53 protein-coding genes are annotated in these 56,870 nt (G+C 54.1%); 24 read left to right on the forward strand and 29 right to left on the reverse strand.

The annotated features are described in order from the left end of the window. Window positions 1-270: 270 nt before the first annotated feature. From ybiJ to ACIPDS_RS00210, 3 genes are all read right to left on the reverse strand, one after another. Window positions 271-531, reverse strand: coding sequence for a DUF1471 family protein YbiJ (ybiJ, locus tag ACIPDS_RS00200; RefSeq protein WP_166514942.1), 261 nt, complete (start codon window positions 529-531; stop codon window positions 271-273). Window positions 532-988: 457 nt separating this feature from the next. Then, window positions 989-1,666 carry a PKHD-type hydroxylase YbiX gene (gene ybiX / locus ACIPDS_RS00205; RefSeq protein WP_400731860.1) on the reverse strand — a complete coding sequence of 226 codons (678 nt, stop codon included), beginning with the start codon at window positions 1,664-1,666 and terminating at the stop codon, window positions 989-991. A 46-nt stretch (window positions 1,667-1,712) separates the two neighbouring features. Next, window positions 1,713-3,995, reverse strand: coding sequence for a catecholate siderophore receptor Fiu (locus ACIPDS_RS00210; RefSeq protein ID WP_400731861.1), 2,283 nt, complete (start codon window positions 3,993-3,995; stop codon window positions 1,713-1,715). A gap of 424 nt (window positions 3,996-4,419) precedes the next feature. On the opposite strand from ACIPDS_RS00210, the gene ACIPDS_RS00215 reads away from it, so the two are divergent. Next, on the forward strand, window positions 4,420-4,911 hold the full coding sequence (locus ACIPDS_RS00215; RefSeq protein ID WP_400731863.1) for an REP-associated tyrosine transposase: 492 nt from the start codon (window positions 4,420-4,422) through the stop codon (window positions 4,909-4,911). Between the two features lie 134 nt (window positions 4,912-5,045). Here the strand turns inward: ACIPDS_RS00215 and ACIPDS_RS00220 are convergent, their stop codons facing one another. Continuing rightward, the gene (locus tag ACIPDS_RS00220) at window positions 5,046-5,660 is read right to left on the reverse strand and encodes a flavin reductase family protein (protein WP_400731865.1); all 615 of its coding nucleotides are present in this window, start codon (window positions 5,658-5,660) and stop codon (window positions 5,046-5,048) included. A 96-nt stretch (window positions 5,661-5,756) separates the two neighbouring features. On the opposite strand from ACIPDS_RS00220, the gene rlmF reads away from it, so the two are divergent. After that, a complete protein-coding gene (gene rlmF / locus ACIPDS_RS00225) occupies window positions 5,757-6,683 on the forward strand; it encodes a 23S rRNA (adenine(1618)-N(6))-methyltransferase RlmF (protein WP_400731867.1) in 927 nt (308 codons plus the stop codon). A gap of 43 nt (window positions 6,684-6,726) precedes the next feature. On the opposite strand, the gene glnQ is transcribed toward rlmF, so the two are convergent. The 5 genes from glnQ to rhtA form a co-directional block, all read right to left on the reverse strand. Then, window positions 6,727-7,449, reverse strand: coding sequence for a glutamine ABC transporter ATP-binding protein GlnQ (gene glnQ, locus ACIPDS_RS00230; protein ID WP_166514948.1), 723 nt, complete (start codon window positions 7,447-7,449; stop codon window positions 6,727-6,729). Continuing rightward, entirely contained in the window at window positions 7,446-8,105 is a 660-nt protein-coding gene (gene glnP / locus ACIPDS_RS00235) for a glutamine ABC transporter permease GlnP (RefSeq protein ID WP_166514949.1), read from the reverse strand. Before glnP ends, glnQ begins: the two co-directional genes overlap by 4 nt. Before the next feature lie 110 nt (window positions 8,106-8,215). Next, the gene (glnH, locus tag ACIPDS_RS00240) at window positions 8,216-8,962 is read right to left on the reverse strand and encodes a glutamine ABC transporter substrate-binding protein GlnH (protein WP_166514950.1); all 747 of its coding nucleotides are present in this window, start codon (window positions 8,960-8,962) and stop codon (window positions 8,216-8,218) included. A 362-nt stretch (window positions 8,963-9,324) separates the two neighbouring features. Continuing rightward, on the reverse strand, window positions 9,325-9,828 hold the full coding sequence (gene dps / locus ACIPDS_RS00245) for a DNA starvation/stationary phase protection protein Dps (protein ID WP_166514951.1): 504 nt from the start codon (window positions 9,826-9,828) through the stop codon (window positions 9,325-9,327). A 292-nt stretch (window positions 9,829-10,120) separates the two neighbouring features. Next, window positions 10,121-11,008: a threonine/homoserine exporter RhtA gene (gene rhtA / locus ACIPDS_RS00250; RefSeq protein ID WP_166514952.1), complete on the reverse strand. Its 888-nt coding sequence runs from the start codon at window positions 11,006-11,008 to the stop codon at window positions 10,121-10,123. Between the two features lie 353 nt (window positions 11,009-11,361). Here rhtA and ompX point away from each other — a divergent pair, with 353 nt between their 5' ends. After that, a complete protein-coding gene (gene ompX / locus ACIPDS_RS00255; protein ID WP_062774960.1) occupies window positions 11,362-11,871 on the forward strand; it encodes an outer membrane protein OmpX in 510 nt (169 codons plus the stop codon). 75 nt (window positions 11,872-11,946) lie between these two features. On the opposite strand, the gene ACIPDS_RS00260 is transcribed toward ompX, so the two are convergent. The 3 genes from ACIPDS_RS00260 to mntS all read right to left on the reverse strand — a co-directional run bounded on the left by ACIPDS_RS00260 (window position 11,947) and on the right by mntS (window position 14,999). Beyond that, the gene (locus ACIPDS_RS00260) at window positions 11,947-12,900 is read right to left on the reverse strand and encodes a nickel/cobalt transporter (RefSeq protein ID WP_400731868.1); all 954 of its coding nucleotides are present in this window, start codon (window positions 12,898-12,900) and stop codon (window positions 11,947-11,949) included. Between the two features lie 114 nt (window positions 12,901-13,014). Beyond that, the gene (locus ACIPDS_RS00265; protein WP_400731870.1) at window positions 13,015-14,619 is read right to left on the reverse strand and encodes a phosphoethanolamine transferase; all 1,605 of its coding nucleotides are present in this window, start codon (window positions 14,617-14,619) and stop codon (window positions 13,015-13,017) included. A 254-nt stretch (window positions 14,620-14,873) separates the two neighbouring features. Further along, complete coding sequence (mntS, locus tag ACIPDS_RS00270; protein ID WP_166514954.1) at window positions 14,874-14,999, reverse strand: manganase accumulation protein MntS; 126 nt, start codon at window positions 14,997-14,999, stop codon at window positions 14,874-14,876. 180 nt (window positions 15,000-15,179) lie between these two features. On the opposite strand from mntS, the gene mntR reads away from it, so the two are divergent. The 4 genes from mntR to ACIPDS_RS00290 all read left to right on the forward strand — a co-directional run bounded on the left by mntR (window position 15,180) and on the right by ACIPDS_RS00290 (window position 19,123). Beyond that, the gene (gene mntR, locus ACIPDS_RS00275; protein WP_166514955.1) at window positions 15,180-15,653 is read left to right on the forward strand and encodes a manganese-binding transcriptional regulator MntR; all 474 of its coding nucleotides are present in this window, start codon (window positions 15,180-15,182) and stop codon (window positions 15,651-15,653) included. Further along, window positions 15,650-16,762, forward strand: coding sequence for an anion transporter (locus ACIPDS_RS00280; RefSeq protein ID WP_400731871.1), 1,113 nt, complete (start codon window positions 15,650-15,652; stop codon window positions 16,760-16,762). Before mntR ends, ACIPDS_RS00280 begins: the two co-directional genes overlap by 4 nt. 252 nt (window positions 16,763-17,014) lie before the next feature. Then, a complete protein-coding gene (locus ACIPDS_RS00285; RefSeq protein WP_400731873.1) occupies window positions 17,015-18,391 on the forward strand; it encodes a glycoside hydrolase family 1 protein in 1,377 nt (458 codons plus the stop codon). 15 nt (window positions 18,392-18,406) lie between these two features. Beyond that, entirely contained in the window at window positions 18,407-19,123 is a 717-nt protein-coding gene (locus ACIPDS_RS00290) for a GntR family transcriptional regulator (protein WP_400731875.1), read from the forward strand. 125 nt (window positions 19,124-19,248) lie between these two features. Here the strand turns inward: ACIPDS_RS00290 and ldtB are convergent, their stop codons facing one another. Continuing rightward, window positions 19,249-20,169 carry a L,D-transpeptidase gene (ldtB, locus tag ACIPDS_RS00295; RefSeq protein ID WP_400733377.1) on the reverse strand — a complete coding sequence of 307 codons (921 nt, stop codon included), beginning with the start codon at window positions 20,167-20,169 and terminating at the stop codon, window positions 19,249-19,251. A 218-nt stretch (window positions 20,170-20,387) separates the two neighbouring features. On the opposite strand from ldtB, the gene ACIPDS_RS00300 reads away from it, so the two are divergent. Next, a complete protein-coding gene (locus ACIPDS_RS00300) occupies window positions 20,388-21,980 on the forward strand; it encodes an ABC-F family ATPase (protein ID WP_166514959.1) in 1,593 nt (530 codons plus the stop codon). Between the two features lie 75 nt (window positions 21,981-22,055). Here ACIPDS_RS00300 and ACIPDS_RS00305 read toward each other — a convergent pair whose 3' ends face one another. The 4 genes from ACIPDS_RS00305 to ACIPDS_RS00320 form a co-directional block, all read right to left on the reverse strand. After that, window positions 22,056-23,318 (reverse strand): DUF1479 domain-containing protein, encoded by a 1,263-nt coding sequence (locus ACIPDS_RS00305; RefSeq protein WP_400733380.1) that lies wholly within the window; start codon window positions 23,316-23,318, stop codon window positions 22,056-22,058. Window positions 23,319-23,519: 201 nt separating this feature from the next. Beyond that, window positions 23,520-24,329: a Cof-type HAD-IIB family hydrolase gene (locus ACIPDS_RS00310; RefSeq protein WP_400731876.1), complete on the reverse strand. Its 810-nt coding sequence runs from the start codon at window positions 24,327-24,329 to the stop codon at window positions 23,520-23,522. Window positions 24,330-24,553: 224 nt separating this feature from the next. Further along, window positions 24,554-26,986 carry a formate C-acetyltransferase/glycerol dehydratase family glycyl radical enzyme gene (locus tag ACIPDS_RS00315; protein WP_400731877.1) on the reverse strand — a complete coding sequence of 811 codons (2,433 nt, stop codon included), beginning with the start codon at window positions 26,984-26,986 and terminating at the stop codon, window positions 24,554-24,556. Window positions 26,987-26,991: 5 nt separating this feature from the next. After that, window positions 26,992-27,891 (reverse strand): glycyl-radical enzyme activating protein, encoded by a 900-nt coding sequence (locus ACIPDS_RS00320; protein WP_400731879.1) that lies wholly within the window; start codon window positions 27,889-27,891, stop codon window positions 26,992-26,994. Between the two features lie 133 nt (window positions 27,892-28,024). Between ACIPDS_RS00320 and fsa the strand changes: the two genes are divergently transcribed. Continuing rightward, entirely contained in the window at window positions 28,025-28,687 is a 663-nt protein-coding gene (gene fsa / locus ACIPDS_RS00325) for a fructose-6-phosphate aldolase (RefSeq protein WP_400731881.1), read from the forward strand. A 408-nt stretch (window positions 28,688-29,095) separates the two neighbouring features. Here fsa and moeB read toward each other — a convergent pair whose 3' ends face one another. Beyond that, entirely contained in the window at window positions 29,096-29,857 is a 762-nt protein-coding gene (gene moeB, locus ACIPDS_RS00330; protein ID WP_400731882.1) for a molybdopterin-synthase adenylyltransferase MoeB, read from the reverse strand. After that, window positions 29,857-31,092, reverse strand: a complete 1,236-nt coding sequence (gene moeA, locus ACIPDS_RS00335) for a molybdopterin molybdotransferase MoeA (RefSeq protein WP_400731883.1) — start codon at window positions 31,090-31,092, stop codon at window positions 29,857-29,859. Before moeA ends, moeB begins: the two co-directional genes overlap by 1 nt. Window positions 31,093-31,333: 241 nt before the next feature. On the opposite strand from moeA, the gene iaaA reads away from it, so the two are divergent. From iaaA to gsiD, 5 genes are read left to right on the forward strand one after another with little or no spacing between them, the layout of a single operon-like run. Then, window positions 31,334-32,275: a beta-aspartyl-peptidase gene (gene iaaA / locus ACIPDS_RS00340; protein ID WP_400731885.1), complete on the forward strand. Its 942-nt coding sequence runs from the start codon at window positions 31,334-31,336 to the stop codon at window positions 32,273-32,275. Between the two features lie 11 nt (window positions 32,276-32,286). Then, window positions 32,287-34,146, forward strand: a complete 1,860-nt coding sequence (gene gsiA, locus ACIPDS_RS00345) for a glutathione ABC transporter ATP-binding protein GsiA (RefSeq protein WP_400731887.1) — start codon at window positions 32,287-32,289, stop codon at window positions 34,144-34,146. 30 nt (window positions 34,147-34,176) lie between these two features. Further along, window positions 34,177-35,715 (forward strand): glutathione ABC transporter substrate-binding protein GsiB, encoded by a 1,539-nt coding sequence (gene gsiB, locus ACIPDS_RS00350; protein WP_400731888.1) that lies wholly within the window; start codon window positions 34,177-34,179, stop codon window positions 35,713-35,715. Window positions 35,716-35,767: 52 nt separating this feature from the next. Next, window positions 35,768-36,688, forward strand: coding sequence for a glutathione ABC transporter permease GsiC (gsiC, locus tag ACIPDS_RS00355; RefSeq protein ID WP_166514970.1), 921 nt, complete (start codon window positions 35,768-35,770; stop codon window positions 36,686-36,688). 1 nt (window position 36,689) lies between these two features. Next, window positions 36,690-37,601: a glutathione ABC transporter permease GsiD gene (gene gsiD, locus ACIPDS_RS00360; RefSeq protein ID WP_166514971.1), complete on the forward strand. Its 912-nt coding sequence runs from the start codon at window positions 36,690-36,692 to the stop codon at window positions 37,599-37,601. A gap of 132 nt (window positions 37,602-37,733) precedes the next feature. On the opposite strand, the gene rimO is transcribed toward gsiD, so the two are convergent. Further along, complete coding sequence (rimO, locus tag ACIPDS_RS00365) at window positions 37,734-39,047, reverse strand: 30S ribosomal protein S12 methylthiotransferase RimO (protein WP_166514972.1); 1,314 nt, start codon at window positions 39,045-39,047, stop codon at window positions 37,734-37,736. Window positions 39,048-39,266: 219 nt separating this feature from the next. Between rimO and ACIPDS_RS00370 the strand changes: the two genes are divergently transcribed. Then, window positions 39,267-39,650, forward strand: coding sequence for a biofilm formation regulator BssR (locus ACIPDS_RS00370; protein ID WP_400731889.1), 384 nt, complete (start codon window positions 39,267-39,269; stop codon window positions 39,648-39,650). A gap of 59 nt (window positions 39,651-39,709) precedes the next feature. On the opposite strand, the gene ACIPDS_RS00375 is transcribed toward ACIPDS_RS00370, so the two are convergent. Together ACIPDS_RS00375 and ACIPDS_RS00380 are read right to left on the reverse strand one after the other, a co-directional pair. Then, on the reverse strand, window positions 39,710-40,996 hold the full coding sequence (locus ACIPDS_RS00375; RefSeq protein ID WP_400731890.1) for an ABC transporter substrate-binding protein: 1,287 nt from the start codon (window positions 40,994-40,996) through the stop codon (window positions 39,710-39,712). A gap of 25 nt (window positions 40,997-41,021) precedes the next feature. Next, window positions 41,022-42,101, reverse strand: coding sequence for a 1,4-beta-xylanase (locus ACIPDS_RS00380; RefSeq protein WP_400731891.1), 1,080 nt, complete (start codon window positions 42,099-42,101; stop codon window positions 41,022-41,024). A 144-nt stretch (window positions 42,102-42,245) separates the two neighbouring features. Here ACIPDS_RS00380 and ACIPDS_RS00385 point away from each other — a divergent pair, with 144 nt between their 5' ends. Continuing rightward, complete coding sequence (locus tag ACIPDS_RS00385; RefSeq protein ID WP_400731893.1) at window positions 42,246-43,256, forward strand: LacI family DNA-binding transcriptional regulator; 1,011 nt, start codon at window positions 42,246-42,248, stop codon at window positions 43,254-43,256. A gap of 5 nt (window positions 43,257-43,261) precedes the next feature. Here ACIPDS_RS00385 and ACIPDS_RS00390 read toward each other — a convergent pair whose 3' ends face one another. After that, window positions 43,262-43,882, reverse strand: coding sequence for a glutathione S-transferase family protein (locus ACIPDS_RS00390; RefSeq protein WP_400731895.1), 621 nt, complete (start codon window positions 43,880-43,882; stop codon window positions 43,262-43,264). A 441-nt stretch (window positions 43,883-44,323) separates the two neighbouring features. On the opposite strand from ACIPDS_RS00390, the gene dacC reads away from it, so the two are divergent. After that, complete coding sequence (gene dacC / locus ACIPDS_RS00395; protein WP_166514981.1) at window positions 44,324-45,526, forward strand: serine-type D-Ala-D-Ala carboxypeptidase; 1,203 nt, start codon at window positions 44,324-44,326, stop codon at window positions 45,524-45,526. A gap of 7 nt (window positions 45,527-45,533) precedes the next feature. Here dacC and deoR read toward each other — a convergent pair whose 3' ends face one another. Both deoR and ybjG read right to left on the reverse strand, forming a co-directional pair. After that, on the reverse strand, window positions 45,534-46,292 hold the full coding sequence (gene deoR / locus ACIPDS_RS00400) for a DNA-binding transcriptional repressor DeoR (protein WP_166514982.1): 759 nt from the start codon (window positions 46,290-46,292) through the stop codon (window positions 45,534-45,536). A gap of 70 nt (window positions 46,293-46,362) precedes the next feature. After that, entirely contained in the window at window positions 46,363-46,971 is a 609-nt protein-coding gene (gene ybjG, locus ACIPDS_RS00405; protein WP_400731897.1) for an undecaprenyl-diphosphate phosphatase, read from the reverse strand. Window positions 46,972-47,243: 272 nt separating this feature from the next. Between ybjG and ACIPDS_RS00410 the strand changes: the two genes are divergently transcribed. Next, the gene (locus ACIPDS_RS00410) at window positions 47,244-48,479 is read left to right on the forward strand and encodes an MFS transporter (protein ID WP_400731898.1); all 1,236 of its coding nucleotides are present in this window, start codon (window positions 47,244-47,246) and stop codon (window positions 48,477-48,479) included. 103 nt (window positions 48,480-48,582) lie between these two features. Here the strand turns inward: ACIPDS_RS00410 and ACIPDS_RS00415 are convergent, their stop codons facing one another. Together ACIPDS_RS00415 and ACIPDS_RS00420 are read right to left on the reverse strand one after the other, a co-directional pair. Next, a complete protein-coding gene (locus tag ACIPDS_RS00415; protein ID WP_400731899.1) occupies window positions 48,583-49,395 on the reverse strand; it encodes a Cof-type HAD-IIB family hydrolase in 813 nt (270 codons plus the stop codon). Further along, on the reverse strand, window positions 49,395-50,597 hold the full coding sequence (locus tag ACIPDS_RS00420; protein WP_400731900.1) for an MFS transporter: 1,203 nt from the start codon (window positions 50,595-50,597) through the stop codon (window positions 49,395-49,397). Before ACIPDS_RS00420 ends, ACIPDS_RS00415 begins: the two co-directional genes overlap by 1 nt. A gap of 81 nt (window positions 50,598-50,678) precedes the next feature. On the opposite strand from ACIPDS_RS00420, the gene ACIPDS_RS00425 reads away from it, so the two are divergent. Continuing rightward, window positions 50,679-51,233: a TetR family transcriptional regulator gene (locus tag ACIPDS_RS00425; protein ID WP_166515090.1), complete on the forward strand. Its 555-nt coding sequence runs from the start codon at window positions 50,679-50,681 to the stop codon at window positions 51,231-51,233. 190 nt (window positions 51,234-51,423) lie between these two features. Here the strand turns inward: ACIPDS_RS00425 and ACIPDS_RS00430 are convergent, their stop codons facing one another. Then, window positions 51,424-53,112, reverse strand: a complete 1,689-nt coding sequence (locus ACIPDS_RS00430) for an aspartate:alanine antiporter (RefSeq protein WP_166515021.1) — start codon at window positions 53,110-53,112, stop codon at window positions 51,424-51,426. 275 nt (window positions 53,113-53,387) lie between these two features. Between ACIPDS_RS00430 and ACIPDS_RS00435 the strand changes: the two genes are divergently transcribed. Further along, on the forward strand, window positions 53,388-53,774 hold the full coding sequence (locus tag ACIPDS_RS00435; protein WP_166515022.1) for an inner membrane protein YbjM: 387 nt from the start codon (window positions 53,388-53,390) through the stop codon (window positions 53,772-53,774). A 21-nt stretch (window positions 53,775-53,795) separates the two neighbouring features. On the opposite strand, the gene ACIPDS_RS00440 is transcribed toward ACIPDS_RS00435, so the two are convergent. Further along, window positions 53,796-54,059 carry a GrxA family glutaredoxin gene (locus ACIPDS_RS00440; protein WP_062775024.1) on the reverse strand — a complete coding sequence of 88 codons (264 nt, stop codon included), beginning with the start codon at window positions 54,057-54,059 and terminating at the stop codon, window positions 53,796-53,798. A gap of 207 nt (window positions 54,060-54,266) precedes the next feature. On the opposite strand from ACIPDS_RS00440, the gene ACIPDS_RS00445 reads away from it, so the two are divergent. From ACIPDS_RS00445 to ACIPDS_RS00460, 4 genes are all read left to right on the forward strand, one after another. Beyond that, window positions 54,267-54,545: a DUF1418 family protein gene (locus ACIPDS_RS00445; protein WP_166515023.1), complete on the forward strand. Its 279-nt coding sequence runs from the start codon at window positions 54,267-54,269 to the stop codon at window positions 54,543-54,545. Further along, entirely contained in the window at window positions 54,529-55,251 is a 723-nt protein-coding gene (nfsA, locus tag ACIPDS_RS00450) for an oxygen-insensitive NADPH nitroreductase (protein WP_400731902.1), read from the forward strand. The genes ACIPDS_RS00445 and nfsA overlap by 17 nt, the downstream gene beginning before the upstream one ends. A gap of 95 nt (window positions 55,252-55,346) precedes the next feature. Then, window positions 55,347-56,249, forward strand: a complete 903-nt coding sequence (gene rimK / locus ACIPDS_RS00455; RefSeq protein WP_166515025.1) for a 30S ribosomal protein S6--L-glutamate ligase — start codon at window positions 55,347-55,349, stop codon at window positions 56,247-56,249. Window positions 56,250-56,377: 128 nt separating this feature from the next. Further along, window positions 56,378-56,857, forward strand: a complete 480-nt coding sequence (locus ACIPDS_RS00460; protein WP_400731904.1) for a YbjN domain-containing protein — start codon at window positions 56,378-56,380, stop codon at window positions 56,855-56,857. The last annotated feature ends 13 nt before the right edge of the window (window positions 56,858-56,870 follow it).

A 56,870-nucleotide genomic window follows, 5' to 3' on the forward strand; every position in this document is an offset into this window, starting at 1 on the left:
GGGTGGGGGGCTTTGGTTGGGCGGGGGGGGGGTTTTTTTTTTTGCTTTTGGCCCTGGCCGGGGGGGGGGGGGGGGGGGGCTAATTTTTTTTTGTATTTTTGGCCCCCCCCCCCCCCCCCCCGCCGCCGGGAACACTCCCACCTCAAATTCCACGCAAAAAAAAGCCCGGCGTGGCGGCCAGGCGAAAAAGGGTATCAACAAGTTCAATGAGGGTTGGAGCATCACCCGTAAGAGGTCAGGCCTACGGGGTATAACAGGGTTAATAACCGATTATTTGTAGATAACCGCAGTACCGCTAACTTTGTTGTAGGTGTTAGCAGAAGTGATGGTGTATCCGGTAGCTCCGGCTGCGGCAGCTTTCTGCGCCAGCTGAGCTTCCATACCATCCAGGGTGCTAGCCCCAACAACGGATACGGTACCCATTTCATTCATGGATTGTGCCTGAGTCGACGTGACCGGTTGGGCAGCGAAAGCACCAAACGACAGAGTAGACAGGGCGATAGCAGCAACAGCATATTTAATATTTTTCATAATCTTTTATCTCGCAGGTGATTCTGTTCGGGGGACGATGTTCTGTCGATGTGATAAGTATCACGTTTTTATTTGATGGAATAAATCGAAGAGAATTGATTACCATAATCAAAAATATTGAATGATTATTAATTTATTGATTATTAATAAAATATTCACACAATGAATATGTTTGGCGACGGTTTAAGCATGTGAGGGCGCGCGAGGGCACAATTTGCCACTTTATTTGTCGAAAAGCATGCTCGTAAAGATAACCAATTGCTCTGTATATGACGGTATGGATTTGTAATAAAAACTGGTTTTAAGCGTCTTAATCAGAATTATAATCTCGCTCTGTGTTGTACCGTAAACTTTTATCTTGCTTCTGTCTACAGCGTAAGATCAGAAGCAGAGACGCCCGGTTCGCCGCTCTCCTGACGTCCATCTTCTTCACATAATTTGAGCTATATTGACGCGATTACACCTCTGACCATTCGCGCAGGAGATTGTGGTAAAGATTCAGTAATGACAGCGCCTCCTGAGATTCACCGTGGCGATTTTTTAAAGACTGAATATTACCGTCGAGCTCAAATAACATCGCACGCCGCTTATCATCGCGGATCATCGATTGGATCCACATAAATGACGCCACGCGCACGCCTCGTGTCACCGGGGTGACGCAGTGCAGGCTGCTGGCGGGATAAAGCACCAAATCCCCTGCCGGAAGCTTCACCGCGTGCTGGCCGAAGGTATCATTGATGGTCAACTCTCCGCCGTCATAGCTCTCGGGCTCGGATAAAAACAGCGTGGCGGACAAATCGGTACGCATCCAGCCGCTTTGTGGATGCTGACGAACAGCTCCGTCGACGTGGAAACCGTATGTTTCCTCTTGCTGATAGCGGTTAAACAGCGGCGTTGATATCGTTTTCGGTAGCGCTGCGGCAAAAAAGAGCGAATGGCGGTTTACCGCTGCCAGCACCTTCGCTTGCAGTGCCGCGTAGCGCTCGGAACGCGTGTCCACCTGCTGATTATTCTTCACTTGCGCACCTTGCGCGCCGACGGTTGCTCTGCCGTCCACCCACTCGGCCTGATTAAGCTCATCAATAAGATAGTTAACCTCCTGCGCGTTAAGCACGCCGGGAATGCGGTACATCATGGGAACTCTCCTTAAAACAGGGGGCTTTCGCCCCCCTGGATAAAACTTAGAAGTGAACGTTAGCCGTTAACGCAAAGGTGCGCGGCTCGCCCGGATGATAGCGATAACCGCTTTTGTTAATGGAAGATACGTAGTCAGTATCGAACAGGTTGTAAACGTTCAACTGAAGGTCAAGCGTACTGTTGACGCGATAGCCCAGCTTCGCGTCGGCAACCCAGTAGCTTTCGCTTGAGGATGGCGTGCCAACGGCGCCATCTTTGCCGCGGTGCATGCTACCGACGTAACGTGCGCCCGCGCCGACAGAGAGGGCATCGGTGGCCTGATACTGGCTCCACAGCGTAAAGGCGTGCTCTGGGGTATACGGCAGGGAAGAGGAACCGTCCTGAGCGGCATTGGCACCCTCACGGATCGTGGCGCGCTGCTGGGTAAAGCCACCAATCACCTGCCAGGCAGGGGTGATATTGCCGGCGACCGACAGTTCATAACCCTCTACGCGTTTCGTGCCGTACTGAGAGTAGGTGCCGTCGTCGTTAGCCTCAACGTCATTTTCAATATCCGTGCGGAAGAGGGCGGCTGACAGCAACAGGCGCTTATCCAGCACTTCCCACTTGCTACCCAGTTCACTGGTTTTCGCCTTCTGCGGTTTAAAGTCGGTACGGTTGGCGCTGCTGCCGGTTCCGCCCGCTGCGAGCGCGAAATTGCTGCCGCCCGGAGGCTGCTGGGAGATGGCGTAGTTGACGTAAATATTGCCGTTTTGCGTCAGGTGATACAGGGCACCTGCTTTCCAGTTGACCAGATTGCCAGACTTAGTGGCATCGACGGTGTTAACCGGTGAGTTTTTGGCCACTCCCGCAGGACACGCCACCGCACCGCGACCGGTGCCGCCGCACAAAGAGGCGCTGTCATACTCGGTGTGATAGCTATCAAGACGAATACCGCCGTTGAGTTCGAAATCCTGGGTAATTTGCAGGGTATCAAAAGCGTAAACGCCGAAGGTATCGGTCTGTCCGTTGGCGTTAGCTCCACTACGTTGCAGGCCGCCCAGTGAGATATTGCTGTTCGGGTGATACAAATTCACCGGTGGCGGAGTAAACGGATAAACGCCGTAGTTGGTCTGCTGTTCGTGAGTAAATTCCACCCCGGTGCTGATGTCGTGGCCGATAGCGCCGGTATAAAACTTCGATGTCAGGTTGGTCTGGTTGGTGAGGATCTTATTGCTGACATCTTTGGTGTTGGTCAGGCGAGACCATGTCCAGCTATTCACGTCGGCAGGATTTGGCCTGCCGATATTGCTTGCGCCACCCATTATCGCCGTCATCAGGTAATCCTGCTTAATTTGCGACCAGCGGGTGGTATTACGGATAGTCGTAGTGTCGTTAAAATCGTGCTCGAAACGCATCGTTGCCGTATCGGTGGTCGAGTCATCGTAATCTGAATTTGTACCGTAGAAATTATGCGTATTCACTTTACCGGAAGAGTTTAGCGCTGAAGTTGCCGCATTAGGCGCAGAGTAGCCAGGCAGCCCCACCGTAGGAATACCGCCGTCCGGCGTATTATTTTGCTTAACATGCAGATAGTTAAGGTACAGCCGGTTCTGCGTGCCGAGACCGAACGCGACGGAAGGGGCAATGCCGTAGCGTTCGTTTTTGACGTTGTCACGACCTTCATCGTGCGTCTTTTCGCCCATCACGTTCAAACGCACGGCGGTGGTATCACCGATAGCTTCATTAAGATCCAGCGTTCCGCGGCGATACCATGCGCTGCCGACGCTGGCAGAGGCGTCGATGCCCGAGTCCAGACGCGGCTGTTTGCTGATCATGTTGATGGAACCGGTCGGCGCGCTGCGGCCATAGTCGGATCCTGACGCCCCTTTAATCACTTCGACCTGTCCCGTGTTGAACGTATCGCGGGTCACGCTACCGATATCGCGCACGCCGTCAACATAGATGCTGTTAGACGTATCCGCGCCGCGCATATAAATGGTATCCCCGGTCGATGAGTTGCCGTTTTCTCCGGCGAAGAAGGCTCCCACGCCCGGCACGTTTTTCAGCGCGTCGGTCAGGTTGGTTGCGCCCTGGTCTTTAATCACCTGTTCGGAAATTACGGTCACGGTACGGGTGGTATCGGCTATCGGGCGGCTGAATTTCGGGTCAGCCGATTTAGCCGGGGCGTATAAAGAGGGCGCCTGCGCTTCAACAACCAATGTGTCGTTTGCGCTCTTGTCCTGGCTTTCTTCCGCCTGAGCGGCGGGGGTTAAGCCAATGCAAAGACCGGTGAAGATGGTCAGAGAACTAAAGCTACTGAACGGGGTAGTGCGATTTTTTTCCATATCAATGAGCGTCTTATAATTTTTTATAACGATGTAAATGATGACAATCGGGGACGTCATGTTCCCTTTGCCACAGCAGGTGCTTTGTTTTTATTAAATGATTTTGATAATGATTTTGATAATCATTATCAAAACGCGTAACTTTTTATCACTCATTTGGGGAAAAATAAATACATAGCTTTACAGTTTCTTCATTTTTTATACATAAAGGTTACATGTTCGGCGGGGGGATTCCGGGCGGCGCTGCGCTTAGCCGGGCTACATCCGCGCAAATTTGTAGCCCGGGCGAGGCATTTATGCCGACCCCGGGGCCGTTCAGTGAAAAGTTTGCGTGGCGCTTTCCAGAAGAGAAACTGATGAATTGCCAGGGCGGGCTTCAGGTAGCAGGTTATTGAAACAAATAGTAGAGACAGGAATTAACGCAATGGTTCACTACCGTCGCCACCATATCCCGGGCGGCAGCTGGTTTTTCACCGTCAACCTGCGCAATCGACGCAGTTTCCTGCTGACGCGTCATCTCTCCGCCTTAAGAAGCGCGATATCTGATGCCCAGCACGTACAGCCGTTTATGATCGATGCCTGGGTGGTGCTCCCCGAGCATATGCACTGTATCTGGACACTGCCGCCGGATGATGGCGATTTTTCACAGCGCTGGCGCAGGATAAAGCGGGGATTTACGCAGGCGCTACAGATGCGCGAAATCTGGCAACCTCGCTTTTGGGAGCATACCCTCCGCGATGAGGTCGATTATCGACGACACGTGGATTATTGCTATTTTAATCCGGTTAAACACGGCTGGGTGAAATCGGTAAATGAATGGCCATTTTCCTCGTTTCATCGGGATGTCAGGCGTGGGTTGTATCCAGCTGATTGGGGTGGGCATGTTGATACAATAGATGTTGGGGAACGGCGTTGAATTTTCGGCGGCTTATACCGCAGCGCGCCGGGATTATGCATCGAGCCACCCCGGAGTCGGCGTGCCGCCTCGTCCGGGCTACCCGGCAGCCATGTAGCCCGGCCAAGCGCAGCGCCGCCGGGGGTTTTGACGGCTTAACGTGCGTCTGGCCGAATCAAATCAAAGCGGTGATTCTCGTCAATCGTGTAATACGCCGAAGGGCCGCCGGCACGCAGAACCGGCTGCGCACGGGCGGTCTGGTAGATGCCGTTCTCCAGCAACGATTCATCAATATGAATGCCGATGACTTCGCCCAGCACCAGCCAGGTATCAATGGCAACGCCCTCCGCACTGGTTAACTGGATGCACTGCGATAACCGGCACTCAAAATTCACCGGGCTTTGCGCCACGCGCGGGGCTTTCACCAGACGGCTCGGAGCGGCAGTAAGCCCGGCGCGGATAAACTCGTCTTCACCATGCGGTAAGGTGGCAGACGTTTCATTCATCGCCACGGCTAAATCGCGGGTAGTCAGATTCCAGACGAACTCTTTGGTGTCGACAATATTTTGCACGCTATCTTTCCAGCCGCTGCTGGCGAAACCGATAATAGGTGGCCGATAGTTAAAGCAGTTAAAAAAGCTATACGGAGCAAGATTGGGTCGCCCTTGTGGATCAACAGAGGCAATCCAACCGATAGGGCGTGGCCCCACAATGGCATTCAACGGGTCATGTGGCAGCCCGTGTCCTTCTGAAGGCTGATAAAAATACATAGCGCACCTGTCATTTAAATTCAGGAAACCAGACTCCCTTATTTACCGCACCGCCGTCAACGGGTATCGTACGCGGCATTACGACAGGAGAAAGTCATGACTACCCAAAAACCGGGGTTGCATCCGCGCAACCGTCACCATAATCGCTACGATCTGACCGCGTTGTGTGAAGCCTGCCCGGCTTTAAGCGATTTTATTACCCTCAACCCGGTTGGCGAGCAAACCATTAATTTTGCTGACCCGCAGGCGGTGAAAACGCTCAATAAAGCCCTGCTGGCACACTTTTACGCCGTTAAAGACTGGGATATTCCCGAAGGATTCCTTTGCCCGCCGGTGCCGGGCCGCGCCGATTATATTCACCATTTGGGTGACCTGCTCAGCGATGACAGCGGCAACGTGGTTAAAGGTGCCAGCATTCTGGATATCGGCGTTGGCGCGAACTGCATCTATCCGCTGATTGGCGCACATGAGTACGGCTGGCGCTTTACCGGCAGCGAAACGCATGCCCAGGCGTTCTCCAGCGCTCAGGCAATCCTTAGCGCCAATCCATCGCTCAATCGGATGATCCGTCTGCGTCGCCAGAAAGATCTCAGCGCGATGTTCAATGGCATTATTCATAAAAACGAGCAGTTCGATGCCACCTTGTGCAACCCACCGTTCCACGACTCTGCTGCCGCCGCGCGTGCCGGTGGTGAGCGTAAGCGTCGTAATCTGGGGCAGGAACGAGATGGCGCGTTGAACTTCGGCGGTCAGCAGCAGGAGCTGTGGTGTGAAGGCGGTGAAGTGGCCTTTATTAAACAGATGATTGCTGAGAGTAAGGATTTTGGTCGTCAGGTGATGTGGTTCACCTCACTGGTTTCAAAAGGCGAAAACCTGCCGCCGCTGTATCGTGCGTTGACCGATGTCGGCGCGGTGAAGGTGGTGAAAAAAGAGATGGCGCAAGGACAGAAGCAGAGCCGCTTTATTGCGTGGTCATTTATGGATGACGAGCAGCGTCGTCGTTTCCTTGCGCGTAAACGCTAAAAGAAAAACGCCGTTTATCCCGACCGGAATAAACGGCGTAGTATTACGAAACGTGCTGCAAGAACTCTTGTAGACGCGGGCTTGGTGGATTCTTCACCAGCTCCTGTGGGTTGCCATCTTCGGCAATACGCCCTTTATCAATAAAGATCAGGCGAGAGGCCACTTTTTCGGCAAAGCCGATTTCGTGCGTTACGATAACCATCGTCATGCCTTCTTCTGCCAGATCCTGCATCACTTTCAGCACCTCATGACGCAGTTCTGGGTCCAGCGCTGAGGTTGGCTCATCAAACAGCATCATTTTTGGCTTCACCGCCAGCGCGCGGGCGATTGCCACACGCTGCTGCTGCCCGCCGGACAGTTCAGAAGGGTAGTGATGCGCGCGCTCAGCCAGGCCGACTTTCGCGAGCAGATCTTTTGCCAGTTTCTCCGCCGCGTCTTTTTTCAGACCGCGCACGCGGATGGGGCCGAACATCACGTTTTCTAGCGCCGTCAGATGCGGGAACAGGTAAAACTGCTGGAATACCATACCGGCTTCCTGACGAATAAGGCGCTCGTCGACTTTCGGGTCGTTAACCTTCAGACCGTCAACGAACAGATCGCCGCTGGTAATATCTTCCAGCTTGTTGATGCAGCGTAGCAGGGTAGATTTGCCAGAGCCTGACGGCCCGATGATCACTACCACTTCACCTTGTTTAATATCGAGATCGATGTTGTGCAGCACCTGGGTTTGGCCAAAGTGCTTAGAAACGTTTTTAAATTCAATCACAGGATTTTCATCCTTCTTTCCAGACGACGCAGAATAAAGCTCAGGACGAGCGTAATGATCAGATAGAAGACGGCCACGGCGCTCCAGATCTCCAGCGCGCGGAAGTTACCGGCGATGATCTCCTGGCCCTGACGGGTCAACTCTGCCACGCCGATGACAATAAACAGCGACGTATCTTTAATACTGATGATCCACTGGTTACCCAACGGCGGCAGCATACGACGCAGCGCCAGCGGCAGAATCACGTGGAGAATGGTTTCGCGACGGGATAGCCCCAGCGCGAGGCCAGCTTCGCGGAAACCTTTATGAATCGACAGCACCGCACCGCGAGTGATCTCCGCAATGTAGGCACCGGAGTTGATCATAATGGTGACGACGGCGGCGGAGAAAGGGTCGATGCGCAGATCGTTAAACGCCATCGGCAGGGCGAAGTAGATAAACATCACCTGTACGACGATTGGCGTTCCGCGAATAACCTCGATAAACACCAGCGCGATATGGTTGGCAATCCAACCGCCGAAAGAGCGGGCGAAACCCGCGATAAGGCCGATGATTAAGCCGCCAATCAGACCGAGGACCGAGATCAACAAGGTCATCTTGGCGCCTTCGATCAGTAGCGGAATGGCAGGCCAGATGGCACTCCAGTCAAACTGCATAATACGTTCCTGTTACCGTGGTGAAAAAATAAATCCCCAGCCGGGGCTGGGGAATCGCCAGCTAGCCGCCGTTGGATGCTCCGCGGGCGGTCATTGGCAGGTCTGACTTATTATTTAGGCTCAGTACCGAACCATTTTTTGTAAATTTCGTTATATGTGCCGTTCTCACGCAGCGTTTTCAGCGCGCCGTTCACTTTCAAGCGAAGTTCGTCGTTGCCTTTAGAGAAGGCAATACCGTATTGCTGCGCTTCCAGAGAATCACCGACCGCTTTGAACTGACCGTTACCGGCAGTTTTGATGAAGTACAGAATGTTTGGCGTATCGTGCAGCACCGCGTCAGCGCGGTTAGTGCCGAGTTCCATGTAGGCGTTATCGATATTCGGGAACTGACGCAGGTCTTTGGTTTTGATATTGGCTTTCGCGTAATCCACGGAACCCGTACCGCCTTTCACCGCCACCACTTTACCGTCCAGATCTTTAACGCTCTTGATATCGTTATTGTTGGCTTTCACCATCACCAGCAGGCCGCTTTTGTAGTAGCCATCAGAGAAGTCGACCGCTTTTTTACGTTCGTCGGTAATGGTAATACCCGCCAGCGCCAGATCGACGTTTTTGGTCTGCAATGCTGGGATGATGCCGCTAAAGTCCATTGGCTTCAGGGTGTAATCCAGCTTCAGTTCTTTCGCAATTGCCGCCCACAGATCAACATCAAAGCCGACATATTGATTACCCTGCTTGAATTCAAACGGAACGAATGCGGTATCCGTTGCGACAACCAGTTGTTTCTCTGCGGCTTGAGAAGAAACGGCAAAAGCCAGGGTGAGTGCAGCCAGTGAAACTTTAAACATTGACTTCATAGCATTTCCTTTTATATCCACGGGGCGATCCCCTGCGAGAACAATCGGCTTATGAAAAAATCGTGCCAACTTCACAATGCATTGTTTCTTAACAAATAATACTTTTCTCAATGCACAATATAGGTCAGATAAATGTTTGTGTGCACCATGTTGGGGCACCAAACTGGTGCGCGAAAAGTGCATTGTTAAGTATGGTGTTTTTTAGCGCAAACACAGGGGGCAAAACAATCTTTTATTAACGATTGTGTGAAGTGACTATTACAAGTTGTTTACTTTGGCGGGAGGTGAGAGCATCTGGCTGCACTTTTATAGTGCAAAGAGGCCCGGCAGAGCTGCCGGGCGGTCATCACAAATAATGATGATTATTCAATGTTGGCTTCAATGAACCACAGGAACTGATCCAAATCGCGGGATGCCGCGGTAAAGATATCAGCCGTATCTTCATCTTTGGCTTCAGAAATGGCTTTACGCACATCGTTAGCGACGACGGCATAACGATCGGCCAGCGCTTTCAGGTGATCCTGGACGTTTGTGATATCCAGCGGATAGCTTTTCAGCGGAGTCTGCGCATTGATAACCTGAGTGGTGCCCAATGCAATACCACCAAGCTGAACGGCACGCTCTGCCATCGTATCCAGATGGTTGGTCAGCGCGGTGCGGAAGCCATCAAGCATCTCATGAACAGCGATAAAGTTAGCGCCACGCATGTTCCAGTGTGCCTGTTTGGTAATCAGCGAGAGATCGATGAACTGAAGAACCTGACGGTTGAGCAACGCAACGGTAGCCTGTTTTTCGCTTTCGGGAACATCGTTACGCGTATAGAGAAGTTGGGCGTTTTTGTTTTTGACCAGTTTTGCAGTACTCATAATCATATTTCCTCTTGATCTGATACACATATAAAAGCAGGTGTATCTGCGTCCTCATGAATTAACGAAAACAAGTATAGCACCGCAGCGGAACGGTATTTTCTGATTCTGCCTATGAGTACGATAGTAACGGCAGATTGACGTGATAAATGTATTTATAAACAGAGGGTTAATGATTTTTTGAGGGCGATGAACTATTTATGAAAATATATTTTTTGATATAAGATAAATAAACATGCAATTTTCATTCGATATTATGCATAGTGGTACGCACTATGCATAATATTATCGCTTAACCTATCTCGACTTTCTGAATTTTCGGTTCCTGACGCATAGTTAGCGTTGAACCCATCGATGCCATGATGATGGCCCCCAGCGCCAGAGTCTGAGTAAAGGTCAGCGTTTCGCCAAGAAAAACCATCCCCGAGAGCGCTGCGAGCGCCGGCTCCATACTCATCAGGGTGCCGAACGTTCGGGTTGGCAGTCGCGTTAAGGCAATCATCTCCAGCGAGTAGGGGAGAGCGGTCGACAGAACCGCAATCGCAAGCCCGACCGGAAGCAGCGACCAGTGCCAAAGTGCCTCTGTGGCCTGAAAGGCGCCCAGTGGGACAAAAACAATGGCGGCAATCAGCGATCCCATCGCCACCGTTGCCGGTCCATGCTCTTCACCTGCGCGACGACCGCTAAGTATATAGACGGCCCAGCCTGCGCCGGCACCTAATGCCAATAGCGCACCGGTTAAATCAACGTGCGCCACATCCTGGCCCAATGGCAGCAGGAACCACAAACCGGTAATCGCCAGAACGACCCAGATGAAATCGACCGGTCGGCGTGAGGAAAACAGCGCGACGGCCAGCGGCCCGGTAAATTCGAGTGCGACCGCAATCCCCAATGGAATACGTTGCAGCGAGAGATAGAACAGATAGTTCATCGCCCCGAGTGACAGCCCATAGAACAATAAAGGTAGGCGTTGTTCTTTAGCGAAGCGCAGTCGCCACGGTTTGAATACCACCACCAGAATCAGCGTGCCCAGTGCCAGACGTAGCGCGGTGACGCCGGGAGCACCAATTAACGGGAACAGTGACTTAGCCAATGATGCGCCGCTCTGAATGGAGATCATCGAAATTAAGATGACGAGTATGGGTAACCATGACGGTAGCTTGCGAGACATGCCTGGCATTGTATTCCTGTCAATTTTTGTCAAAGGAGGTAAAACCGGCAGTGTAATTGAAATAGTGCACGACGGTTGAGGGTTTGTTGAAAAAAAAATGACGGTGAGCGAGTAGAATTTCCTTAGTCGATGGAAAAATCGTCTGAAAAATTAGGAATAGTCTGGAAAATTAAATTTATTTTTTACCGTTTTAGCAACAAAAATGAAGGTAAAAAGATGAGTTTAATCAATGTGGTAGCGACGAATGGAAAATAATTGTTACAACGTTGCTACCCTTAGACATCACTAGTCCCAAAGAGTTTCTTAACATTTTTTGATATATTTGAAACTTAGGACTTATTAGAAGCACATTTGAGGTGGTTATGAAAAAAATTGCATGTCTTTCAGCACTGGCCGCAGTTCTGGCTGTTTCCGCAGGTACTGCAGTAGCTGCAACCTCCACCGTTACCGGTGGTTACGCTCAGAGTGATATGCAGGGCGTCGCTAACAAAGCTGGCGGCTTCAACCTGAAATATCGCTACGAAGCTGACAACAGCCCACTTGGTGTGATCAGCTCCTTCACTTACACCGAAAAAAGTGACACCCAGAACGGCCTGTACACTAAAGGTCAGTACTACGGCATCACTGCTGGTCCTGCTTACCGTCTGAACGACTGGGCAAGCATCTACGGTGTAGTCGGTGTCGGCTACGGCAAAGCACAGGGCAACAACTTCCCTGACAACAACAGCACCAGCGACTACGGCTTCTCTTACGGCGCTGGTCTGCAGTTCAACCCAATCGAAAACGTTGCTCTGGACTTCTCTTACGAGCAGTCTCGCATTCGTAGCGTTGACGTGGGTACCTGGATTGTTGGTGCAGGTTACCGCTTCTAATCACTTCGGTGATAATAAAAGGGGTCTTTATGGCCCCTTTTTTAATGTCTGTTTTAAATCTTGTTCCCGCCGTCTTCAACAACCCGCAGCAATATAATCGCCGTTGGCGCTTATCGGAATCACCGTCACGAACAGCACGATGGCAAAGAGGATAAGCATCACTCCCCCGATGATTTTCACCGCTGGCATCAGCCAATTGTGGCGCGCTACATCGCCAAAAAAGGCGGCCGTTCGCTCACGCGCGTAACGTACTGCGAGTGAAAGCCCCAGAATCGATAGGCCTGTTCCTAGCGCCATGGTCATCACCGCCACCATTCCCCACGTTACCATGCCGAGCGCATTGGCGAACATCAAAATCATAATGGCACCGCTGCAAGGTCGCGCACCAATCGCCAGAATAACGCCAAGACGCGTCTTCCAGTCGCTTTTCGCCATCGTCATTCCCACGCCGTGATGCCCGCAGCCACACTGCGCATTGTGCGTATGGAGAGGTTTAAGTGACGAGATTACGGGTCTGCGCGGTCGCAGATTGTGATACGCCTGATAGATAATAAATACGCCGAATAAGCCAATCATTATGGCGCTGATTTTTTCTATCCACCAGCGGCTGACGCTAAGATCGCCGGAAGCCAGATTGAGGCCGATGGCGAGAATAAACACGAACGCAATCGCACTCACGCCCTGCATCATGCTGCCGATAAAAGGCACCGCGCGGGCAGCAAACAGGCTTTCTTTATTGGTGCTGAGGTAGGTGGTAACGATAAATTTGCCGTGCCCAGGCCCGATAGCGTGCAACACGCCATATAAAAATGCGCCGCCAAGCAACCATACACCACCGCTGTACTGATGATTGTGTATCTCAAGCAGATACATCACCAGATAGCGATGCAGGGTAATCTGTGTCGCCAGACACCACTGAATAAAAGCACTCCAGTGCAGGTGCAAATTGAAGGCGGCAGTCAGTATCAGGAGGGTCACCAACCCAGCAACCGGGAGGCGCCAGTCGGTCGTGAGGCGTTGCACTATCATCGTGTGACCTACATTAGGGGCATGAGGACAGTATAGTAATGCAACGTTAAGAGATTGTGCTATCCGTTAACCTGCACAAGATGTTAACGGATAGCGCAAGAGCGGGCGTGGGATTTAGCTTTTAGGATCAAAGAGATCCGTTTTCAGCGTGTCGTAATCAACTTTTTGTAAGCGGAAGTTGGTAATAAAGATTTTTCCAGCTTTTTGCTTTGAGACAAAACGATACTTCGGCACGATCTCTTTGGTTTGAATACCGGTCCACTGAGAGAAGAAGCTCAGGAAATCGTTGGCCGAACGGCGCGCCTTAATGATGTTGTGCGTTTTATCATCGCTTGAGAGCACCATAAACGGCACCTGGAAATTCTGCTGATACTTATCATCGTGCGCCAGATACTGCACCGCCTTCCCGCGCTCTTTAAAGGCCAGGCCGTGGTCAGAGAAATAGACTAACGAGAAGCTATCGGTATTACTGCGTAGCTGAGTGTAAAGCTGGCTTAACAGGTTGTCGGTTTGCGTCATGGTATAGAGATAGCACGAGGTCTCTTTGGACTGCACAAAGTGCTCATACTTACCCTGAGTGCGATCGCAAGCCTGCGGATGCGAACCCATCAGGTGCAGCACAATCAACTGCGGCTGGCTCCGCTGGGTGGCAAGAACCTGGGCAGTCATTTTCAGCAGCGCCTCGTCGCGGGTATTTTTATCCGCTTCAAAATCGCCGTTTTTGAGAAACTGCACTTCATCGGCTCGTTTGGCAATACTGGCGATGGCGGTATCGTACTCACCAATCTGCCCCTGGTTTGAGAACCACCAGGTCTGGAAGCCTGCGCGGTTGGCAAGGGTAACAAAGTTATCCTGGTACTGCGGCTTGCCATCCACCACCCGATTTAAGGTCAGCCCCAGCGATTTTTGCGTCGAACCGCTGGCGGCAATGTAGTTGGTAAACAGATTTCCGTTAACAGAACTGGCAAACGGCGTGTTGTCCCAGTGTCCGCCAAAAGCGCCCAGCGCATCACGCCGCGCGCTTTCACCAATCACCACCACATAGGTGTGATATTTCGGCTTAACGGCCACCACATTCCATGTATCTTTCACACCGGAAAGCGCGGCCATCCGCTGCTGTTCGTCGATCACTTCGCGATTATTAACAATAATGTCTTTCACAAAGCGAAAGGCCGGATAGCCGGTATCTTTGAGTTTGAACACGCCGCCATAAAGCTGGTTTTGAATCGGCTGAACAAAGAACACGCCAATACTAAACAGCAGGCACAGGGTTTCCACCAGTCGCCAGCGCGGCTTTTCTACCGCCTTACGACGAACGGCAATGACGCCAAGCGCAAAGATAAACAGACCGACCAGATAGCTGTACCACGGGAAAATGGTGAAGATTTCCGTCGACTCTTCCATGTTGGTCGAGTGCATCGCCAGCAAGGTATTAAAATTGGGTGCGCCGTAGGCCTGGCTGAAAGGGAAGTAGAGCGCGGCAACCAGTGAGTACGCCCCTAAAACGATCTTTTGTACTTTGGGCGCGGTGCGCCACAGCAAATGCAGGACACAGGCAAATGCGACGGCATACATCAAATCCCAGGCATAGCCAGATAGCTGCGTAAATGAATAGCCCAGCGACAGGTTAATCAGCAGTGATTGTAAAAAATAAAGTCCTGGCCACGGGCTAAAGGCAAGCACACGCGCGGAGAGGGAGTCTTTCACGGTTAGATTCATAAATCGCAACTATCAAAACGCCATGTGCGTCCCCTGGCGTCAAAGGTTCTTTAGTGGCCAGACCGTGCATAAAGAGGGGATGCAAAGGACAAGGCTGCAAGAAGATAAAGCCAGCTTATAACGCGGTCAACTACTGATAGTGAATTGTTTTGGGATGGCGCTTACAAAACCAGAAAATAACCGGGGTTTTTAGGTCAAACGGGTAGGATGTCAGCGAAATGTGACAAGGAGATGATGCGGCGTCGCGACGCCGCTTAGCGAGACGGTTTGTCCTGTTGTGGTTTGTCGTTGAAGAGATCGCACAGCATTTCGATCAACATCAAACGGACTTTAAAGGGAGAGTGGCTAAACACGCTGATACACCTCTTGAATTCGTTCATGGTTCCTCCTGCTTCCAGCTCGTCAATCCGTGATGAGCGTTCGTATTACATACAGATATAGCACAGGCTATATTTTATAGCTATGGCTAAAACGTTAATTTTTTGTGCTCGGGTCACAATCCATTACAATGGGCTCACTTGATATGACGCGTTAAGGCGTCACACAGATGAGGAAGTTCTATGGGTCGTCGCGCAGGTACGCCAATAACGAAAAAAGTGACGCAGCTGGTAAATGTTGAAGAGCACGTTGAAGGGTTCCGTCAGGTTCGTGAAGCGCATCGTCGGGAGCTGATTGACGACTACGTTGAGCTGATTTCAGATTTGATCCGCGAAGTGGGAGAAGCGCGTCAGGTGGATATGGCCGCCCGCCTTGGCGTATCGCAGCCGACCGTGGCCAAAATGCTCAAGCGGCTGGCGGGCGTTGGCCTGATTGAGCAGATCCCGTGGCGCGGCGTGTTTCTTACCCCGGAAGGGGAAAAGCTGGCGCAAGAAAGCCGGGAACGCCATCAGGTGGTGGAGAACTTCCTGCTGGTGCTGGGGATCAGCGCCGAGACTGCCCGCCGCGATGCGGAAGGTATTGAACATCATGTTAGCGAGGAGACGCTGGACATGTTCCGCCAGTTTACCGACAAGCACGGGCACAGCGCTGAATGAGTGTTCCTTTTATCCGGTCGCTGATGCGCGACCGTTTCCTGCACTTGCTGATTATCATCGGCATCCTGTTGAGCTTTTTTGTCCCCTTTAAGCCCGCACATTGGCCCGCCGTTATTGACTGGCACACCATTATTACCTTGAGCGGCCTGATGCTGTTGACCAAGGGCGTTGAGCAGAGCGGCTATTTCGATGTCCTGGGGCGTAAAATGGCGCGCCGCTTTGCGACCGAACGTCAGCTGGCGCTGTTTATGGTGCTGGCTGCGGCGCTGCTGTCGACGTTTCTGACCAACGATGTGGCGCTGTTTATCATCGTGCCGCTGACCCTGACGCTAAAAAAATGGTGTGCGCTGCCGATTAATCGGATGATCATCTTCGAGGCGTTGGCGGTGAACGCCGGGTCGCTGTTAACGCCAATCGGTAATCCGCAAAATATCCTGCTGTGGGGGCGTTCTGGGCTGACGTTTCCGGCCTTCACGCTGCAAATGCTGCCGCTAGCGTTGGCGATGATGGCCACGCTGCTGGTGCTGTGCTGGTTCTGTTTCCCGGCGAAAAAGCTCGCGTTTCAAAGCAGCGACCGTACCCCCTCATGGCAGCCTCTGCTGGTATGGAGCTGTCTGGCGTTTTATCTGATTTTCCTCGCGGCGCTGGAGATGCAGCAGGCGCTATGGGGGCTGGTTATCGTCGCGGTGGGATTCTTAGCGTTGGCCCGGCGAGTGGTATTCAGCGTCGACTGGACGCTGTTGCTGGTGTTTATGGCGATGTTCATCGATGTGTATTTGCTGACTGAACTCCCGGTGCTCCAGCAGTCGCTGGCAGGGGTGAACGGATTGTCACAAGGTCAGCTGTGGCTGACGGCGATTGGCCTGTCGCAGGTTATCAGCAACGTGCCATCGACCATCCTGTTGCTCAACTATGTCCCGTCGTCAATGCTGCTGGCATGGGCGGTGAACGTGGGTGGGTTTGGCCTGCTGCCCGGCTCGCTGGCAAACCTGATTGCGCTGCGCATGGCGGCTGACCGACGCATCTGGTGGCGCTTCCATCTTTACTCTATCCCGATGCTGCTGTGGGCGGCGGCAGTTGGGTATGGATTGCTTTTACTTTTCCGCTGATCTTCCCCGGAGTCGCTGGCGCTCGTCCGGGCTACAATCGTGGTTGTAGGCCGGATAGGTAACGCCGCCATCCGGCAATCCGCACCGCTGTGCCTGATGGCCCCATCTTTCATGCCCCGGACGAGCGCCAGCGACGCCGGGAAAACCCTCACCGACTCACAAAAATCGCACCTCCTGCTTGCGCATTTTTTCATCTTCCGGCTATATGACTAGTCATTAAGTTTAAATGACTAGTCATATAGGAGCCGTACCATGAAATCATCACTGCCCGCCAATTTCCTGTGGGGAAACTCTGTCTCCAGCATGCAAACAGAAGGTGCCTGGAATGAAGGTGGTAAAGGCATGTCGGTCTACGATATCCGCGAGCCGAAGGAGTTTGCATCCGACTGGAAGGTGGCGACCGACTCCTATCATCGTTTTGAAGAAGATTTTGATTTAATGAAAGACTTGGGCATGAACTGCTACCGTTTCCAGATTGCCTGGAGCCGCGTTTGCCCAACCGGCGACGGTGAATTCAATGAAGAAGGTATCGCTTTCTACGACCGTTTTATCAGCGGGCTGCTTGAGCGCGGCATTGAACCGATGATCTGCCTTTACCATTTCGACATGCCGCTGGCGCTTGCCGAAAAATATAACGGCTTTACCGACCGCCGCGTGCTGGACGCCTTTGTTCGCTACGGTAAAAAAATGATCGACTGCTTCGGCGACCGTGTCACCTGGTGGCTGACCTTTAACGAGCAAAACCTGTACCACATGCCGGAAGCCTTCCTGATTTCCGGCTATATGCGTGGCGATAAAACGTTGCGCGAGCTGTATCAGATTCAGCATCACGTGATGATGGCGCACGCGCACCTGACCAATTACCTGCACGAGACTAAACCGGGCAAACTGATGGGCGGTATGCTGGCGCACGCGCAGGTATATCCCGCCACCTGCAAACCGCGCGACGTTTTCTGCGCTCAGCAGCTCGATGAGTTCTTTAACCAGAACCTGTTGCGTGCTTTCGCAGGCGAGGGGTACAGCCCGGAAGTGATGCATTTTGTCGATAAAGCGGGTTTACGCGATATTTACCCTGACGACGATCTGGCGGTGCTGGCAACCATGAAGAATGACTACATGGCCTTTAGCTATTACGCCAGCCGCACGCTGGATAGCGACCCTATCCCGCAAGATACGCCGGTTAACAACTACATGCTGTTCGGCGACAAACCGAATCCACACCTGAAAGCCACCGAATGGAACTGGCAGATAGACCCGCTCGGTTTTCGCAGTATCATTACCCGCTACTACAACGATTGGCGTTTGCCTGTGTTCCCGATTGAAAACGGTATCGGCGTGATTGAGTCGTGGGATGGTGAAAACCAGATTGCTGATGATTACCGCATTGCTTACCACCGCGATCATATCAACGCCATGAAAGAGGCGATGTTTGAAGACGGCGCGCAGGTTATTGGCTACCTGGGCTGGGGGCTGATTGATATTCTTAGCTCGCAGGGTGATATGCGTAAGCGTTACGGCGTGGTCTACGTCAACCGCGAAAACCATGATTTAAAAGATTTAGCGCGCGTACCGAAAAAAAGTTATGCATGGCTGAAAAAAGTCATCCACAGTAACGGCGAAGAGATGTAACCACAGGAGCGGGTGATGGCAGCGAAGTATCTCGCGATAGCGCGGGAAATTAAAAAACGGATCATAAGTCGGCAATATCCCGCTTCTGAGCCATTACCCGACCAGCATGCGCTGGCGGCAGAATTTGGCACCAGCCGCATGACGATTCAGCAGGCGATGCGGCAGTTGATTGTGGAAGGGCTAATCTACACCCGGCAAGGGCAGGGGACGTTTGTGCGTAAAAACTTCCTCCAGCTTTCGCAGTGGGACATTCATGGCAGCGATTATTCGGGCGCGACGGAGACCTGGGGACACCTCGGCAAAGTGGCAAGCCAGGTGATTCGCTTCGAGCTGCGTTTCCCCTCGGAAAAGGAGCAAAGCTCGTTGCTGATTGATGCCGATGCCCCCGTCTATGATTTTGTGCGTCTACGGATGCTAAACGGTGAGCCGCTCTCATTGGATATTACCGTTATGCCCGTCTCATTGGTGCCGGGACTCAGTAAAGGGCATCTGGAAGATTCAGTGTTTCAGTATGTCCAGGAAAAGCTCGGGCTGAAAATGATGGGATCGTACCGTGTCGTTCGGGCAATAAAGCCGACGACGCTTGATAAAGAGCACCTTCACTGCGAGTCGGGCGACCCGATTCTGGAAGTTGAGCAGGTTATTTATCTGGATGACGGCACGCCGCTGGAGTACGCGCACTGCCACTATCGTTACGATCACGGCGGCATTGTTATCGTAAATAACGGATAGAAAAATGGCGGGTGATTAACCCGCCATTTTTTTGTCACTCCGGTGTCGCAGCGCTCGGCCGGATTGCCGGATGTAGGCCGGATAAGGCTTCAGCCGCCATCCGGCAATCCGCATCGGATGCTCTATCAGTTCAGACGAATCGGCATACCGGAGCGATTTTTCACCGCCTGATCGACAACGCTCTGATCAACATCAGACTGGCTGGTGACAGCCTGCACCGCTTTGGTCAGCGTAATCGGCACGACTTCACCTTCTTCGAACTGTGCTTCAGTGGTCGACAGCGGGTTGTGAACTTCAATGAAGCGGCTGCCGTCTGGCTCAGTGGTGGCCTTCACGGGCTCATCAATAAACTGCACACGAGTACCTACCGGCACGTTCTGGAACAGGAATTTGATGTCTTCGTTACGCAGACGCACGCAACCGTGGCTCACGCGCAGACCAATACCGAAGTTGGCGTTAGTCCCGTGAATAGCGTACAGACGACCGATATACAGCGCGTACAGGCCCATAGGGTTGTCAGGACCGGCAGGTACCACGGCTGGCAGCGGTTCGCCGGCGGCTTGGTATTCTGCGTGCATTTTCGCCGTAGGTGTCCAGGTTGGACCGGCTTTTTTGCGCTCTACCTTGGTCGTCCAGTTGATAGGCGTGTCTTTACCCAACTGGCCAATACCGATTGGCAGCACGATAACGGTGTTGGTGCCTTTCGGGTAGTAGTACAGACGCATTTCTGCGCTGTTGATAACAATCCCTTCATGCACGGTATCCGGCAGGATCAGCTGCTGAGGAATGTTCAGCACCGTACCGCCTTTTGGCAAGAAGGTATCCACGCCAGGGTTCGCTTCCAGCATGTTAGACAAGCCCATTTGATACTGGGCCGCGAAGTATTCCAGCGGTTGCTTATTGTTATCAGGAATAGTGATAACCTGGTTCTCACCGACAATACGGCTGCCGTTGGTCGGCAGCGGGTACGTGACCGCAGATGCCGAATTACAGAAGCCCACGACAGCAAGCGCCGCAGCGAAAAGCGTTGTTAATTTAATGTTCATGTTGTGCGAGGTATCAGTGCCCTTACGGCCGTTGTTTGGGAATTCAGACTGTTGGTAGGAGCGCATTATATGTGCATTCCTTGTCACAGGGAATTCGGATGTGTACGAAATCACATTTTTTTCACTTGGGTTACATTTTAGTCTCTGGCGAAGGCGGGCGCTTTTTATTCCCAATTGTGGCACAATAGGCGGTTTGTCACATTCTTCAGGATACTCCCGTGTTAGTTACCAGCAACGTCACCATGCAGTTCGGCAGTAAGCCGCTGTTCGAAAACATCTCCGTCAAATTTGGCGGCGGCAACCGTTACGGCCTGATTGGCGCAAACGGGAGCGGCAAATCGACCTTTATGAAAATCCTCGGCGGTGATTTAGAACCGACGCTGGGTAATGTTTCACTCGATCCCAACGAACGCATCGGTAAGCTGCGTCAGGATCAGTTTGCTTTTGAAGAGTACACGGTGCTAGACACGGTGATCATGGGGCATACTGAACTGTGGGAAGTGAAACAAGAGCGCGACCGCATCTACGGTCTGGCTGAAATGAGCGAAGAAGACGGCTACAAAGTGGCCGATCTGGAAGTGCTGTACGGCGAAATGGACGGCTATTCCGCAGAGTCCCGCGCCGGTGAACTGCTGCTGGGCGTCGGTATTCCGGTTGAACAGCATTGGGGTCTGATGAGCGAAGTTGCGCCAGGCTGGAAACTGCGTGTTCTGTTAGCACAGGCGCTGTTCTCAAATCCAGATATCCTGCTGCTCGACGAACCAACGAACAACCTGGACATCGACACCATCCGCTGGCTGGAGCAGACTTTAAACGAACGCGACAGCACCATGATCATCATTTCGCACGACCGTCACTTCCTGAACATGGTCTGTACTCATATGGCGGATCTGGATTACGGCGAGCTGCGCGTTTATCCGGGTAACTATGATGAATACATGACTGCCGCGACTCAGGCGCGTGAGCGTCTGCTGGCCGATAACGCCAAGAAAAAAGCGCAGATTGCTGACCTGCAATCCTTTGTTAGCCGCTTTAGCGCCAACGCCTCCAAATCGCGTCAGGCAACTTCTCGTGCGCGTCAGATTGATAAAATCAAGCTTGATGAAGTGAAGGCTTCCAGCCGTCAGAACCCGTTCATTCGTTTCGAGCAGGATAAGAAACTGTTCCGTAACGCGCTGGCGGTTGAAGAGCTCAGCAAAGGTTTCGATAACGGCCCGCTGTTTAAAGACGTTAACCTGCTGCTGGAAGTCGGCGAGAAGCTTGCCATTCTGGGGGCTAACGGCGTGGGTAAATCCACGATGCTGAAAACCCTGGTCGGTGAACTGACTGCGGATCACGGCACGGTGAAATGGTCTGAGAATGCGCAAATTGGTTATTACGCGCAGGATCATGCGGAAGATTTCGATAACGATCTGACCGTTTTCGACTGGATGAGCCAGTGGAAACAAGAAGGCGATGACGAGCAGGTAGTACGCGGCTTCCTCGGACGTCTGCTGTTCAGCCAGGACGATATCAAAAAACCGGCCAAAGTCCTGTCCGGTGGTGAAAAGGGTCGTATGCTGTTCGGTAAGCTGATGATGCAAAAACCGAACATTCTGGTTATGGATGAACCGACCAACCACCTGGATATGGAATCCATCGAATCGCTGAACATGGCGCTGGAAATGTATCAGGGCACCCTGATCTTCGTTTCTCACGACCGTGAATTCGTCAGCTCGCTGGCGACCCGCGTGATTGAAATTACGCCAGAGCGCGTGGTGGACTTCACCGGTAACTATGAAGATTACCTGCGCACTAAAGGCGTCGAGTAAAAAGTAATCGGGTTCCCTAGGGAACCCGATTTGAGTCGCCCGGCCAGGCGCAACGCCGCCGGGTTATCTCATGGGCTATTCCATCCCCAACGCACGCCTGCCGTGAACATTCAGATCTTCCAGCGTAAACCGTCCCTGCCAATTGGCCTCATAATCCTCACGCGGGAAATCACCCGGTGACGCCCCACGCTCAAGTGCGGCTTTTACCTTATGCGCATAGGCGAGGTTTTTGGCGCACATTGGAGCGGCGGGAATATACATCACGTTCCCCCAACCCTGCTGGTTTTCCACCGGCGCGACGGAGTGGATGACATCGCAATGCCACCACACGGAATCACCGGCCTCCAGAGCGGGAATAGAGGTGAGGGCGCTCATCAGCAGCGGATGCCACTTCTCAGAAATCGGCAGTACTTTACCCGATGCGACTCCGCACAATTCATCCTCAGGCACATCGTCCAGCAGCGGTCGCAGCAGCACATAAGCCATTGCTTCAGGAATCGGCACCACATGCAGTAACCCTTGATCGGGGATCATATCCGACAGCGCCGTCCAGCCCTGGAAGGTACGGAAAACGGAGCATTTGGTGGTGTTATCTACGGTGTATTCTTCGACGTCGGTGCGATATGCCGCATCCCACGGATCGTATTGCTCCACATTGCCGTTAAAAACGTTGGAAAATACTTGCTGATAAGCCGGAAGCAGCCAGCGTTCCAGCGCCCCGGAGTCGGTATGTGCGCCAAGCCCTTTTGAGGTGGTGCCCGGTGGACGGCGACGAATGCGGTCGGGATAAATCACGCTGATATCCGGGTTAAACCACTGCTTACCGTCGTGCTCAACCTGCCACAAACGGTTCAGGAATGATTGTGCCTGCGCCATTTCCGGGCTCTGGCGAGCCTGCATCTGGGCCTGCGACCAGTAGATCGGATAGATCTCCGGGCGTGAAGCCTCCAGGGAACCGAAGAAGCTGTCGCCCGGCCCTTTATAGACGTCATCGAAATGGTTGAGGTCAAGGTAGTCGAGCATTGAACGATCCCACGCTAGCGCCTGCTCGCGTGGGAAGTGACCTTTAATGACCGCGCAGCCGCGTCGTTTCACCTCGGCGCGAGTCGCGTCACTGATATTGCCAGAAGCGATATCCGCGAAAGGGATCACCGGCCATACCGGCTGATTCTGCGCCTTTAGCGCGTTGATTTCCGCGACGCGGGATTCAATGATGGCGCTCAGGCGGTCGAACGCCGCCTGGACGTCGCCAATCTGCGCGCGCAGCGTTTTTTTCATTTGACGAATGGCCGCTTTAGGATCGGCGGGCAGCGTTTCGTGGGTAAAGGTAACCGTCATATCAACCTCGCAATCTTTCATTCGAAAGTAAAATTCATTACAAGTGATACTTTAAGTTAAAACAAAGTTAATGCAAGTTTAAATTCTTGCGTTCGATCACGAAGGTAAACAAAGATGAATTCGTAGGCCGGATAAGGCAACGCCGCCATCCGGCAATGTGCCTGATGGCGCTGCGCTTATCAGGCCTACGAAGGGAGAGAATTAGAAAGGTGCGGTGCCGTCCAGCACGGCCTGAATCACATTCAGCGCGCCGTCGTGGTTGTTATCGTCGGTATGATAATCGGCAATGGCTTTAATACTGTCGGCTGCGTTATCCATCGCGAAGGCGTACTTCACCAGTTTAAGCATTTCTGCATCGTTGCCGCTGTCGCCAATTGCCACACATTCTTGCGGTGAAATATGCCAGCGCTTTAACAAGCGGCTGATACCGTTGGCCTTGTGCAGTCCGGGAATGATGAGGTCAACAAAGCCAAAACCGCTGGTGACGGGTTTCATAATGCCGTCGAGCGAGAGATGCAGTTTTTCGACTAACGCCGGAATCAGGCTGTCGGGGAGATTCAGCGAAAATTTAAACATCTTATCGTCGATGTCGTGATAGTTCGCGACCCGCTTTAACCGGTAATAGTGTTTGGACATCAGCGCCACCAGTTCTTCCGGCGCATTTTCGCTGATGTAAGCACTCTCAAGCCCACAGGCGACAAAATGGAGCTGCGAATCTTTAAGCAGTTCACCAATCACCGTTTGATATTCATGGCGAGTCAGTTCGCCGTGGAAAAGCTGTTGTCCGTGTTCGTACACCAGCGCGCCATTTTCGGCGACATACGAGATGCGGTCGCGGATCTCCGGGAAGAAGGTGATGAGCTGATAATACTGATTGCCGCTGGCGACGACGAATTCAATGCCGCGCTGTTGAAGCTGGTCAAACTGCGCCAGAAACCGCGAACGGTCGTAGGTTTTGGCGTCATTAAGAAAGGTGCCGTCCATATCGGTGATGATAGCTTTAACGGTCATGCAAGGTGCTCCTGGGGTAACTCCGGCCAGCAGCAATTTAATTATAATGTGAGCTAAAGCACAAATTTATTTCATTTGAAAGAGAAGTGGCGGGGAAGTTGTGTGGGCTGGGCCCTCTCCCTGGAAGGGAGAGGGGGAAAACCGGCGCTTGCCTCATCGACAACACCGATCGGTTCCCTCTCCCCTGAGGGGAGAGGGTTAGGGTGAGGGGGAAATGCACCGACTTACAGCGTATGCTCCGTACGCGCAATAATATCGTCCTGCGCATCCGGCGACAGCGCGGTGAAGAACGCCGAATACCCTGCCACGCGCACCACTAAATCACGATACTGATCAGGATGTTTCTTCGCCTCCAGCAGCGTTTCGCGTGAGACGATGTTGTACTGAATATGCCAGCCTTTATGCACCTCGAAGAAGGTACGCAGCAGCGCCATCAGTTTCTGCTTATCGCTTTCGTTTTCAAGCGTTGCCGGATTCAGCTTCTGGTTTAACAACACACCGCCAAGAATGGCCGAGGTCGGCAGTTTACCCACGGAGCTAATCACCGCCGTTGGGCCGAGATGGTCAGTACCGGAAGCCGGGCTTGCGCCTTCAGCAAGCGGTGTTTTGGCCTTACGTCCGTCCGGCGTCGCCATCGTCTGCGCGCCAAACGGTACGTTGGCGGAGATAGACGAGGTGCCCGCGTAGTAGTTACCGCCAATCGGGCCGCGGCCATAGCGCGGGTTGTGATACTGTTTCAGCTCATCGATATAGGTCTGATAGGCGCGGGCCAGCAGGGTGTCGACGCTATCATCGTCGTTACCGTATTTCGGCGCGCCGTTGATTAAACGCTGGCGCAGCTGCTCGTGAGTCAGGCCGTCGTAGTCCTCCGCCAGCGCTTTCGCCAGCTCCTGCTGACCAATCACTCCCTGATCGAAGACCAGCTTTTTCACCGCTGCCAGGCTGTTGCCCAGGTTGGCAATACCGACCTGCAAACCGGAAACCCAGTCGTATTTCGCGCCGCCCTGTTTGATGCTTTTCGCCCGTTCAATACAGTCATCAACCAGCGCCGAGCACAGAATATCGTGCACGTTCTCTTCCAGCATGGTATCGACCACGTATTCAATCTCAATCGACTTGCGGGTGTAGTAACGGATCTGCGTATCCCAGTCGCTCATCATTTGTTCGAAGTTCGCGAAGTTGCCTTTCGACAGCGCGTGCTCCTGCGGCAGGAATACCTGGCCGCTGGTGGCGTCGCGTCCGCCTTCCATCGCGGCAAGCATCACGCGGGCGAAGTTGATAAAGCTCATGCCGGTGCAGCGGTAGCCCCACTTGCCGCCGACGGCGGTTTCGATACAGCCGATTGCCGCGTAGTCGTAGGCGTCCTGTGGTTCGATACCCAGCTTGATAAATTCCGGAATCACGATTTCATCGTTGTTGAAGGCTGGCATACCGAAACCACAGCGAATCACCTGTACGCAGGCGTCGAGGAAATCATTGCTCATGCCCGCGTGGTAACGCACGCTCAGGTTTGGCTGGGTCGAGCGCAGACGACCGCAGGACTCCAGAATAGCGTAGGAGAGCGGGTTGACCGCGTCCTGCGCTTCACCGTTCACCAGCTTCTGACCGCCGATGGTGACGTTCTGATACAGCGGGCTACCGGCAGAGGCTTTGGAGTGTGAGCCGGATCGGATTTTGTTCACTTCCAGAAGCTTCAGCCAGCAGCTGTGCAGCAGCTCGATTGCGTGTTCACGATCCAGTGACTGCTCAAGCTCCACGTCGCGGCGATAGTACGGATACAGATACTGGTCCATACGGGCAAACGACACCGAGTGACCGTTGGACTCAATTTGCAGAATCAGCTGGATGAAGTAGCACAGCTGCAATGCCTGCCAGAAGGTTTTTGGCGGCTCATGGGCAATCACATCGCAGTTCTCGGCCATTGTCAGCAGCTCGTCGCGGCGGTTTTCGCGCGACTCTTGTGCCGCCATTTTGCGCGCGAGTTCCGCAAAGCGCGTAATGTGCTGGCTGACCGCTTCCAGTACGATATCAATGCCTTTGAGGAACTGTTCGCCGTGCAGGTCTTCCAGTACGGTCAGGTTGATGCGTGAGCGGCGCTCGGCGACTTTCGCACGCATACCGTCGAGGCCTTTTTCCAGCAACAGCGGGAAGTTCACCGCCAGGTGGGCATCGCCGGAGGTCATATTGCCTTCCGCTTTAATGATCCCGGTCGCCAGCAGCGCTTTTTGCTCGTCGGTAAACATTCCGTAGCAGCGATCCTGTACGGTCTGCCCACGCCACCACGGGCACACTTCGTGCAGCACGCGTTTGTTCTCTTCGCTTACGGCAAAACCGGCGCCTGGGCGATCCGCCAGATCATCAATCTCTTTTTCAATCCAGCTGACGGTATATTCCGGGAAGATTGGCGCGGCGCGCACTTCGCTTGCCTGGTTGCCGACGATAAGCTCGTCATGCTTGATCCAGATGGTGCGCTCGGCCAGGTGATGCGCCAGCGCCAGCGCGCGTCGAACCGGAATCGGTTTATCCAGATGTTGCTGGTACGCCTGGGTATAGTGAAGCGCGCGTTCCGTACACACCGGCGGCTTAACGATATGCACCAGCGCATTTTTATGCGCCTGAATACGGTCGGTCAATTTATCGAGTTTTAGCATTGTCATGAGATTTATCCTCGTAGTGTCGCCGTTAACCCTTTCTCATGGGCGTACTGTTGGGCAAATTCCAGCAGTGCCGGGTCGTTAAGCGGCTTGTCGGGTGCAAAGTAGGGTAGGCCGAGCAGGCTATATTTATTGATGCCCAGCGTGTGGTAAGGCAGAAAATGAATATCGCGCACTCCATTCATATCGGCGGCGAAATCGGTGATGGCTTTGATGGAATCTTTATCGGCGTTAAAGCCCTGAATCAGCGGTACTCGCAGGGTAATATTTTTACCGGCGGCGGCCAGTCGGTTCAGGTTATCGAGTACACGTTTAGCCGAGCCGTCGGTCCACTGCTTGAAGCGGGCTTCGTCGACGTGCTTTAAGTCAGCAAGGAACAGGTCGATATAGGGCAGCGCCGGTTCCAGATAGCGCCACGGTACGTGCAGGCAGGTTTCAACCGCCGTATGGATGCCTTGTTCATGTGCGCTTTTCAAAAGCGTCAGCGCCAGCTCCGGGTTCATAAAGGGTTCACCGCCGGAGAGCGTCATGCCGCCGCCGCTGCGATCGTAAAACGGTTTGTCGCGCAGGACGGTAGTCATAATTTCGTCCGCACTTTTCTCCTCACCGCAGACGGTGAGCGCCTGAGTGGGGCAGCAGTCGGTCAATGCGGCAAGGTGCGTGTCATCCAGTTTTTCCCGGTGAATGACCAGACCGCTTAGCGCGCGCTCAATCACCGTGGGTGCCGCTTTGTGGCACAGGTCGCAGCCGTCCAGACACAGGCGTGGATCAAACAGCAGATCCTGTCCGCGAGCGCGGCTTTCTGGGTTTTGACACCAACGGCAGCCGAGTGAACATCCTTTAAGGAAGACCACGGTGCGAATACCTGGACCATCATGGGTTGAATAGCGCTGAATATTGAAAATCATATGCTGCCCTCATCTTTCGTATAAAGATTAAATTACTTTCGAATGAAAGTTATCTTGATGTGCGTCAACTTAAGCTGAGGTTTTGCTGTGGTAGTGTTATTCCATGCTAAATATCACGGTTTAAGGAAACATCATGGAACTCTATCTCGACACCTCCGACGTTGTTGCAGTAAAGAAGCTGGCGCGCGTTTTCCCGCTGGCGGGCGTGACCACCAATCCGAGTATTGTGGCCGCGGGGAAAAAACCGCTGGACGTGCTGTTGCCGGAATTGTACGAAGCGATGGGCGGTAAAGGGCGCTTGTTTGCGCAGGTGATGGCCACCACCGCTGATGGGATGGTGGCTGATGCCCATAAGCTGCGGGCAATTATTCCCGATCTGGTCGTGAAAGTGCCGGTTACCGCAGAAGGGCTGGCGGCAATTAAGTTGCTGAAAGCCGAAGGGATCCCAACATTGGGCACCGCCGTTTATGGTGCTGCGCAGGGTTTGTTGTCGGCATTAGCTGGCGCAGAATACGTGGCGCCGTATGTCAATCGCATTGATGCGCAGGGCGGTAATGGGATCCAGGCCGTGGCGGAATTGCAGGATTTGCTGACGCTGCATGCGCCGCAGTCAAAAGTGCTGGCCGCGAGTTTTAAAACTCCGCGTCAGGCGCTGGATTGCCTGCTGGCAGGGTGCCAGTCCATCACGCTGCCGCTCGATGTTGCGCAGCAGATGATTAGCTACCCGGCGGTCGACGCGGCGGTGGCGAAGTTTGAGCAGGATTGGCAGACGGCGTTTGGACGGACGTCGCTGTAATCCAGCAGGAACCGTAGGCCTGAAAGCTGCGCGCCATCAGGCGCCGCCGAGCACATTGCCGGATGGCGGCTACGCCTTATCCGGCCTACACCAATCTGTAGCCCGGGCGAGGCGTTCACGCCGACCCAGGGGCCGGTGCATATTCCCGGCGTCGCTGCGCTCGGCCGGGCTACATGTGGCTGTCCTCTGACTCGGGGCTAACAATTGCGCATATCCGTAGCCCGGGCAAGGCGTTCACGCCGACCCCGGGGCCGGTGCACATTCCCGGCGTCGCTGCGCTCGGCCGGGCTACATTTGGCTGTCCTCTGACTCGGGGCTAACAATTGCGCATATCCTTAGCCCGGGCGAGGCGTTCACGCCGACCCCGGGGCTCGGCGCATATTCCCGGCGTCGCTGCGCTTGGCCAGGCTACACCGCTGGCTGGCCACAGACCTCACACGTCGGGCTACGCATCAGTTTCATCTCTCTGAACTGGCAGCGCATCGCGTCATACATCACGATTTTTCCTGCTGCGGGCGTGCCGTAATGAGTCAGCACTTTAATGGCTTCCATCGCCTGCATTGCGCCAATGACTCCCACTAGCGGCGCCATCACGCCTGCTTCCACGCAGGTCAATGCATTTTCACCGAACAGCCGGCTCAGGCAGCGGTAACACGGTTCGCCGTCCTGATACGTAAAGACCGAAATCTGGCCTTCCATGCGAATGGCCGCGCCGGAGACCAGCGGAATTTTATGTTGGAAACACCCGGCGTTAAGCTGGTTGCGAATGGTGATGTTATCGGTACAGTCGAGTACCAGATCGTGCTCGGCTATCAACGCCCACAGCGCATCCTCTTCCAGCATTGCATTACGGGTAACGAGCGTGGTGTGCGGGTTAATGCGCGTCAGCGCATCGCGTGCGGAGTTAACTTTGGGTTCTCCAAGCGTGACATCGCTGTGCAGCGTCTGGCGTTGCAGATTGGAGAGCGATACGGTGTCAAAATCGAGCAGTGTCAGCAATCCCGCACCTGCTGCCGCCAGGTACTGCGATGCCGCGCAGCCCAGGCCGCCAAGGCCCACCACCAGTACCCGTGAGGCTTTTAACTTCTCCTGACCGTCGAAATCGAAATCCCGCAGGATGATTTGTCGGTTATAGCGCAGCATTTCTGCATCGCTAAGTTCTACGCTCATTACAAGCCACCCAGCAGATGGTTAAACGGCTCAACCTCAACCCATTCACCGGCCTCAACGCGCCCGCGTTCGCGCTCCAGCACGATAAAGCAGTTACCCTGACTAAAGGAGCTGAAAATATGTGAACCCTGATGGCCGGTTGTGGAAACCGTCAGTTCACCGTTGTCATTACGGGTCAGCAGACCGCGCTGGAAATCAAGACGACCCGGCGATTTCTTCAGCGTATCGGTCGTACGCACGCGCAGACGCGGTGCCTGAGTCGGCTGGCTGCTCGCGCTGAGCTTCGCCAGCAATGGCTGCACCAGTTGATAGAAGGTTAACGCCGCGGACACCGGGTTGCCCGGTAGGCCACAGAACCAACTGTTGCTGAGCTTGCCAAAGGCGAACGGTTTGCCCGGCTTGATGGCGAGTTTCCAGAAGCCAATTTCGCCCAGCTCATCAAGAATCGTTTTGGTGTAATCGGCTTCGCCCACCGAAACGCCGCCGGAGCTAATGACCACGTCGGCCTGCTTATCCGCCTCGATAAAGGTCTGGCGAAGTTGCTCGGGATCATCGCGAATAATGCCAAGATTAATCACCTCACAGCCGAGCTGCTCGAGCATCAGATGCACCGCCAGACGGTTGGTGTCGTAGATTTGCCCATCGCCCAGCGGCTGGCCCGGCAGCTGGAGTTCATCGCCGGTAGAGAATAGCGCGACGCGAACTTTGCGCACCACGTTCACCTCGGCAATACCCAGCGAAGCCAGTACCGGTAGCTCCGCGACCGTCAGGCGAGTACCCGCCGGGAATACCACCGCGCCGTTAGCGATATCCTCGCCACGGCGGCGAATGTTCTGCCCCGGCTTGACGTTTGCGGTGAACCGCACCCCGGCATCGGTCTGTTCTGTTTCCTCTTGCATCACCACGGCTTCGCAACCCGCGGGGACCGGTGCGCCGGTCATAATGCGAATGCAGGTGCCCGCAGGCCATTCACCGTGGAACGGCTGTCCGGCAAAGGCTTTACCGGCGACCGCCAGCGGCGCTTGTGCCGCCACATCGGCCAGACGCACCGCGTAACCATCCATCGCCGAGTTATCAAAACCCGGTACATCCAGAGGGGAGATGATATCGCGGGCCGTAATCCGGCCAAATGCCTGTAACAACGGCACCGATTCGCTGTCATGCAGTGGGGTAATCTGCGAAAGCATCTGCGTTAGCGCGGTATCAAGCGGTATCAATCCGGCGGTAAAATCCATGGGTAAACTCCTGCGGGAAACGTTCGAATGCGCCCATTATGGCAGAAAAACCCCGCAGGCTGTATGCCACCTGTGGTGTAGCTTTACATCACCAGCCGCTATTTCTATATTCAAAATTGATATAGGAGCAGAGTCACTATAATGATATTTATACCCGTCATACTTCAAGTTGCAGGTGCGTTGGCTGGCAACTCGAATTATTTAGGGTATATAAAAAAATGACGTAAGGGATAACAGATCAATGGGCAAGGCAGTCATTGCGATTCACGGCGGAGCCGGGGCAATAAGTCGTCATCAACTTTCAGCGCAAAAAGAGCACGAATACGTGACGGCGCTTTCTGACATTGTTGAAAGTGTACAAAAAATGCTGGAGGAGGGTGCCAGCGCGCTCGACGCGGTGACCGAAGCGGTACGCCAGCTGGAGGAGTGTCCGCTGTTTAATGCAGGCATCGGCTCGGTCTTTACCGCCGCTGAAACACATGAACTGGATGCCTGCATCATGGACGGCAATTCGCTTGAAGCGGGTGCCGTCGCCGGCGTGAAACATCTGCGCAATCCAATTCTGGCGGCTCGTGCGGTATTAGAGAATAGCCCGCACGTGATGATGATGGGTGAGGGCGCTGAAGCCTTCGCCAAAGCGCAGGGTATGGAGCTTGTGGACAATTCACTGTTCTCAACCGATACCCGTTTTCAGCAGTTGCTGGAAGCGCGTAGCAACGGCGAATTTATTCTCGACCATGATGGCTCGCCGCTCGACGAACGTCAGAAAATGGGCACCGTCGGTGCCGTGGCGCGTGATATTAACGGTAATCTGGCGGCGGCAACGTCCACCGGCGGAATGACCAATAAATTGCCCGGCAGAGTGGGCGACACCCCGCTGGTTGGGGCCGGTTGCTATGCCAATAACGCGAGCGTGGCGGTTTCCTGCACCGGTACCGGTGAGGTGTTTATCCGCACGCTGGCGGCCTACGATATCGCGGCCCTAATGGAGTACGGCAATCTTAGCCTGCTTGAGGCCTGCGAGCGGGTGGTGATGGAAAAACTGCCAGCACTTGGCGGCAGCGGCGGACTTATCGCCATTGACCGGGAAGGTAACGTAGTGCTGCCGTTTAACAGTGAAGGCATGTACCGCGCCTGGGCATACGCCGGGGATACGCCAACCATCGGTATTTACCGGGAATAGAAGGAGTTAGCGTGCCGCATTCCGCTGAACTTGATGCGTCTCAGGTACTGAGTCTTCAGAACCTGAACGTGGCATTTTGTCAGGATAAACAGTCCGTCCGCGTAGTTAATCAACTCTCGTTAACGCTTAACCGTGGTGAAACGCTGGCGATCGTCGGCGAGTCGGGTTCGGGAAAATCGGTGACGGCACTGGCGTTGATGCGCCTGCTGGAACAGTCCCGCGGACAAATTGCCTGCGACCAGATGCTGCTGCGGCGACGTAATCGTGAGGTAGTTGACTTACTGGAGCAGACTCCCGCACAGATGCGCGGCATACGCGGGGCGGATGTGGCGATGATTTTTCAGGAGCCAATGACCTCGCTGAATCCGGTCTTTACCATTGGTGAGCAGATTGCCGAGTCGATTCGTTTGCACCAGGGGATGGGGCGTGAAGAGGCGCTGGCCGAGGCTAAAAAAATGCTCGATAAGGTGCGGATCCCCGAAGCGCAGGCGGTGCTTTCGCGTTATCCGCATCAGCTTTCTGGCGGTATGCGTCAGCGCGTGATGATCGCGATGGCGCTGTCGTGTCGTCCGGCGGTGCTGATTGCCGACGAACCGACGACGGCGCTGGATGTCACCATCCAGGCGCAAATTCTCCAGCTTATCGACGTGCTGCAAAAAGAGATGTCGATGGGGGTGATATTTATCACTCACGATATGGGCGTCGTGGCGGAAATCGCTGACCGGGTTTTGGTTATGCACCAGGGCGAAGCGGTTGAAACCGGCAGCGTAGACGATATCTTTAACGCGCCTCAACACCCGTATACTAAACGTCTGCTGGCCGCCGTACCGCGGTTGGGGGCGATGCGCGGTAGCGATTACCCCAAAAGTTTCCCGGATGTGAACGCCCCTACGCTGGAACCGCAGCCGCAAAATACCGTGGCGACGGGCGAACCCATTTTGCAGGTGCGCAATCTGGTCACCCGCTTTCCACTGCGCGGCGGCCTTTTGAATCGCGTGACCCGTGAAGTGCATGCGGTGGAAAATGTCAGTTTCGATCTCTGGCCGGGTGAGACATTGTCCCTAGTGGGCGAGTCTGGCTGCGGTAAATCCACCACCGGGCGCGCGTTGCTGCGGTTAGTCGAATCGCAAAGCGGCACCATCACCTTCAACGGCGAGCGCATTGATACGCTCAATGCCCGCCAGCTGCAACCGCTGCGCCGCGATATTCAGTTTATCTTCCAGGATCCGTACGCTTCGCTTGATCCGCGCCATACGGTGGGTTTCTCGATTATGGAGCCGCTGCGTATTCACGGCGCGTTGACGGGCGAAGCGCTACAGCAGCGGGTCGCGTGGTTATTGCAGCGTGTCGGCCTGTTGCCGGAGCACGCGTGGCGGTACCCGCATGAATTTTCCGGCGGTCAGCGCCAGCGTATCTGCATTGCGCGCGCGCTGGCTTTGTCGCCGAAAGTGGTCATCGCCGATGAGTCCGTCTCGGCGCTGGATGTGTCGATTCGCGCGCAGATTATCAACCTGCTGCTCTCTTTGCAGCGTGATATGGGCATCGCATTTCTCTTCATTTCCCATGATATGGCGGTGGTGGAACGCATTAGCCATCGTGTGGCGGTGATGTATCGCGGGCGAATCGTGGAAATTGGCCCGCGCCGCGCTATTTTTGAAAATCCTCAGCATCCGTATACCCGCAAGCTTCTGGCGGCAGTGCCGGTGGCCGATCCGGCGCATCGTCGTCCGCAGCGGGTTCTGCTCTCGGACGAACTGCCGGGGAATATCTACAAACGGGGGGAAGTCGTCGAACCGATAGGTTTGCAACAGATCTCGCCGGGGCATTTTGTGGCTCGCGAGCCGGTAAGTAGTGCGCTAGTAAATCGATAATAAAACGTCAAACGACAGGCAGGGGACAACATGACACAACGCATTTCACGTAAATGGCTGGTTGCAGTGGGGGTGGCCTCCGCGCTTGCCGCCTCTCCGGTGTTCGCCGCAAAAGATGTGGTGGTAGCGGTAGGATCTAACTTCACCACGCTCGACCCATACGACGCCAACGACACGCTGTCGCAGGCGGTGGCGAAATCCTTCTATCAGGGGCTGTTTGGCCTTGATAAAGAGATGAAGCTGAAAAACGTGCTGGCGGAAAGCTACACCGTTTCAGACGATGGCAAGGTGTATACCGTTAAGCTGCGCCAGGGCGTTAAATTCCAGGATGGCACCGATTTCAACGCCGAGGCGGTGAAAATCAACCTCGATCGCGCCAGCAACCCGGAAAGCCATCTCAAGCGGTACAACCTGTACAAAAATATCGATAAAACCGAAGTGGTGGATGCGAATACGGTGAAAATCACCCTGAAGCAGCCGTTCTCGGCATTTATCAATATTCTTGCCCATCCGGCGACGGCGATGATTTCGCCTGCGGCCCTGAAAAAATACGGCAACGAAATTGGTTTCCATCCGGTGGGAACCGGCCCGTATCAGCTGGATACCTGGAATCAGACGGATTTTGTGAAGGTCAGTAAATACGCTAACTACTGGCAAAAAGGGCTGCCGAAGCTGGACTCTATTACCTGGCGTCCGGTGGTGGATAACAATACCCGCGCCGCAATGCTGCAAACCGGCGAAGCGCAGTTTGCTTTCCCAATTCCTTACGAGCAGGCGGCGCTGCTTTCGAAAAACAGCCAGCTTGAACTGGTTGCCAGCCCGTCCATTATGCAGCGCTACATCAGCATGAACGTCACGCAAAAACCGTTCGATAACCCGAAAGTGCGTGAAGCTATCAACTATGCGATTAACCGTCAGGCGCTGGTTAAAGTGGCCTTTGCGGGCTATGCCACACCGGCGACGGGCGTTGTACCACCGTCCATCGCATATTCACAGCAGTATCAGCCGTGGCCTTATGATCCGGCGAAAGCGCGCGAACTGTTAAAAGAAGCCGGTTATCCGAACGGTTTTAGCACCACGTTGTGGTCGTCACATAACCACAGCACGGCGCAGAAAGTCCTGCAATTTACCCAGCAGCAGCTGGCGCAAATTGGTATTAAGGCGCAGGTCACGGCGATGGATGCCGGGCAGCGCGCGGCGGAAGTGGAAGGCAAGGGGCAAAAAGAGAGCGGCGTCCGCATGTTCTATACCGGCTGGTCGGCCTCGACCGGCGAAGCGGACTGGGCGTTGTCACCGCTGTTTGCCTCCTCGAACTGGCCGCCAACTCAGTTCAATACGGCCTTCTACAGCAACCCGCAGGTTGATAAAGATTTGACGGCGGCGCTGCAAACAACCGACAACGCTGAAAAAGCGCGCTTATACAAAGAGGTGCAGGATACGCTCTGGAAAGAGTCACCGTGGGTGCCGCTGGTAGTGGAAAAACTGGTTTCGGCACACAGCAAGTCCTTGTCTGGATTCTACATTATGCCGGATACTGGTTTTAGCTTCGATGATGCGGATTTGAAGTAAGCGGCGTTTTCCCGCGTCATATTGGCGCGGGAAAGCATCGGCAAGGAGAGTCATGCTCAACTATGTTATCAAACGCCTGCTCGGCCTGATTCCCACGCTGTTTATCGTGGCCGTGCTGGTGTTTTTGTTTGTCCATATGCTGCCCGGTGATCCGGCGCGGCTGATTGCCGGGCCGGAAGCTGACGCGCAGGTTATCGCGATGGTGCGCCAGCAGCTGGGGCTGGATCAGCCGCTGTACGTGCAGTTCTGGCATTACATCAGCCACGCGGTGCAGGGGGATTTTGGCACTTCAATGGTGTCACGCCGTCCGGTATCAGAAGAAATTGCCAGCCGTTTTTTGCCGACCTTATGGTTAACGCTCGCCAGTATGGCCTGGGCGGTGCTGTTTGGTATGGCGGCGGGGATTGCCGCCGCCGTCTGGCGTAATCGCTGGCCGGATCGGCTGGGAATGGCGCTGGCGGTTACCGGTATCTCCTTCCCGGCATTTGCGCTCGGGATGTTGCTGATGCAGATTTTCTCCGTTGAGCTGGGCTGGCTGCCAACCGTGGGGGCCGATAGCTGGCGGCACTACATTCTGCCCTCGATAACGCTGGGGGCGGCGGTAGCGTCCGTTATGGCGCGTTTTACCCGCGCATCGTTTGTCGATGTGTTGAACGAAGATTACATGCGCACCGCACGCGCCAAAGGTGTAAGCGAGAAAGGGGTGGTGCTCAAGCATGGTCTGCGAAACGCCATGATCCCGGTGGTCACCATGATGGGGCTACAGTTTGGTTTTCTGCTCGGCGGCTCGATTGTGGTGGAGAAAGTCTTTAACTGGCCGGGTCTGGGACGCCTGCTGGTGGACTCGGTGGAGATGCGTGATTATCCAGTCATTCAGGCTGAGGTGCTGCTATTTTCACTGGAGTTTATTCTTATCAATTTAGTGGTGGATGTGCTTTACGCCGCCATTAATCCGGCTATCAGGTACAAATAACGTGCGAATATTGAATTGGCGCCGACAGGCAGCCCTGAATGCCATGCCGGTGATAAATACGGCTGAACAACGCACCCCATGGCGCGAGTTCTGGCGGCGTTTTCGCCAGCAGCCGATCGCCATGGCATCGGGCATTTTTGTGCTGTTGTTGATTATTGTGGCGGTGGTTGCGCCGTGGATTGCGCCGTTTGATGCGGAAAACTATTTCGATTATGACCGCCTGAACGAAGGGCCGTCATTGATGCACTGGTTTGGCGTCGATTCACTGGGCCGGGATATTTTCAGCCGGGTGCTGGTGGGGGCGCAAATTTCACTCACCGCGGGCGTGTTCGCCGTGCTGATAGGTTCGGTCATCGGGACGATTCTGGGGTTGCTGGCGGGCTATTATGAAGGCTGGTGGGATCGCATTATTATGCGTATTTGCGACGTGCTGTTTGCCTTCCCCGGCATCCTGCTGGCGATTGCGGTGGTGGCTATCATGGGCAGCGGTATGACCAACGTGATCATCGCTGTAGCGATTTTCTCCATCCCGGCGTTCGCGCGTTTGGTTCGTGGCAACACGCTGGTGCTCAAACAGCAGACCTTTATCGAATCCGCGCGCAGTATCGGTGCCAGCGATCGGGTTATTATTTTCCAGCATATTTTGCCCGGCACGGTGTCATCGATTGTGGTCTATTTCACCATGCGTATCGGCGTGTCGATAATTTCAGCCGCCAGCCTGTCGTTTCTGGGATTAGGTGCGCAGCCACCGACGCCGGAGTGGGGCGCAATGCTTAACGAAGCCCGCGCGGATATGGTGATGGCCCCACACGTGGCACTTTTCCCGGCGCTGGCGATTTTTCTGACGGTACTGGCGTTTAATTTGCTGGGTGACGGCCTGCGCGACGCGCTGGATCCGAAGCTAAAAGGGTAGGGTATGTTTCCTGATGGCGCTACGCTTATCAGGCCTACAGCTCAGAAATCGTTGTAGGCCTGATAAGGCAATTTGCCGCCATCCGGCAATCTGTATCTTACAGCCCGATGGCACTACTTTTGTGAGTTGCCGTTAAACCCGGCTACCCCACAGGTCATACTCGTCGGCGTTTTCAACTTTCACACGCACCACGTCGCCCGGCTTCACTTTCGTTTCGCCGTTCAGATAGACCGCGCCGTCGATTTCTGGGGCATCAGCCATGCTGCGGCCAATCGCGCCTTCTTCGTCAACTTCATCGATCATAACCAGAATCTCGCGGCCCACTTTTTCCTGCAGACGTTCAGCAGAGATCTGCTGTTGAAGCTGCATGAAGCGGTTCCAGCGTTCTTCTTTGATCTCGTCCGGCACCTGATCCGGCAGATCGTTTGCCGACGCGCCGTCAACCGGGCTGTACTGGAAGCAACCAACGCGGTCGAGGCGAGCTTCCTTCAGGAAGTCCAGCAGCATCTGGAAGTCTTCTTCTGTTTCACCAGGGAAACCGACGATAAAGGTTGAGCGTAAGGTCAGCTCTGGGCAGATTTCACGCCACTGCTTGATGCGCGCGAGCTGACGGTCGACGGAACCCGGACGCTTCATCAGCTTGAGGATGCGAGGGCTTGCGTGCTGCATCGGGATATCGAGATACGGCAGGATTTTGCCTTCGGCCATCAGCGGGATCACGTTGTCCACGTGCGGGTACGGATAAACGTAGTGCAGACGCACCCACACGCCCAGCTTCGCGAGCTGTTCACACAGGCTTTCCATGCTGGTTTTCACCGGCTCGCCGTTGTGGAAACCGGTGCGGTGTTTTACGTCAACGCCGTAGGCGGAGGTGTCCTGAGAAATCACCAGGATCTCTTTTACCCCTGCATCGACCAGACGCTTCGCTTCTGCGAGCACTTCGCCAATAGGACGGCTCACCAGATCGCCACGCATGGACGGGATGATGCAGAATGCGCAGCGGTGGTTACAGCCTTCGGAAATTTTCAGATAAGCGTAATGACGTGGCGTCAGCTTAACGCCCTGTTCTGGCACCAGGCTCAGGAACGGATTGTGCTGCGGCTTAGGCGCGTAATGGTGAACGTGCTCCAGTACCTGTTCGTAGCTGTGCGGGCCGGTGATTTCCAGTACCTTTGGGTGCACTTCGCGAATTTGATCTTCTTTGGCACCCAGGCAACCGGTCACAATCACCTTGCCGTTTTCTTTTAGTGCTTCACCGATGGCTTCCAGGGACTCCTGGACTGCGCTGTCGATAAAACCACAGGTATTGACGATGACCATGTCGGCATCATCGTAAGTTGGCACTACGTCATAACCTTCGGTACGCAGTTCGGTCAGGATACGTTCGGAATCCACCAGGTTTTTTGGGCAGCCGAGGGAGACGAATCCAATTCGCGGTTGTTGCATGCTAGTACGCTCACAAAGTAAACAGAAAAGAAAAACCGGGCGATTCTACACGGCTTTACGCTGACTCTCTACTGCTACTTTGCCCGTCCGCCGCCATTGTCCAGAGTTGTTGTAATGTTAAATTTGTTTCCAGTGATGATTTATTGATATCGCGCAGCTTCCTGTACGTTAATTAATCGCATAATAAAAATGCCAATGGGTGGCAAGGGAGGTAAATGCATGATGGAAAGCAAACTGAAACGCAAGCTAGTGGGGCAGCTCACCGGGGCGCGAATTGACCTTGAGGCCTATCTGCGGTTGAGAAAGGCTAAAGGGTATATGTCAGTCAGTGAAAACGATCATCTGCGTACTAACCTGCTCGATTTGTGTAGTGAATTACGGGAGAGTGCGGCACAGCTCAAACGGAGCTGCCTGCCCCATGACCTGGAAATGATAAGACAGGCGGGTGAGGCGATTGCCTCGGCCGCGGTCTGTATGATGAGCGGGCGCTATGACTGCCCGACTTATATTGCGGTTAACGTAGAGACGCTTGAGCGCTGCCTGGCAGCGTTGACGCGGAGCATTGAAAACCTGGATGCGCAGTTGTCTATAACGCATGCCTGAAATCAGGGCGACCAGGGAAGGCCGCCCAAATGTGACAAGCGCTGCAGTACCCCGGCACGCTAGCGCATAATCCGCCGTAAAATACGGTTGGCTCGCTCTTCAAAAGTGGTCGCCGCCTCGTCAATCGTCGCTTTACCGTAATCAATATTCTGTAATGCAGCAACAAACAGCGCGATCAATTGCGGGTCCTCGAGATAGGGCAGCGTTGTGGATTTATTCGGTAATGAGGCTGACTGCATCAGCCCGGCAAGCACCGGATCGCTATCTTTGAGCTGTCCTGCATCACGCAGAATCTGCTCACCGGCACGGCTTAGCGGTACGCCGCGCTCCAGCCCAACCGGCACGACGCCTTCCTTCTCGCTCATCAGGAAGTTAATCAGCATTGCCGCTTCCTGCGGATGGCGGGTGTTTTTACTGACTGAGAACATCAGCGCCGTTTTATTAAATTGCCCGGCGTCTTTTGCACCTTCGCGCATCGGGTAATCCCCCATCACCAGATCGGAAGGATTTTTTAGATTTTGCGACTCGGCGGTGTACATCACGTTCCAGTTATAAATGCCGCCCCATTCACCATTGATCCACGGCTTCATTTCATAGGCCACGCCCTTACCAAACGACGCCATCGCTCGGGCATCCGGTATCGTGTGTGCATCAACCATTTTGCGATAGAAGGTAAACGCTTCAACCAGATCCGCATGGCTCCAGCCCAGTTTGCGGGTTTTCTCGTCGACCATCGGCTTTTGGTTGCCCTGATAAACGTAGGAGTTGAGCAGCAGCAGTGAATCCTGCTCGGTAAGAATCATCGGGAAATAGTTATCTCCTAACTTCTCTTTAAACACCGGACCCGCTTTTAACAAATCCTCCCACGTTTTGGGCAGCGCCAGGCCCGCTTTATTCCACGTTGCCGCGTTGTAATAAAACAGCATGACGTTGGCGGAAACGGGGATGGCGTTGATCTTGCCATTTACCGTGGTGCTGGCTAGCGCTGACGGTGAGAACTGATCGAGACCTATCGGTTGGCTGAGCTTATTCAGATCATAAAAACCGTCTCCCGTTTTTGACAGGAGCGTCAGCCAGTTCCAGTTAGTCTGCATCACATCGGCTTCGGTGTTGCTGTTGATCTGCGTGGTCAGACGGGAGTAAAACCCGTCCCAGCCGGTGTACTCAGCCTTCACTTTGATATTGGGATATTTGGCCTCAAAGGCTTCCAGCGCCTTCAGGGTTGCCTGGTTGCGCGCTTTACCGCCCCACCAGGCAAAACGGAGTTCCACCTGATCGGCGCTGTGCGCGGCAGGCATCGCACCGAAACTGCAACAGGCAAGCAGGAACAAAATCGACTTTTTCATGGATGAATCCTCCGTGTCATAACAATTAGCGGCGACGCTGGCGGTAGTCGGTCAGGCTTTTCACCAGCCGCATTTCCTGCTTGCACCACGGCGCACCCTCGGGAGTCAGCACATCATGGAACCACAGAGACTGCGGAGCGGGATGGTCTTTATTAACGCTGGTCCAGGGGATCCAGGTCTGCGTTTTGCCCTTAACCAGACCCCACTGATAGCAGCCGGTATCAAAAGCGCAAAACAGCGGAAGCTGCTCGCTGAATTGACAATCCATATGGCGGGCCAGCCACTCGGTGCACAGTACCGGGCGATTGTGCTGGGCGAGGCTCTCCAGAATACCTAGCTGGCGGGCGGCATTGTTGTAGTTGTGGTAGCTAATGATGTCGGAGAGTTCGAGCGCGGCGACGTCAATGGGGTGGCCCAACGTGCCATATTGAGGGTGGTCGATATGCCAGGCACCGACGGTCAGCGGCTGACTTACGCCAACTTCACGCGCCCAGCCAAAGGTGGCAATCATCAGCTCCAGCGCGAAAGCTTCCAGCGCCTCGTCATATTCCGTGGATTCCGTCGGCGACAGGTTGATCCCGCGGTTGCCCGGCTCGTTGTAGAGATCCCAGATAGTGATGCGGGGATCGTCCTTAAAGCGAGTCAACACGTCGCGAACGTAGGCTTCAACACGCGGCCACTGCGTCGGATCCATAACTATGGCCCGGCCAGGACTTGCGGCCGCCTGGCTATTATGCACCCCTTCGCGCGGCGCTTTTTGCGGCCCCAGATAGGGTTCATCGCCGGAGAAACCGCAGTCGTCCATCAGCGTCAACATGACCTGGATCTGGTGTTTTTCCGCAAGCGTAAGGAACGTATCAATACGTGCCAGCAGACCATCGCGATCCGCTTCCCAGACAATAAACGGCAGGTTGGTGCGCAGGGCGTTGTAACCGTAGTCATGCGCCCAGCCTAGCTCCTGATCAATGGTGGCGGCGTCGAACGTTTCTGCCTGCCACATTTCCGTCCAGTTGACGGCGTTACGTGGTAGATAGTTAAAGCCACAGGCCCAACCGTGTTGTTGATACCAGTCGTGCGCTTGCGCATTGCTCCATTGTGAGTGCATCTCTTGTCTCCACTGCTAATAATTATTAGCTAATATTTATTATCTACTGAGACGTACGCAATCCCAATGCAGCCGATCTGCAAGGTTGTTCACAAAAAAAACGTGGGATATCTGTGCTATAGTCGGCGGCGACAAGGAGCAAACATGCCGAAAAAAAATAAAATAACGATGAGTGATATCGCCCGGGAAGCCGGTGTTTCTCAGGCAACGGTCTCTTTGGTGCTGAACAATAGCCGCGCCATTCGTCTTAGCGATGCAACCCGTGAGCGGGTCTGTGCCGCAGCCGCTGCCCTCGGCTACCAGAAAATTATCGTGCCGCATCGCCCGGAAGGTCAGGAAGAAATCGCCCTGTTACTTTGTGGTATGCCGAACTATGACCCCTTTACGGACGCCATTAGTGAAGCCAGCAGTACCGCCTGGCAGCGGGATATGCTGCTTAGCGTTTATGATTACGGCGATGATATGCAGCTGGCGGAGCAGATCCTGCGCCAGCTTGAGCGGCGCCAATGCGCGGGTGTCATTCTGGCAAGCCCGGTCACGCGCGCGTTTGACTTTTCCGTGTTTGAGCCCTTGTTGAAAAAGCCGGTGGTGCTGCTCAATCAGTACGATCCCAACCGTCCTTTACTGCCGACTTTTCTGCCAGATGACCGGGCGAACGCGTGCCAGATAGTCAATCATTTGCTGGCGCAAGGGGTGACGCGCATTGCCCATATCATGGGGGACGAGTGGATGGATGCCAGCGTGCTGCGCCTTGAGGGGTATCGACAAACGCTCCTGCAGGCGGGAATTGGCATTGACGAAGCGCTGATTAAACAGACCGACTGGTCTTTGGACGCAACGTTTAATGCCACGCTTGAGTTAATGCGTCTGCCGCAGCCGCCGCAGGCCATTTTCTGCGCCAGCGACTGGATGACGCTGGGCTGTTATCAGGCGCTGGCAACGCTGAACATTGCCATTCCGCGAGATGTACTGGTGTGCGGCTATGACGATCAGCGCATTGCGCATCAGCTGACGCCTGCGCTCACCAGCGTGCAGCTGGCCTATAACGAACTGGGACGGATGGCGGTCAGTTACCTGTGTGATGGCGATGACGCCGCGGCGCATGTGCGGATGGTGGGGAAATTACAGGTGCGCGGCAGCAGCCAGCGCACCTGAAGAGCTTAGGTTACCGGGATCATAACCACTTCGCGATAGGCCGGGCGTTCGGCAAGCTGCTGATACCAGCGCGCCAGATGCGGACGCGGCTGCCAGGTTTTGACCGTTTCCAGCAGGTTATAGACAAAAGGCGCCACGGCAATATCGCCGACGCCGAATTGACTGCCTGATAGCCAGGTCTGTGCGCCCAGGGTGTTATCCAGAATATCGAGCAGGGGTTCACAAGCGACGATCGCCGCCTCTATTTCCGCCATATTGCGCTTTTCAGCCGGCGTGCGTACCAGCCCCAGTAAAATTTTACGATGCGCGGGGGAGAGGGTTTCATTGGCCCAATCCATCCATTTCTCGCTTTTAGCGCGCTGGATGGGACTTGCCTGCCATAGCGTGTCGGCACCATATTGCGCCGCCAGATAGCGCACAATCGAGTTCGATTCCCACAGTACGTCGTCGCCGTCTTTGAGCATCGGAACCAGACCGTTTGGGTTAAGCGCCAGATAGGCCGCATCGTGGTTCACCCCGAATCCCTGACCCGCCATAATCTGCTCATAAGGCAGACCGAGCTCGGCCAGCGTCCAGCGTACTTTCTTCACGTTCGTTGAGTTATTGCGTCCCCACAGCGTAACCATAACCACTCCAGTTTTATTAGCGAAGATTAAGAGCCTATCCCATTAGGCTATTTTATTCGCCAGTTTGGCACCGGGCAGTGCTCGACAGAACGCCATGGCGTTTTGAACGCCGCTTGCGGCGGCCCGAAGGGCGAGCGTAGCGAGTAAATCCTCACGTACTACGTGTACGCTCCGGTTTCTGTGCGCTGTCCGGCACCAAACTGGCTTCAACAATTACGCCTACTGGGATAGGCTCTAAATGTGAGCGAAACTTAACAATTACGCAATCGCTGTCAAAAAAAATGTCAGGTTTTAGGCACAACATAGCGATCTTGCGTAAACTTAAAAAACTTTACCAACTCACTGTTTCTTTAAGAGAGTTTCTACGCTATTACTCACCGCCTGACGCAGTACGGTTACTGTAGCGGCGTGTTTTTGGGAATGGATACTTGGGTGGCCTTTATGATGTGTAATGCAAACGCCTTTCGGAGCCTTTTAGCAGGCTCAGCGCTTTTACTTGTGGTTGCGCCTGCGGTGCAAGCGGCGGAACAACTCCCTGATGCACCGGCGATTGATGCACGGGCATTTATTTTAATGGATTATGCCAGCGGCAAAGTCCTGGCTGAAGGCAATGCCGACGAGAAACTCGATCCGGCAAGCCTGACAAAAATCATGACCAGCTATGTGGTCGGTCAGGCGCTGAAAGCGGGAAAAATTAAGCTACCTGATATGGTCACTATCGGCCGTGATGCCTGGGCCACCGGTAATCCGGCGCTGCGAGGTTCATCGGTGATGTTCCTGAAACCTGGCGAACAGGTCTCGGTTGAAAACCTCAATAAAGGGGTGATTATTCAGTCAGGCAACGACGCCAGTATCGCGATTGCGGATTACGTTGCCGGTAGCCAGGACTCCTTCGTCAGCCTGATGAACGGCTACGCACAAAAAATTGGCCTGACCAACACCACTTTTAAAACCGTTCACGGTCTGGATGCGCCGGGGCAGTTCAGTACCGCGCGTGATATGGCATTGCTGACGAAGGCGATGATCCATGATGTGCCGGAAGAGTACGCCGTCCATAAAGAGAAAGAATTTACCTTCAACAATATTCGTCAGCCAAACCGCAACCGTCTGCTGTGGAGTTCAAACCTGAATGTTGACGGGGTTAAAACCGGCACCACGGCAGGGGCGGGATACAATCTGGTGTCATCGGCAACGCAAGGCGATATGCGCCTGATTGCGGTCGTGCTGGGCACGAAAAGCGACCGGGTACGTTTTAACGAGTCGGAAAAATTGCTGACCTGGGGCTTCCGTTTCTATGAAACCGTCACCCCGATTAAACCAGACGCCACCTTTATCAGCCAGCGCGTGTGGTACGGTGATTCCAGCGAAGTGAAGCTGGGCGCCGGGGAAGCGGGTTCGGTGACCATCCCGAAAGGGCAGCTGAAGAACCTGAAGGCCAGCTATACCTTAACTCAGCCGCAGCTTACCGCGCCGCTAACCAAAGGGCAGGTGGTGGGCACCATCGACTTTAAACTCAACGACAAGACCATCGAACAGCGCCCGCTGATTGTGATGGAAGCGGTCGAAGAGGGCGGGTTCGTGAGCCGGATGATGGACTTTGTGCTGATGAAGTTCCACCAGTGGTTCGGTAGCTGGTTCTCGTAACGACCTCTTAATACAGCAGCGAAATTTGCTGCTGTTTAGCCAGCGCCACCAGCTCGTCATCCGGGCAGGTGTCGCTGGCAATCACATCAAAACGGGTTAAATCGCCCATTCTTGCTGGACGCACTTTGCCGAACTTGCTGTGATCGGCCACCAGCACGTGGTAGCGCGATTGGCGCATGGCCCAGTGCTTTACCGGCAGTTCCTCAAGATTAAAACAGGTTGCCCCCATCTCAATATCGATACCGGCCGCGGAGTAGTAGGCAATGTCCGGGCACAGGTGCGTCAAGGTGTCGTGTTCACTGATAGGTTTGAAAATGGCATTGCTGGCGTGGAACTCACCGCCGCATAAAATCGGCCGGCAGTGGGGTTTATCTTGCAGGGCGAGGAAGGTATTGAGCGAGTAGCAAACGGCGGTGAACGGCAGCTCGTTATCAATGGCGTCAATGATCCACGGCGTGGTGGTGCCACAATCGAAAAAGGCCATCTGGTGCGCTTTTAAAAGCTTAGCCGCATGGCGGGCTGCCAGCTTCTTTTCCTCCACCAGTCGGGTTTTTTGATCGCTTAACAGATAGTGAGGAACGCTGCGCGGCTCCAGCACCACGTAGCCGCCCAGCAGCACAACGGGCCCGCTTTCGCTGTTGAGATCGCGACGAATCGTCATTTCGGAAACGCCGAGCAGTGCGGCCGCTTCTTTTAAATGCAGCTTATCGCTGCGTTTTAATGCCTGAATCAGTTGGCTAATTCGCTCGTCGCGTCGTGTTTCCATAGTGCCTCTAGTGGAAATGCCCCGGAGAGGATTCCGGGGCTAACGCGGTATTTTACCTGCCAGCGCGAGGCTAGTCACGTACCCAACCCTTGCGAATTGGCACGGAGAAAACCAGACGGTGGATTTGTTGCAGTCGAGGATAAACGGCGGCACCCATAAACTGCCACAGCAGCTGTGCAACCATGCATCCCACCAGGCCACACAGGAAACCGCCGAGCATATCCATCGGCCAGTGCACGCCCAGATAGACGCGGGACCAGGCAATGGCGATACCGACCGCCATCAGCACCAGTCCCGACCACAGGCGATGCCAGAACAGGAAAGCCAGAGCGAAGGTGAAAATGACCGTGCCGTGATCGCTTGGGAAAGAGTTATCCGCTGCATGGTGCAGGAAGTTATAGCCGATATTCGCCGCAAAGGGACGTTCATGCGGGTAGAGTTGACCCATGGTCCAGGAAAGGGCCAGGCTCACGGCGATAGCCAGCGCCACTTTGACCACCAGATGACGCTGAGCGTGAACCTGCTGGCGTTCCCCCCATAACCACATGGCGGCTGCCAGCAGTGGGACGATAAGAATCAGATCCTTTGCTATAAAGGTCGCCAGTGAAATTTGCCACTGTGCCGAAGAAGGGGTGGCGTTGACGAGCAAAAACAGCGTGTTATTGAGATTTTCCAGCATAACGTCCCGGCTTCAAAGATGAAGGTTTTATGACAGTCACCTTAAAAAAACATCGCTGGACGGTAAAGCGGTATTGTCTGAATCCGGTACCGACGAGTAAGTCTCTGGAAATTAAGGCAACGCAATAGGTAGGGTTGAGTATAACGTGCGTAACCTTAAACAAATCTTAACAACATCAATTTGTGCGAAATCGTAAAGCTGCGTGATAATTAACTATCACCACTACCGCGCATTGATTAAACTTGCGCGTTTTTATGATGGATGCGAGATAAATGGATACTTCCACTTCTTCCCGGAAACGCCTGGGGCGTAAGGCGATTCTGTTCCCGCTTTGCCTCGTGCTCTATGAATTTTCCACCTATATCGCTAACGATATGATTCAGCCGGGTATGCTCGCGGTCGTTAAAGAATTTAATGCCGGTGATGAGTGGGTTCCCACCTCGATGACCGCGTATCTGGCGGGCGGCATGTTTCTGCAATGGCTGCTTGGGCCGCTGTCAGATCGTATCGGGCGCCGCCCGGTTATGCTGACCGGCGTTATCTGGTTCATCGTGACCTGCCTTGCCACGCTGCTGGTGCAAAATATTGAGCAGTTTACCTTCCTGCGTTTTTTACAGGGGGTGAGCCTGTGCTTTATCGGCGCGGTCGGGTACGCGGCGATTCAGGAGTCGTTTGATGAGGCGACCTGCATCAAGATAACGGCGCTGATGGCAAACGTAGCGCTGATTGCGCCTTTGCTGGGGCCATTGGTCGGGGCCGCGTGGATCCACCTTGCCCGCTGGGAAAGCATGTTTGTGCTGTTCGCGGTGCTGGCGACGATTGCCTACTTGGGGCTATTTAAAGCGATGCCGGAAACGGCGACTCGTCTTGGTGAAAAACTGTCGCTGAAGGCGTTGGGACAGGACTACCGCGAAGTGCTCAAAAATGGGCGCTTTGTCGCAGGAGCCCTGGCGACCGGATTTGTCAGCCTGCCTTTGCTGGCGTGGATTGCCCAATCGCCGGTGATTATTATCAGCGGCGAAAATGCCAGCAGCTATGAATATGGCCTGTTACAGGTGCCTATTTTTGGCGCGCTGATCCTGGGTAACCTGGTGCTGGCGCGGCTGACCTCCCGTCGTACGGTGCGCGCGCTGATTATTGCCGGCGGCTATCCGATTATGTTCGGCCTGATCCTCGCCGCAGCGGCCACGGTCGTCTCCTCACATGCCTATTTGTGGATGACCGCCGGTCTTAGCTTCTACGCTTTCGGGATTGGCCTTGCCAACGCCGGTCTGGTGCGTTTGACGCTGTTTGCCAGTGAAATGAGTAAAGGCACGGTTTCTGCCGCGATGGGGATGTTGCAGATGCTGATCTTTACCGTGGGGATTGAACTTAGTAAGCACATGTATGGGCTAGGGGGAATTGGGCTGTTTAGTCTGTTCAACCTGGCGGGCGGCTTACTGTGGCTGGTGCTGATGGTGATGTTCTTGCGTGACAGAACAGTCGGCAGCGGCTTACAGCCGGAATAAACCAGTGACGCCAGGAAATTCCCGGCGTCACTTCGTTCGGCCGGGCTACCGGCCGATGTCGTTCTGTAGCCCGGCCAAGCGCAGCGCCGCCGGGATCGCCTGGTCAGGCAAACGGCGCTTCACCCTTCAGCGCCTTATCAATCATCTCCAGCACGCCTTCCTCGTTATTATGCGGCGCATGGTATCCGGCGACGGCCTTGACGGCATCGGACGCGTTAGCCATCGCAAAACCGTATCCGGCCTGCTTCACCATTTCAATATCGTTGCCGCTGTCGCCAAAGGCCACCACTTCATCATCATTCACTCCCCAGCGCTCCTGCAATAAGCGCAGACCGTTGGCCTTGTGAACGCCTGGAATGATGAGATCGATACTGCCGTGACCGGTGGTGACCGCCGTCAGCATATGACCGAGCTTCGCATCGAGCATCGCCTGCATTTCTGGCACTTTTTCGTCTGGAATATTGAGCGCGAATTTCAAAATCGTGTCATCAATATTGGCGAAACTCTCCACCAGCTCCATGCGATGGTAATAGTGCGCTGCAATATCAAGGAAGCTTTTATCGTAGCTTTTGAGCGTATAGGCGCTTTCTTTGCCGCAGACAATAATCTCGATATCCGGGTGAGTCAGCAGGAAGTCGACGATTTGATTGACGTGGTCGCGCGGCATAGAACAGTTATAGACTTCCTCGCCCGCATCTCGTACCCAGCCGCCGTTTTCCGCCACAAAGGCTATCTCATCGACGATTTCCGGGAAGAAAGAGGCCAGCTGATAATACTGGTTACCGCTGGCGACCACGAAGTGGATCTGCTGGGCTTTCATCTGTGCGTACTGTTGACGAAAACGCTCGCGGTTATAGGTTTTTTTATCGTTCAGGAAGGTGCCGTCCATATCGACAGCGATCAGTTTAACGCTCATCAGTGACTCTCCATTACAGTACGGGGCTCCGGTTTGGCCACCGCTTTTGCCACCAGAGCGGCAATCAGAACCAGCGCCAGTACGGCGAGCATTGCGCTACGCAGGCCGTAATGTTCGCCAAGGAAGCCAAGCAGCGGGGGACCTACGAGGAACGCCAGATAGCCTGTCGTGGCAACAACGCTCACGCGGGTAGGGGCGTCCGGGCCGGTGTCGCTGGCGGCTGAAATGGTTAGCGGGAAGCCCAGCGATGCGCCAAGTCCCCACAGGATAACCGACACGCCCGCAACCCACGTGCTGTCGACAAAAATAATTAACGCAATGCCCAGCGCGCCCATTAGCGCGCTGGCCCGAACCACGGTGACTCGGCTGTAGCGGTCGATAAACCACCCGCCGGTGAAACGCCCGACGGTCATACCCAGCGTGAAACCTGCGTAAATCAGTGAACCTGAGGTAGGGCTAAAACCGTGGCCATCAACCATCAGCAGCGGCAGCCAGTCGTTGGCTGAACCTTCAGCAAACGCCATCGCCAGCACCACGACGCCAATCAGCATCAACTGCATGTCTCGCCAGAACGGCACGCCTTTTTCCAGATGCTGCGCATTTTCGGCTTCGTTGCGACCGGTGCCGTCAGGGATAGCCTTGATGGCAATAGCGATAGGCGCAATACCGATAAGCGCCGCGACCAGAATATGCCACATTGCCGGCAGGCCAAAGGCGGTGACCGCCATGCCGACGCCTGCGCCAACCAGCGTACCTAAACTATAAAAGCCGTGCATCATCGGCAGCACGGTCTTTTTCATTTCGCGCTCAACGGCCGCGCCTTCAACGTTAATCGCCACTTCCGCGGACCCGAAGCTGCCGCCGAAAATAGCCAGACCGATGGCAAATACCCAGGCTGAACCGAGGTAGAGCGCCAGGCTCAGAATCATCATGCCAATGAGGGCGCACGACATCGTCGTGCGTATCACCGCGCGGGTACCGAATCGTTTCACTAAAAAGGCCGAGCAGAGGATGCCGCTCATCGAACCAATCGACAGACCAAAAAGGACAATACCCATTTCTGCCGTGGAGAGAGATAAAATATCGCGGATTGCCGGCGTACGCGTGGCCCATGAAGCCATTAATAAACCGGGTAAAAAGAAGAACATAAAGAGTGCCCACATGCGCAGTTGCAGGGCTTTACGGGAGGTTAACGTTGTCATCCATTCGCGTCGGGTCGGAAAGTGTGCAGACAACACTAACAAGCTTGTGTACATTTGTACATAACGTGAAAGGGGAAAATGATGGCTCGCCGACCGAACGATCCGCAGCGCCGTGAACGTATCATTGATGCGACAATTGAAACGATCGCTATCCATGGAATTAGCGCGGTAACGCACCGCAAAATTGCCAGCTGCGCCGATGTGCCGTTAGGTTCAATGACCTATTATTTTGACGGTATTGAAGCGTTGCTGGGCGAGGCATTTAACACCTTTACCACCCGGATGTCAGAGGAGTACGCCACGTTTTTTACTGACGTGGTGACACAGAGTGATGCTTGCGATGCGGTGGCTAAACTGATTTTCAGCAGCCAGGTAACAACGCCAAAAAATATGACGCTGATGTATCAGCTTTACGCGCTGGCGTGCAGTAAGCCCGCAATGAAGGTGATTATGCAAAACTGGATGCACCGCAGCCAGCAGACGCTGGAGCAGTGGTTCGACCCGGTGACCGCCCGCGCCCTGGATGCTTTTATTGAGGGCATGACGCTGCATTACGTCACCGATCGTCAGCCGCTGACGCATGATGAGATTCGGGACAGGGTTGGGCGGATAGCGGGAGAGAAGGTAACGCGTTGATTGCACAGGGTAATGAAATTCAGACAACAAAAAACCCATCAACCTTGAACCAAAGATGGCGGGGTTGATGGGCTCCACAAAATGGGGACATCAAAGAAAAGCAGTGGCACTAATTAAGACTCGCGCTTGCTGGAAAAGTTCGGCGTTGCGCAAAAATAATTTTCTTTTCTTTGTTTCCCTCAAAACGGCGCTAGCCGCCTATCCCCGGCCAGATGATGATAATCAACGTACCGGCGAGCGTTAACAGTACGTTAGCGATGGCGTAGGTGCCTGCGTAGCCGAGTGCAGGGATGTTACTGCGCGCGGTGTCGCTGATAATTTCCATCGCAGGGGCGCAGGTACGGGCGCCCATAATGGCGCCAAACAGCAGGGCGCGGTTCATTCGCAGGACGTACGCGCCAAACAGGAAGCAAATCACTACCGGGACCAGGCTTACGAAAAGACCGGCCACCAGCATTTGTCCGCCAACCACACCAAGGCCATTACCAATGCCGCTGCCCGCGCTTAAGCCGACGCCTGCCATAAAGACCATCAGGCCAAATTCTTTCACCATATTCAGCGCCCCTTGCGGGATGTAGCCAAACGTTGGATGGTTAGCACGCAGGAAGCCGAGCATGATACCGGCAAACAGCAGACCTGCCGCGTTACCAATGCCGAAATTAAAGTTGCTGAACTGGAAGGTGATCATGCCGATCATCAGGCCAACGATAAAGAAGGCGCAGAAGGCCAGCAGGTCGGTGACCTGGCTGTGGATTGAGACGAAGCCGATGCGGTCAGCGACGGTTTTAACTCGGCGGGCGTCACCGCTCACCTGCAAAACGTCGCCTTTGTTGAGCACGATATTGTCGTCAATCGGCATCTCAATCTGGCTGCGGATCACGCGGTTTAAGAAACAGCCGTGGTCGGTGAGCTTCAGCTGCGCCAGACGGCGGCCGACGGCATTGTGGTTTTTGACCACAATCTCTTCGGTGACGATGCGCATATCCAGCAGGTCACGGTCGAACACTTCTTTGCCGTTACGGAAACTCGGGTCGAGACGCGCATGGGCATCCGGGTAGCCCACAAGCGAGATTTCGTCGCCCATTTGCAGTACCGCATCGCCGTCAGGATTGGCGAGAATACCGTTTCGACGAATACGCTCGATGTAGCAGCCGGTCTGACGATAGATACCCAGCTCGCGCAGATTTTTACCGTCGGCCCAGGCAACCAGCTCAGGGCCGACGCGGTAGGCGCGGATAACCGGCAGGTAGACTTTACGGTTGGTGTCGGTATCCAGACCGCGCTCGCGGGCGATTTGCTGGGCGCTGGTTTGCAGGTCCTGATGCTGGAACTTTGGCAGATAACGGGCCGCGACAATCAGACTGACCAGACCAATCAGGTAGGTCAGGGCGTAGCCGAGGCTTAGGTTATCCTGGGCCTGCGCCAGCAGGTTGGCTGCCATTCCAGAGTGACGCAGCGTATCGCCTGCGCCAACCAGCACCGGGGTGGAGGTCATTGACCCGGCGAGCAGACCGGCCGTAAGGCCGATATCCCAGCCAAACAGCTTTCCCAGACCCAGGGCGATCAGCAGAGCACTGCCAACCATCACCAGGCCAAGCATCAGATAATTCTTGCCGTCGCGAAAGAAAATAGAAAAAAAGTTAGGGCCAGCTTCTACGCCGACGCAAAAAATAAATAGCATAAATCCAAGGTTTAGTGCCTCAGTGTTAATACTGAAGTGCTGTTGCCCTAATAAGAGCGAAACCACTAAAACGCCAATGGAATTACCAAGTTGGATGGAGCCCAGGCGCAATTTGCCAAGACAAAGCCCCAGCGCTAATACCACGAATAATAACAGGATGTAATTCCCGTTTAACAAATCTGCGACGTTTATATTCACGGAGTCTAACTTATTGTTTACCAGTAACGTGTTGAAAGTAATGGCTATTTGGTCTACTGTTGACCAAGGGTTATGGCATGAGTGCTGCTATCCTGTACCCGAAGAATAACCAGAAAATAGCGGTCAGTAGTTTAATCGTTCCTGACTGATACGGCTAGCAACAATCGCTTTTAACACAGAACTGTTTTGGCAGGGAAAGCCAGTGACTTTATCTGACTGGGCGTCCAAACGGGCGAGGTCTGGATTGTGATAGAGAGAATTTTCAGGAGAAGCGTGTGAAAACTGAACGCGGTTGGGCAGGTATAATTTGCTGCTTTATCTTATTTATTGTGGTTTTTTGTTCGCTGGTGTTGCAGGTGAAGGGGGCTTTTCGTACTTCAGGAAATCCTGAGTTGGGACTGCTGTTCTTTATCATCCCGGGCGTCGTTTCAAGCTTTATTTCTTCACGCCGTCGGGTGCTGCGTCCCTTATTGGGAGCCATTCTGGCCGCGCCGCTGTGTCTGCTCTTGACGCGTCTTTTTCTCAGTAGCGATCGTTCATTGTGGCAGGAGCTGGCCTGGTTGTTCAGCGCCGTGTTCTGGTGTGCGCTCGGTGCGCTGTGCTTCCTGTTTGTCAGTTCACTACTTTCCGATAAGCGCCGGGATGGAAAACGTCCGCTGTAACAGCGGACGCGGGTATCACATTCAGGCAAACAGGCCGAGATTCTCTTTTGCCCAGGCTTCAAAGTCTGTGCATCCGCCAATGTGCTGCTGGTCGACAAAAATCTGAGGTACGGTTTCCACCGGTTTACCCACCGTTTTTTCCAGGTCAGCTTTACTGATCCCTTCAGCATGAATATCGACGTAACGATAGTTAAAGTCGTCACGTTCCTGGGTCAGTTTCTCCGCCAGCTCTTTTGCACGAACGCAGTAAGGGCATCCAGGACGACCAAAAATAACAGCAAACATAATGTCTCTCCAAACGAGCGGAATAATGAATGTGCCTCTCGGCGAATGGCGCTTATGATGCCGTCGATGGAGAGCAAGGGAAAGAAGGTTCTACCTGTTGTTACGATTAACTCAGGCTATGTTTGGCCAAATATTTTTGGCAAGCTTACCGTTATACTCGTCATTAAATACATGAAAACGGCGCTAAGGGTTCACAGGAGGAGAAGCATGCGTTCGCTTGGAGCACTACCGAAAAGCGTTTTAATTCTTGAGGGGATCGGCATGGTTGTGCTGGCGACGGCATGGCTGTCGCTTAATCAGTACATTACGTTGCCCGCACCGTTTGCCAGCCAGCTGGCTGCGGTGGTGATGATCTTCGTCGGTATTGCGCTAATGTTACCTGCTGCGGGTGTGCTCTTCTGGGGTATCGCCCGCGCGGTTGCCCCGCAGCTTATGAATTCGACCCTGCCGCAAGATAAGGAAAAAAAAGATGACACCCACCATTGAGGTTCTGCTAAACCATCGCTCTATTCGCCAGTTCACCGGTGAGCCAATCACTGATGACCAGCGTCATGCCATTATCGCCAGCGCACAGTCGACCTCGAGTTCGAGCTTTTTACAATGTAGTTCCATCATTCGTGTGACCGACAAAAACCTGCGCGCACAGCTGGTTGAACTGACCGGTGGACAAGCTCACGTCGCCCAGGCCGCGGAATTCTGGGTGTTTTGTGCAGACTTTAATCGTCTGTTGCAGATTTGCCCTGAGGCGCAACTGGGATTGGCTGAGCAGCTGCTACTGGGCGTCGTCGATACCTCATTGATGGCGCAGAACGCGCTAACCGCGGCGGAATCGCTGGGGCTGGGGGGCGTGTATATTGGTGGTCTGCGCAATAATATTCAGGCGGTAACCGATTTACTGAAGCTGCCGAAATACGTGTTGCCGCTGTTTGGTCTGTGTCTCGGTTGGCCTGCCACCCAGCCGGATCTTAAACCGCGCTTGCCTGCCACGCTGCTGGTGCATGAAAACGCCTATCAGCCGCTGGATAAGGCTGAACTCGATCGTTATGACGAAGAGCTAGCGCAATATTATCTGTCGCGCAGCACCAATGCGCGCCGGGATACCTGGAGCGATCATATTCGCCGTACGCTGATTAAAGAAAGCCGACCGTTTATTCTGGATTATTTGCATAAGCAAGGCTGGGCAACACGCTAACCGGTAAAGCGGAATTCTGTGGTCACGCGCATGCATTCGGCTCGGATGGCGCAGTATGATACGTCGGCTTTTTTGAGGTTTTGGAGAGGTAAAGGGTGAAAATTGCCATTTTGTCCCGGGATGGAACGCTCTATTCATGCAAGCGTCTACGCGAGGCGGCGAAGCGTCGTGGTCACATTGTCGAAGTGCTCGACCCGCTTTCTTGTTATATGAACATTAACCCGTCGGCGTCGTCTATCCACTATAAAGGGCAAAAGCTGCCGCACTATGACGCGGTTATCCCGCGTATTGGCTCGGCGATTACCTACTATGGGATGGCGGCGCTGCGGCAGTTTGAAATGCTGGGCAGCTACCCGTTAAACGAGTCGGTGGCTATCACTCGCGCACGCGACAAACTGCGTTCACTGCAGCTACTGGCGCGTCAGGGTATCGATTTGCCCGTGACCGGGATTGCCCATTCGCCGGATGATACCAGCGATCTTATTGATATGGTCGGCGGCGCGCCGCTGGTGGTGAAGCTGGTCGAAGGCACCCAGGGCATTGGCGTCGTGCTGGCTGAAACGCGGCAGGCCGCAGAGAGCGTTGTGGATGCCTTTCGCGGCTTAAACGCGCATATTCTGGTGCAGGAATACATTCAGGAAGCCAAAGGCCGCGATATTCGTTGCCTGGTGGTCGGCGACGAGGTCGTGGCTGCCATCGAACGGCGCGCGAAAGAGGGCGATTTTCGCTCCAATCTGCATCGAGGCGGGGTGGCGACGGTGGCCGATATTACTCCCGCCGAACGTGAGATTGCGGTGAAAGCGGCTAAGACGCTGGGGCTTGATGTCGCCGGGGTTGATATCTTACGTGCCAAACGCGGGCCGCTGGTGATGGAAGTTAACGCCTCGCCGGGGCTGGAAGGGGTGGAATCCACCACCGGCGTTGATGTGGCAGGTAAGATGATTGAGTGGATCGAGCGTCATGCCTGCCCTGGCTTTTGCCTGAAAATCGGCGGTTAGCCCGGCTATCGTGGTATGCGTGGGCATTTTTGCGTAGACTGTGCGCTAAAATCGTACTTATACCGGGTTTTAGCTCGGTAATTTGTTTTTTTTGAATCATTACTTTACTGCATGAGGTCATAGACAATATGGATTCTCTCGTCGTCCCGAGTCTGGATACGTTACGTCAGTGGCTCGACGAAATGGGCATGAGCTTTTTTGAGTGCGACACCTGTCAGGCGCTCCATCTGCCGCATATGCAAAATTTCGACGGTATCTTTGATGCCAAAGTCGACCTCATTGATAACGTCGTGCTGTTCTCTGCGCTGGCGGAGGTCAAACCGTCTGCATTACTGGCGCTGGCCGCCGATCTTTCCGCGATTAACGCCAGTTCGCTAACCGTAAAAGCATTCCTTGATATGCAGGATGATAATCTGCCAAAGCTGGTGGTTTGCCAGTCATTATCCGCCGCCGTGGGGCTGACTTTCGAACAATTCGCGTCGTTTATGCAGCAGAGTGAAGAGCAGGTCTCAATGGTGGTGCTTGAGGCTTCCGCGCACGATCTGTTGTATAAAACGGAAGGCGAAGAGCAGCAGCAAGAAGAACCTCAGAACCATTTTCTTCACTAATCCCACCGCTAAA

The sequence above is a fragment of the Kluyvera sp. NPDC087067 genome, assembly GCF_044745165.1.
Taxonomy (GTDB): domain Bacteria; phylum Pseudomonadota; class Gammaproteobacteria; order Enterobacterales; family Enterobacteriaceae; genus Kluyvera.

What these genes read in the sequence shown, in the direction of transcription:
- ybiJ (WP_166514942.1), bottom strand. Translation starts at nt 531, where the DNA reads ATGAAAAATATTAAATATGCTGTTGCTGCTATCGCCCTGTCTACTCTG.
- ybiX (WP_400731860.1), bottom strand. Translation starts at nt 1,666, where the DNA reads ATGATGTACCGCATTCCCGGCGTGCTTAACGCGCAGGAGGTTAACTAT.
- ACIPDS_RS00210 (WP_400731861.1), bottom strand. Translation starts at nt 3,995, where the DNA reads ATGGAAAAAAATCGCACTACCCCGTTCAGTAGCTTTAGTTCTCTGACC.
- ACIPDS_RS00215 (WP_400731863.1), top strand. Translation starts at nt 4,420, where the DNA reads ATGGTTCACTACCGTCGCCACCATATCCCGGGCGGCAGCTGGTTTTTC.
- ACIPDS_RS00220 (WP_400731865.1), bottom strand. Translation starts at nt 5,660, where the DNA reads ATGTATTTTTATCAGCCTTCAGAAGGACACGGGCTGCCACATGACCCG.
- rlmF (WP_400731867.1), top strand. Translation starts at nt 5,757, where the DNA reads ATGACTACCCAAAAACCGGGGTTGCATCCGCGCAACCGTCACCATAAT.
- glnP (WP_166514949.1), bottom strand. Translation starts at nt 8,105, where the DNA reads ATGCAGTTTGACTGGAGTGCCATCTGGCCTGCCATTCCGCTACTGATC.
- glnH (WP_166514950.1), bottom strand. Translation starts at nt 8,962, where the DNA reads ATGAAGTCAATGTTTAAAGTTTCACTGGCTGCACTCACCCTGGCTTTT.
- dps (WP_166514951.1), bottom strand. Translation starts at nt 9,828, where the DNA reads ATGAGTACTGCAAAACTGGTCAAAAACAAAAACGCCCAACTTCTCTAT.
- rhtA (WP_166514952.1), bottom strand. Translation starts at nt 11,008, where the DNA reads ATGCCAGGCATGTCTCGCAAGCTACCGTCATGGTTACCCATACTCGTC.
- ompX (WP_062774960.1), top strand. Translation starts at nt 11,362, where the DNA reads ATGAAAAAAATTGCATGTCTTTCAGCACTGGCCGCAGTTCTGGCTGTT.
- ACIPDS_RS00260 (WP_400731868.1), bottom strand. Translation starts at nt 12,900, where the DNA reads ATGATAGTGCAACGCCTCACGACCGACTGGCGCCTCCCGGTTGCTGGG.
- ACIPDS_RS00265 (WP_400731870.1), bottom strand. Translation starts at nt 14,619, where the DNA reads ATGAATCTAACCGTGAAAGACTCCCTCTCCGCGCGTGTGCTTGCCTTT.
- mntS (WP_166514954.1), bottom strand. Translation starts at nt 14,999, where the DNA reads ATGAACGAATTCAAGAGGTGTATCAGCGTGTTTAGCCACTCTCCCTTT.
- mntR (WP_166514955.1), top strand. Translation starts at nt 15,180, where the DNA reads ATGGGTCGTCGCGCAGGTACGCCAATAACGAAAAAAGTGACGCAGCTG.
- ACIPDS_RS00280 (WP_400731871.1), top strand. Translation starts at nt 15,650, where the DNA reads ATGAGTGTTCCTTTTATCCGGTCGCTGATGCGCGACCGTTTCCTGCAC.
- ACIPDS_RS00285 (WP_400731873.1), top strand. Translation starts at nt 17,015, where the DNA reads ATGAAATCATCACTGCCCGCCAATTTCCTGTGGGGAAACTCTGTCTCC.
- ACIPDS_RS00290 (WP_400731875.1), top strand. Translation starts at nt 18,407, where the DNA reads ATGGCAGCGAAGTATCTCGCGATAGCGCGGGAAATTAAAAAACGGATC.
- ldtB (WP_400733377.1), bottom strand. Translation starts at nt 20,169, where the DNA reads ATGAACATTAAATTAACAACGCTTTTCGCTGCGGCGCTTGCTGTCGTG.
- ACIPDS_RS00305 (WP_400733380.1), bottom strand. Translation starts at nt 23,318, where the DNA reads ATGACGGTTACCTTTACCCACGAAACGCTGCCCGCCGATCCTAAAGCG.
- ACIPDS_RS00310 (WP_400731876.1), bottom strand. Translation starts at nt 24,329, where the DNA reads ATGACCGTTAAAGCTATCATCACCGATATGGACGGCACCTTTCTTAAT.
- ACIPDS_RS00315 (WP_400731877.1), bottom strand. Translation starts at nt 26,986, where the DNA reads ATGACAATGCTAAAACTCGATAAATTGACCGACCGTATTCAGGCGCAT.
- ACIPDS_RS00320 (WP_400731879.1), bottom strand. Translation starts at nt 27,891, where the DNA reads ATGATTTTCAATATTCAGCGCTATTCAACCCATGATGGTCCAGGTATT.
- fsa (WP_400731881.1), top strand. Translation starts at nt 28,025, where the DNA reads ATGGAACTCTATCTCGACACCTCCGACGTTGTTGCAGTAAAGAAGCTG.
- moeB (WP_400731882.1), bottom strand. Translation starts at nt 29,857, where the DNA reads ATGAGCGTAGAACTTAGCGATGCAGAAATGCTGCGCTATAACCGACAA.
- moeA (WP_400731883.1), bottom strand. Translation starts at nt 31,092, where the DNA reads ATGGATTTTACCGCCGGATTGATACCGCTTGATACCGCGCTAACGCAG.
- iaaA (WP_400731885.1), top strand. Translation starts at nt 31,334, where the DNA reads ATGGGCAAGGCAGTCATTGCGATTCACGGCGGAGCCGGGGCAATAAGT.
- gsiB (WP_400731888.1), top strand. Translation starts at nt 34,177, where the DNA reads ATGACACAACGCATTTCACGTAAATGGCTGGTTGCAGTGGGGGTGGCC.
- gsiC (WP_166514970.1), top strand. Translation starts at nt 35,768, where the DNA reads ATGCTCAACTATGTTATCAAACGCCTGCTCGGCCTGATTCCCACGCTG.
- rimO (WP_166514972.1), bottom strand. Translation starts at nt 39,047, where the DNA reads ATGCAACAACCGCGAATTGGATTCGTCTCCCTCGGCTGCCCAAAAAAC.
- ACIPDS_RS00370 (WP_400731889.1), top strand. Translation starts at nt 39,267, where the DNA reads ATGATGGAAAGCAAACTGAAACGCAAGCTAGTGGGGCAGCTCACCGGG.
- ACIPDS_RS00375 (WP_400731890.1), bottom strand. Translation starts at nt 40,996, where the DNA reads ATGAAAAAGTCGATTTTGTTCCTGCTTGCCTGTTGCAGTTTCGGTGCG.
- ACIPDS_RS00380 (WP_400731891.1), bottom strand. Translation starts at nt 42,101, where the DNA reads ATGCACTCACAATGGAGCAATGCGCAAGCGCACGACTGGTATCAACAA.
- ACIPDS_RS00385 (WP_400731893.1), top strand. Translation starts at nt 42,246, where the DNA reads ATGCCGAAAAAAAATAAAATAACGATGAGTGATATCGCCCGGGAAGCC.
- ACIPDS_RS00390 (WP_400731895.1), bottom strand. Translation starts at nt 43,882, where the DNA reads ATGGTTACGCTGTGGGGACGCAATAACTCAACGAACGTGAAGAAAGTA.
- dacC (WP_166514981.1), top strand. Translation starts at nt 44,324, where the DNA reads ATGATGTGTAATGCAAACGCCTTTCGGAGCCTTTTAGCAGGCTCAGCG.
- deoR (WP_166514982.1), bottom strand. Translation starts at nt 46,292, where the DNA reads ATGGAAACACGACGCGACGAGCGAATTAGCCAACTGATTCAGGCATTA.
- ybjG (WP_400731897.1), bottom strand. Translation starts at nt 46,971, where the DNA reads ATGCTGGAAAATCTCAATAACACGCTGTTTTTGCTCGTCAACGCCACC.
- ACIPDS_RS00410 (WP_400731898.1), top strand. Translation starts at nt 47,244, where the DNA reads ATGGATACTTCCACTTCTTCCCGGAAACGCCTGGGGCGTAAGGCGATT.
- ACIPDS_RS00415 (WP_400731899.1), bottom strand. Translation starts at nt 49,395, where the DNA reads ATGAGCGTTAAACTGATCGCTGTCGATATGGACGGCACCTTCCTGAAC.
- ACIPDS_RS00420 (WP_400731900.1), bottom strand. Translation starts at nt 50,597, where the DNA reads ATGACAACGTTAACCTCCCGTAAAGCCCTGCAACTGCGCATGTGGGCA.
- ACIPDS_RS00425 (WP_166515090.1), top strand. Translation starts at nt 50,679, where the DNA reads ATGGCTCGCCGACCGAACGATCCGCAGCGCCGTGAACGTATCATTGAT.
- ACIPDS_RS00440 (WP_062775024.1), bottom strand. Translation starts at nt 54,059, where the DNA reads ATGTTTGCTGTTATTTTTGGTCGTCCTGGATGCCCTTACTGCGTTCGT.
- ACIPDS_RS00445 (WP_166515023.1), top strand. Translation starts at nt 54,267, where the DNA reads ATGCGTTCGCTTGGAGCACTACCGAAAAGCGTTTTAATTCTTGAGGGG.
- nfsA (WP_400731902.1), top strand. Translation starts at nt 54,529, where the DNA reads ATGACACCCACCATTGAGGTTCTGCTAAACCATCGCTCTATTCGCCAG.
- ACIPDS_RS00460 (WP_400731904.1), top strand. Translation starts at nt 56,378, where the DNA reads ATGGATTCTCTCGTCGTCCCGAGTCTGGATACGTTACGTCAGTGGCTC.